The sequence below is a fragment of the Pseudoflavonifractor phocaeensis genome (assembly GCF_038439875.1).
Classification (GTDB): Bacteria; Bacillota; Clostridia; order Oscillospirales; family Oscillospiraceae; genus Vermiculatibacterium.
In genome coordinates this window covers 1-54,089 of record NZ_JBCDMT010000004.1, presented here as the reverse complement: position 1 = coordinate 54,089, position 54,089 = coordinate 1, and the positions used below count along the sequence as shown (strand labels likewise).

Genomic DNA, 54,089 nt, shown 5'->3' with positions numbered 1-54,089 from the left:
ACCGAGCTCACCACCAGCAGAGTCAGGAGGAAGGCGGTGATGTAGAAGCCCACGAACCGCAGGGAGGCTCCGGAGTTGAGCGAGCACAAAAAGGCGTAGCAGACAAAGGCCATGAAGAGGGTCAGATACGGCCCCACCGAGACCATTTCCAGCCGGTGGCTGGGCCGCGCGGCGGCCCCCAGGGCAAAGAGCGCCACCAGGGCCACCGTCCCCATCAGCGCCCACCGGTTGTCCCAGCTGCCGTGGGGCACCATCAGCATCAGGGCCAGGAAGGCGCCGACGAAGAGGAAGGCGGCCCCGCCCAAGGCGGACACCGCCCGGAAGGCAAGGCTCCCGTCCCAGATGTTTTTCCCGATTTTGTAGATCCACCGGCAGATGGCGCAGGGAATGTTCAAAATCACCGTCAGCACCCGGCAGACGACGCTCCCGGGCCAGCTTTTAGAGATGGCCCCCTCCCGCCAGAGGAAGCGGCAGACGGCGCTGTTTCGGACGCTGGCGGCGAAGCCCCGGCAGAAGCCACGCAGGCCGCGGCCCACGGCGCTGTCCTCCCAGGCCCCGGTGAGGGCGGCCCAGAGGGCCATGAAGAACCGGCAGACGAGACTGTTTTGTACCATAACCATAGGTCAATACGCTCCAAACTCAGCCGTTGACGGCCTTTTCATAGACTTGATAGGTGGCGTCGGCCATCTTGTGTATCTCGAACTTCTCCTGGATGGTCCTCCTGGCCCCCTCCCGGCACTGGGCCAGGAAGTCGGGCTCCTCCAGCATCACCTTCATGGCCCCCGCCATGGAGTCGGGGTTGTCGTACTCCACCAGCAGGCCGCAGCCGGCGGCGTCGTTGACGATGTCGTCGTTGCCCCCCATATCGGTGGCGATGACGGGCAGGCCGGCGGCCATGGCCTCGATGATGAGGAAGCTGAGGGCCTCGTGCTGGGAGGAGTTGATGTAAAGGTCAGAGCCTTTATAGAGGTTCTTGATGTCCTGGCGGAAGCCGATGAACCGCACCTGGTCCTCCGTCAAGTCAAGGGCCTTTACCTGCTCCCTGCAGGGCTCCAGCAGGGGGCCGTCCCCCGCCAGTACCAGGGTAAAGGGCACGGCGCACAGCTCGGTGAGGCGCTTGACGGAGTCGATGAGGTATCTGTGGCCCTTGTCGTCGGCGAACCGGGAGGCGCAGAGCATCACGAAGCGGTCCGCCCGGATGCCCAGTTCCTCCCGCATGGTGGACTCGCTCCGCTCCCCCGCCCAGACCTCCGGGTCCACGGCGTTGAAGATGACCTGGATGTGCTCCCCGCTCCAGCCGTTGGCCATGAGCTGGTCCCGCCCCCGGTTGCACACGGCGATCATCTGGTCCTGGCGCTTGTCCAGCAGGCGGTTGGACAGCCGGGTAACGGCGTCGTTGTGCAGGATGAAGTGGTTGGTGTAGACCACCCGGATCTTCTTATTGTAGCTCTTCGCCAGCATGGCGATGTAGTTTTCCCGCAGGTAGTGGCAGTGGATGAGGTCGATGTCCCACTCCTCACACAGCTTGGCCAGCGCCTTGGCGGCCTTCCGGTCGAACCGGCTGGACATGGTAATCTGGCGGGTGGGGACCCCCATGGCCTCCAGCCGCTCCACCAGGAGCCCGCCCTCATTGTAGGCGAAAAACGGCTTCACCCGGCCGTCGGCGGAGAGGTAGGAGACCAGGGTCTCCACATACCGCTCGGTCCCGGCCTTTCCAGCGAAGTTTAAAAGATAGAGTACGTTCATATGGGTTCTCCCTTCCTGTCGAAGAACATAACCACTATTTTGTTATTGTACAGGAAAGAGGCCGGGAAATCAACCCGCTTTTCCGCCGGGGCTCCACACCGCCCCTCGGAAAAAACCGCCGGGTCATTTCTGACCCGGCGGGGCGGTTCCCTCTTACAGCGCGGCCTTCAGGGCGTCCACCATGTCGGTGTGCTCCCAGGGCAGGTCGATGTCGGTGCGGCCAAAGTGGCCGTAGGCGGCGGTCTGCTGGTAGATAGGCCGTCTGAGATCCAGCTTTTCGATGATCTTGGCCGGGCGCAGGTCGAAGCAGCGGCCTACCAGCTCGGAGAGCTTCTCGTCGGAGACGGCGCCGGTGCCGTAGGTGTCCACCAGCACGGAGACGGGGTGGGCCACGCCGATGGCGTAGGCCACCTCGATCTGGCACTTCCGGGCCAGGCCGGCCGCCACGATATTCTTGGCCACGTACCGGGCCATATAGGCGGCGGAGCGGTCCACCTTGGTGGGGTCCTTGCCGGAGAAGCAGCCGCCGCCGTGGGCGGCGGAGCCGCCGTAGGTGTCCACAATGATCTTCCGGCCGGTGAGGCCGGTATCCCCAACGGGGCCGCCCACCACAAACCGGCCGGTGGGGTTGACGTAGAACTTGGTATCCTGATCGATGTATTCCGCCGGAATGACAGGCTTGATGATGGTCTCCACCACAGCTTCCCGCAGGTCTTTCAGGGCGATCTCCGGATCGTGCTGGGTGGAGACCACGATGGCCGGGCACCGGAGGATCTGGCCGTCGTCGCCGTACTCCACAGTGACCTGGCTCTTGCCGTCGGGCCGCAGCCAAGGCAGCTCCCCGGACTTGCGGGCGGCGGCCAGCTTCCGGGAGACCTGGTGGGCCATGGAGATGGGGGCGGGCATCAGCTCGGGGGTCTCGTCGCAGGCGTAGCCGAACATCATGCCCTGATCCCCGGCGCCCACCCGGTCGGCCTCGTCGGTGCCGCCCTGCTGGAGCTCAAAGGACTCGTTGACCCCCATGGCGATGTCGGGGGACTGCTCGTCGATGGCGGTCATGACGGCGCAGGAGCGGTAGTCAAAGCCATAGGAGGGGTCGGTATAGCCGATGCGCTCCACCGTCCGGCGGACGATGGAGGGGATATCGGTATAGTGGCTGGTGGTGATCTCCCCCATCACCACCACCATGCCGGTGGTGGTAAAAGTCTCACAGGCCACGTGGGCGGTGGGGTCGTGGGCGATGATGTCGTCCAGAACAGCGTCGGAGATTTGGTCGCACACCTTGTCGGGGTGCCCCTCGGTAACCGATTCAGAAGTAAAAAGCCGCTTTGCCATTGGTGTTCATCCTTTCTGTTGGGGGAAATAAAAATGCCCTGTCACAACCGACAGAGCACAGGTCTTCCCCGTCCTCATCTTTCGATTGCTTCGCCGGATTTGGCACCTTGCGTCGCCGCAGGTTGCCGGGTTTCATCGGGCCGTTCCCTCCACCGCTCTTGATAAGGCGTTATTCACTTGTCAAAGATATTATACATATGTCGGGTATTCTTGTCAAGCAGGACCGGCGGCACGATGTTCCCGGCGGAAAATGTTCACACTTTATTCCTTTACTTTTACTCATAAAACGGGTACAATTCTTTTCGTATCTTAAACTTAGGAGGTTCTTGCCTTGCGTGCCATTGAAAAACGGCTGGACCAATTTTGCCGGGACCATCCCCGGTTCGGGATCCCCAATTTGATGAACATCCTTGTCATCGGCACTGTCATCGTCTTTCTGCTGGACCGGTTCAGCGGATACCGCGCCTCTTACCTGCTGTCCTTCAGCGCCTCCGCTATCTTCCACGGCCAGATCTGGCGGCTCGTCTCCTTCGTTTTTGTTCCGCTGGGGAGCGATATCCTCACGGTGGCCCTCTCCCTCTATTTTTACTGGTGGATCGGCTCCAGCCTGGAGCGGGAATGGGGCACCGCCCGGTTCAGCCTGTTCTACCTGCTGGGCGTGGTATTCAACATCGTCTTCGGCCTGATCGCCGGATACACCAGCGTGACTTACCTGAATCTGTCCATGTTCTTCGCCTTCGCGGTCCTGTACCCCGATATGCGCGTCCTCCTCTTTTTCTTTATCCCCATCAAGATCAAGTGGCTGGCCCTGGCCGACGCCCTGCTCTTCGTCCTGGCTTTCCTCTCCAGCCTGATCCGCCTGGATATCGTAGGCGCCTTCCTACCTCTGGTATCCATCCTCAACTTCTTCCTCTTCTTCTGGTCGGACATGATGGATGTCCTCCAGTACCGGCGGCAGCGCTATCAGCACCAGCACTCCAAGCAGACCGTAAACTTCAAAAAGGCCACCAAGCAGGCCCAGCAGCAAAAGGGTTATATCCACAAATGCGCCGTCTGCGGCAAGACCGATACCGACTTCCCCGATATGGAGTTTCGCTATTGTTCCAAGTGCAACGGCTACTACTGCTACTGCATGGAGCATATCAACAACCATGTCCATATCGAGTGAAAAAAGGCCCGACGTTGAGCGTCGGGCCTTTTCTTTTCCACGCAAATCCCTGGGATCACAGCGCCGCGCCGTAGCGCATCAGGTGTGCCGAACGCTCCCGTGAGACCAAAAGGCGGCAGAAATAATCCTCCGGCGGAAGGCTCTCACACGTCTCCGTTTCAGAGAACACCAGGAAATTTCCGTGGGGGATCAAAAACAGCCGGCTGTTCCCCGGGTAGCGCATGGTGAGCTGCTGATAGAGCCGCGGGGCGTATACCAGCCCCCGTCCCTCCTTTTCCCGGACCTGGATATCCCCTTCCCCGTCACTCCCAAGGGCGAGGTAAGGGCCGCACAGGTAGACCGACAGCCCCCGCCCCAAGCTGTCGATCACCGCCGGGGAAAAGCGCAGGCAGAAATCCCGCCCCAGCTCCGCGGTCATGGAGGCCGTTGCTCTCAAAGGGGCAAAGCCGTCCAAGTCATGGAGCCGGGCCAGGGCGCGGATATCGGGGGAAACCACGGTACCCCGCTCCAGGAAGCGGTTGTACAGCGTTTTATCCTTCCAGTGCTTCCAGGCAAAGGAGACTACCTCCGGCTTCCGGATGATGCCCTCCTCACCCTCTGTTTCCAGAACCACCTCACCCGCGTTCCGTTTGAGGAAGGCCAAGTGACAGCCTTTGTACAGCGCCTCCGAGCGGTTTTGAAAGGTCTGCCGGATACGCAGATATCCCGGGGCGATCTGGCAGGGAAAGCGGTGGATCCTGGAGAGGTCCAGGCGGCGGAAGGCCTGATGGTCAAATTCCGTCTCCATCCCGTCATCCCCCAGCAGCAGCGCGCCCATTGCGGCGTCATACCAGGCGGAGATGTGCCCCCGGCTTCCGCTTTGAAGGGGGCGCAGGCAGTCGACCAGGACGCGGGAATAGACCACCCGCTTCACCCCCTGGCCGTTCACCGTACTGCTGACCTCCAGCTGGCCGTCCTTTTCGTTGCGCAGCGCCAGCACGCTACCATTTTTCTGCTCGTAGAGCGCCACACGCTTTTCCATGTACCCGGCAACGGAGGCGCTCAGGTACACATAGCTGCCGTCTTTGGAGGGCATCACGTATTCTCTCATCTTTCAACACCGCTCTCCCATTTCTTTTTATTCCCACAGCGGCGGACGCGCTTCCCTCTGTCCGTTCTCCTCCCGGCATGACTAACCGCCTCTTTTTGAGGGCAGAATAGCAGGGTCCAGCAGAAAAATGTGGAGGGGGTCGTAAAGGTAGAACCTTTACGACAGAAAATAGGAACTGCCTTTGCCGCGTATGAGATATATAAGTGTATTATAACGCCTGTGGGGGGAAAAACCAACCCCTTTTTCCCTTTTTCAACAATAGAATGGAGGTTTAAAATGCGATCGATTACGGATACTGAACAGCTTTCCACTCAAATGAGGATAATCATCGATGGGCTTCAGGCCATCATGCCCCTATGGGCGCACCCGGTTTGGAACGAGGGAAAGGAGATGACGCTGGAAGCGCTGCTCTCCCGGTGGCTTCTGCGCTGTGAGCAGGACAAAAACGTAAAGGCCACCACCGTGAGCTGTTACGCCCAAACCGTATACCGTCAGATCATTCCCGGCCTTGGACACTGCTTTGTCAGCGAGGTCACGGATGAAAAGCTGGAGGAATTCCTGGCGGAAAAGCGGGAGACAGGACGGCTGGACGGACGGGGGGGCCTCTCCTCCAAAAGTGTCCTGGGGATCTATCAGATCATTTTGGACGCCGTCCGCTGGGGCGTGCGGGAGGGATTGGTGCCCGCCAACCCTATTCTGGGAAAGGCCAGCCCCAAGGCCAGACTCGCCGATATGCGGGTCCTGACGGAGGATGAACAGATCCGCCTGGAGGATGCGCTCTCGGAAGAGGAGCACGTCCTGGCCGTCGCGGTGTGGCTCTCCCTTTATTTAGGGCCCCGGGTGGGCGAGGTGTGCGCCTGCCAGTGGCGGCACCTGGATTATCACAGACACCGCCTGCACATCTGCGGCACGCTCCAGCGGATGCAGGTTTTGGAAGGCGGCAGGCCGACGGGGAGGACCACCATCCAGATCGGGCCGCCCAAGAGCGCCAAGGGCAACCGCTGGCTCCCCATGCAGGATTTTCTATGGGACATCCTCATGAAGCATCAGGCAAGATTTCCGGCCATGGAAGCCGAACCGGATCAATTCATCCTCCATCAGCCGGGCGGGAAGTTTTTTGAGCCCCGGTCCGTACAGCGCTATTTCGCAAAGGTCTGCCGGAAAGCGGGCGTCGCGGACGCAAATTATCACTGCCTGCGCCACACGTTCGCCACACGGGCGCTGGAGTGCGGGATGGACTATAAGACCCTCAGTGAGCTGTTAGGCCACGCCAACCTGGAAATCACCATGCGGTATGTCCACGCTCTGGATGTGATGAAACAGCGGGAGATCAAAAAATTAAACCGAATTTCCCCTATGTCGAAAAACTTCGAATTGTGATGAACGCTTAAATCATGTGGAGGGGGTCGTAAAGGTTCTACCTTTACGACTTCCGTGTTCACACAAAAACCAGATCGTTCTCATAATTGTCAGGGCTCATTTTTCAATCGGAACCGCGTTCATCTGTCCCTTCATGCTCCACATTCCGGCCCTTGGGTCCCATAAATATAAAATAAGCCCCCTTGGCAACAGGATCGTCTCTTGTTGTCAAGGGGGCTTCTCTTTTGCTGTTGATCCTTTGCCGAAACTATGGCTCAGGGCAATACTTGACTTCGTATCATCAAGCTTTTTCGGAATATAAAAAGAGCGGGGACCACGAACGTGGTCCCCGCTCCGAGGATGAACTTTATTCCTTCTCAAAAACGTCCTTGCCCATACCGCACACGGGGCACTCCCAGCTCTCGGGAACAGCCTCCCAGGGGGTGCCGGGGGCAATGCCGTGCTCGGGATCACCCACAGCAGGGTCATAGACGTAACCGCAGGGGCAGACATACTTATCCATGGTACGCTTCTCCTTTGCCCTGGCGGATCAGCCGAAGTAACGGTTCAGCAGGCCCTCGAAAGCCTTGCCGTGGCGGGCCTCGTCCCGGGCCATCTCGTGGACGGTGTCGTGGATGGCATCCAGGTCCAGAGCCTTGGCGCGCTTGGCCAGGTCCACCTTGCCGGCAGTGGCGCCGTTCTCGGCATCCACACGCAGCTCAAGGTTCTTCTTAGTGGAGTCGGTGACCACCTCGCCCAGCAGCTCGGCGAACTTGGCGGCGTGCTCGGCCTCCTCGTAAGCGGCCTTCTCGTAGTACATGCCGATCTCGGGATAGCCCTCACGATGGGCCACACGGGCCATAGCCAGGTACATACCGACCTCGGAGCACTCGCCCTCGAAATTCATGCGCAGATCCTTGATGATATCCTCGGGAGCGCCTTTGGCCACACCCACCACGTGCTCGGCGGCCCAGACCTTGTCGCCGCCCTGGAGCACGAACTTATCCTTGGGGGCCTTGCAGATGGGGCAGAAATCAGGGGCCTCGGGACCCTCGTAAACGTAACCACAAACAGAACAAACCCACTTTTTCATCTTAAAATTACCTCCTACAAAATAATTGATGTAAATCACGATTTGCTTTTCTTAAACAGTAATAATTCCTGTTTCTGATATGAGAATACCATAGTGGTCACGTTCTGTCAAGTATTTTTTTCATTTTTTTAGAAAATATTTTCCAATCCCCGCGCCATGAAAAAGCGCCGTCCGGCCCGCTGGGCTGACGGCGCTTCCCCTGTTATTCCACAGTGACGGACTTTGCCAGATTGCGGGGCTTGTCGATGTCGCAGCCCCGCTGAAGGGCCACGTAGTAGGCGAACAGCTGGAGCGGGACCACATCTAAGCTGGGCAGGAGCATGGGGTGGGTGTCGGGAACGGTGATGGTGTGGTCCACCGTCTTGGCCATCTCGGCCCCCTTGGCGTCGGTGGCCAGGCCCAGCACGTCGGCCCCCCGGCTTTTGACTTCCACCACGTTGCTCATGAGCTTTTCAAAGAGTGGCTGGTAGCTGGCCAGGGCCACCACCAGGGTGCCGGGCTCGATAAGGGAGATGGTGCCGTGCTTCAGCTCCCCGGCGGCATAGGCCTCGGAGTGGATATAGGAGATCTCCTTCAGCTTCAGGGAGCCCTCCATGCCGATGGCGTAATCGATGTTCCGGCCGATGAAAAAAATGGAGGGGTGATTAAAATAGATAGAGGCATAATATTGGATGGCCTGCCGCCGCTCCAAAATGGACTCCAGCTTGGTGGGGATGAGCAGCAGCTCCGAAATAATGGCGTCGTACTCTTTCTTCTCGATGGTGCCCATCAGATCAGCGAAATAGAGGCCGATGAGGTAGGTCACCGCCAGCTGGGTGGAATAAGCCTTTGTGGTGGCCACGGCGATCTCCGGCCCGGCCCAGGTGTAGATAACGTCGTCGGACTCCCGGGCGATGGTGGAGCCCACCACATTGACGACGGAGAGCACCCGGGCCCCCAGCCGCTTGGCCTCCCGCATAGCCGCCAGGGTGTCGATGGTCTCGCCCGACTGGCTGATGACAAGGGCAAGGGTCTTTTCCGTCACGATGGGGTCGCAATAGCGGAACTCCGAGGCCAGGGCCACCTCCACCGGCTTGCGCAGCAGCTTTTCCAGGTTGTACTTGGCGGCCATGCCCACGTGGTAGGAGGAGCCGCAGGCGATGATGTAGAGTTTGTCCAGATTTTTCAGATATCCGGCGTCGAAGCACAGGTCGTCCAGCACCACCCGGCCCTCTTTGATCCGGGGGAAAACGGTCTTGCGGAAGGCCTCGGGCTGCTCCATGATCTCCTTGGCCATGAAATGCTCATAGCCGCCCTTCTCGGCGGCGGAGATCTCCCAGTCCACGTGGTGGCGCTCCTTCTCCACCGGCTGGAGATAGGCGTCGTAGACCTGCGCGCCCTCCTGGGTGAGCACCGCCACCTCCCCGTCGTCCAGGTAGCTCACCTCCCGGGTGTACTTGATGACGGCGGTGACGTCGCTGGCCAAAAGCTGGAAGCCGTCCCCGTGGCCCAGGATGAGGGGGCTGTCCTTGCGGACGGCCACCAGCTTGTCCGGGCAGTCGGCGCAGACGATGCCGAAGGCGTAGGCCCCGTTGATGCGGTGGAGCACCTTGCTCACGGCGTTCAGAATATCCCCGTCGTAGTAGTACTCCAACAGCTGGGCCACCACCTCGGTGTCGGTCTGGGAGACGAATGTGACCCCCTTATGCTGTAAAAACTCCTTGATTTCCACGTAGTTTTCAATGATGCCGTTGTGGACCACGGCGAACCGGCCGTTTTCCGACACCTGGGGGTGGGAGTTCACGTCGGAGGGCTCCCCGTGGGTGGCCCAGCGGGTGTGCCCCAGGCCCACCGTGCCGTGGACGGTGGCGCCGTCCTGGGTCAGGTCGGACAGCACCTTCAGCCGCCCCTTGGCCTTCACTACCTGCAGCCCCAGCTTCCCGTCATAGATGGCCAGGCCCGCCGAATCATAACCGCGGTACTCCAGGCGGGACAAGCCGTCCAACAGGATGGGCGCCGCCTCTTCTTTCCCGATAAAACCAACGATGCCGCACATAGGCGATCCTCCAGTCTGTAAATTGCGCTCCTTTGCGTTTGACGAGGTATTATACCACCACAGGCCCGTCAGGCGCAATATTTCTCCCTCATTTTATCGCCGGCGGCGGGCTGACAGGGCGGGGGCGTCGGCCTCCACCAGAATGATATCCTCCCCAAACCGGCGCACCGCCGACCAGGGAAACACCCGCTCGGCCTCCCGGCCCAGCAGGCCGAAAAAGCGCAGCCGGCCCGGCACCACCAGGGTGCGGACCTGGCCAGTCTCCAGGTCCACCTCCACATCTCCCACATAGCCGTAGCGGGTGCCGTCGGTGACGTTGATGACCTCTTTATAGCGCAGTTCGCCAATGCGGCTGTCCATATCGCGCGCCTCCCCTCACCCAAAGATATGGAGGCCGGGCGTTGTCCCATACCTGAAATCTGAGAAAGAAGGCGAGGCTATGTCCCGTCAGCGCGTCCGCCGCCTCTGCCGGCGGGTCATCCTTCTCTTCCTGGCCGCCGCCTTCACCGTGGCCCTGCTCCAGCTTTGGGCCCACCGCACCCCCTCCTTTTTCCCAGACTACCCCCGTGAGGATCTGTCCGCGGTTTTGGCAAAGGCCACCCTCTCCCCCGCCGACTACGCCCTGCTCCTGGCCCAGACCGGTCTGGGGAAGCCCGCCGTGGACCTGCTGCGGGCCACTGACCCCGCCGCCATCCCCGCCCGGCAGGAGGCCTTTTTCACCCCCAGGAAGGTGGACTGCATGGTGCTCTTTCCCCCCTTCATCCGGGAGGACCATATGAAGGACCCGGAGACCGGCACCCCCTTCTTCGGCCCCCTCCCCGCCGCCCTGCGGGAGGGGGACCTCCTCCTCACTCTGGACACCCACGCCCTGGGCTGGCGGCACGGCCACGCCGGCATCGTGGTAGACGCCCGGGAGGGGATCGTCCTGGAGGCGGTGGGGGTGGGCACCACCGCCATCCTCCGCCCCCTGGACCACTGGCGGGAGTACCGCAGCTATATGGTTTTTCGCTATTCCGGCAGCGGGGAGCTGGCCGGGAACGCGGCGGAGTACGCCAGGGACCGTCTGGCCGGGCGGCCCTATACCCTCTTTTCCGGGCTGCGGGGGGACAAATTCGCCCCTCTGGAGGAGGTCGGCGCCCAGTGCGCCTACCTGGTCTGGTACGCCTACATGGCCCAGGGGGTGGATCTGGACAGCGACGGTGGACGGCTGGTAACGGTGTACGACCTGGCCCGCTCGTCCCAGCTGGAGCTGGTGGAGCTCTACGGCACCGATCCGGAAGCGTGGTCATAGGATAGGGCAAAAAAGGAGGTATCCCCATGCCCATCATCTATCTCTCCCCTTCCACTCAGGAAAACAACCTCTACGTCAACGGCGGCACCGAAGAGGAGTGGATGAACCGCCTGGCCGACGCCATGGAACCCTATCTCACGGCCTCCGGCATCCGGTACGTCCGCAACTCCCCCGACATGACCGCCGCCTCATCCATCCGCCAGTCCAACCAGGGCCGGTACGACCTGCACCTAGCCCTCCACTCCAATGCCGCCCCCGAGGGGCTTTACGGCCAACGGCGGGGCATCATCGTCTTTTACTACCCCGGCAGCAGTCAGGGCCAGGTAGCCGCCGAGCTGGTAGCCAACGGCCTCAAGGACATCTATCCCCTTCCCAACCGGGTGCGGGCGGAGCCCACCACCACCATCGGCGAGGTGCGCCAGCCCCGGGCCCCGTCGGTCTTTATTGAACTGGGCTATCACGACAACCGGGACGACGCCATCTGGATCAAAAGCAATCTGGACGCCATCGCCCGGAACATCGTCCTCTCCCTCACCGAATATTTCGGCGTTCCCTTCCTCTCTCCGCGGCCCTATCAGAACGCGGTAGTGGATGTGAACTGGGGCTCTTTGAACATCCGGGACAAACCGGACCCGGCCTCCTATGTGATCACCCGGGCCCCGGACGGCGCAAGGCTCACCGTCATCAACCGCTATCAGGGCTGGTACGTGGTCCGCTACGACGGGGTCGTGGGCTGGGCCAACTCCAACTTCGTCACGCTGGTGTAAGGCCATGGTCATCCATGTGGTACAGCCGGGAGACACCCTCTACTCCATCGCTCTGGATTATGACGTCCCCATGTCCCAGATCGTCCTGGACAACGGCCTGGAGGCCCCCGAGCGGCTGGTGACGGGGCAGGCGCTGGTCATCCGCTTCCCCGAGACGACCCACACCGTCCTCGCCGGGGAGAACCTCACCTCCATTGCCCGGGAATATGGCGTAAGCCTGCGGACCCTCTATCAGAACAACCCCGCCCTGGGGGGCGAGCCCTCGGTGTGGCCGGGGCAGACCCTAGTCATCTCTTACCGGGAGGAGCCGGGGCCGCCCATCTCGGTGAACGGCTACGCATACCCCTTCATCAGCAAGTCCCTCCTCCAGGCAACCCTCCCCTATCTCACCTTCCTCACCCCCTTCACCTATGGCTTTAACGAGGAAGGCTCCCTGGTGGACCTGGACGACGAGACCCTCCTGGCCATGGCCAAATCCGCCGGAGTGGCCCCTCTGATGCACCTGTCCACCCTGACGGAGGGCGGCGGCTTTTCCAACGAGCTGGCCCATCTGGCCCTGACGGATCTCAGCGTCCGGGCCAGGCTCATGGACAACATCTCGGTGACGCTGATGGAAAAGGGCTACCGGGGGCTGGACGTTGATTTTGAGTATGTCTACCCCGAGGACGCCCAGGCCTACGCCGACTTCCTAGGCGCCCTGACCCGGCGGCTCAACCCGCGGGGCTACCCCGTCATCGCCGCCCTGGCCCCCAAAACCTCCGCCACCCAGCAGGGCACCCTTTACGAGGGCCATAATTTCGCCGCCATCGGTGCCGCCGTCAATGAGGTGCTGCTCATGACATATGAGTGGGGTTATACCTACGGCCCGCCCATGGCTGTGGCCCCCCTGCCCAACGTGCGGCAGGTGGTGGAGTACGCCCTCACGGAGATCCCGGCGGAAAAGATTTGGCTGGGGATGCCCAACTACGGCTACGACTGGCCTCTCCCCTTCGTCAAGGGGCAGACCAAGGCCACCTCCATTTCCAGCCAGCAGGCCGTGGCCCTGGCCCGGCGGTATGGGGCGGAAATCCAATACGACGAGACGGCCCAGTCTCCCTGGTTCCGCTATACCGACGGGTCCGGTGTCCTTCACGAGGTCTGGTTCGAGGACGCCAGGAGCGTTCAGGCCAAGCTGGCCCTCATCCCGGAGTACGGCCTCCTCGGGGCGGGCTACTGGAACCTGATGCGCCCCTTCCCCCAAAACTGGCGGGTGCTGTCCACCCTCTATCAGCTCCGGGAGAGCCAGTCCTGAAACGTTCATAAATTATTCATGAGAAGTTCCAAAACTGTACATCACTTTTTTCAGGGGTATGGTAATCTATACTCGTCAGGACAGACAGGCTAAGATAAATGCCAAAAACCTCCTCTCTCTTTTCCTTTCTCTCTCAAAAACGCTGTCCCCCGTGGGCTGGCAGACGCCGCCCACGGGGGAACAGACCAAAATCTCCGCGCCACACGGCGCGTTTTGATTCGGGACGGTCAACGCCGTCCCCCTTTTTTATTTTGGGGTAAAAATGGTCTCCGCCCCGAAAATGAGAAACGGCCTGGAATCGCTTAGAAAGCTCCCCGCCCTACACAGGGAGCCTTCGTGCAATTCCAGACCGTTTTGAGTTGACGCAATAGGTGATTTTAGATAGTTCCGTTTGGTTTTATTGCAGTTCGTTTTCTGCCCCCTAAACAAAGCCAAAACTACTCTTTGCTCATGCTGCCAATTTCCAGCAGATTCCCCTCCGGGTCAGCGACATAAAAATTTCGGATGCCAAAATCATAGGTGACGGGGCCTCCCGTAGGAAACTGCACCTCCAACTTCCTCAACCGCTCATATTCTACATCCACATCAGCAAAGCGGGGTAGCCAGAAAGCAATTTCAAACGTCTGATTGATGCCCTTTGGCGGAACATAATCCTCCTTTATTGCCTTGGCAAATTGTTTCCGGCTATATAACCAAAAAGACGCTTCACCGCTTGCCGTCTCAAACTCCGCAAAATCTCCGCCATCCCACCGGGTATGCAAGCCTAATGTGTCCCTATAGAATCGAACCATACTATCCATATCGTCAGCCAGTATGCACGCGCCTACCCTTGCGTCACGTCCATTCAATGTCATCTGCCTCCTTTCTTTTATCATATTATAATTATTATAAAGAACAAAGATGGATGATGCAAGCTACGTTTTACTGCATAAAAGTCGAAAGCAACCACTCCATATGAGGTGGCTGCTTTCGACAAAGTTCTTGACACAACTGCGCAAAAACGATATTTCTTTAAAAGTCTTGAGCCTCAATGAATAGCGATTTTGCGTAAATTATATCACACATTATATGGATAATGTGAAGCTCAGCAACCTTAAAGGTAGTGCATCGTTATTGGGGACATTTGTAGGGATTAAATGTGTGGTTTTAGCTGTTTGCCTCAATCAATTGATTGAGGCTTTTGATAAAGGCTACGGTATGCATTTTTGAAATAGGTTTATTTTCTTCGTCTAATTTTTTAAGCTGTTGAGTCAACATTTCTTTCAGCTCACAAAAGCCACTTAAACTTTCAGGTGCTTTTATGTCGCTTGACATCACATTTTCCGTCCAAAATTGTTTAAATGTACGCCAGAAATAACTTTTCCCATAATTATTCTCTTGGGAAAAAGCTGTTGCTGTGGAAATGGCCATTTCCTTGTCGAACATGTCAAATCTTTTGTTTTGAATAAATTGGAATGCAGAAGCTCCATACTCACTCATTTTGTCTATATATAGCATCCTGTTCTTATAAAACAAAAACTCATTGCCAAATGCAAAATCCGAAATAAGTGTATATGCCTCCCATTCTTCGGACGTGAAGTATGGTTTTTGTTCGTCGCTAATATAACTACGCAGTATTTGACCCTCGGGCAGCTCAGCTTTAAGTTTATTTTTCTGTATAGAAATTCCTTGCTTAATTTTGTTCCAATCTATTGGAATAGGATATGTGTATTCAAAACTCCTTGCCCAACAAGAATTCTCAATCAAAAGTACATATTCATCAAGGCTTAATGTTCCTTTGTATGCCAATTCAAGAAAATCCTCAAAGCCAGCGCATACTACTTCCTCATCAATATCCGTAATACGATAAGTCTTTATCATATCAATTGGAGTGGCTGCTTTTTCTCGTTCTTTTATAAATTCTATCTCATGTAAGATAGCCTCGTCATCCCAAATGCCGTGAAGTATCCAACTTTTCACGCCATTAAATATATATTTCCCGTGAAATGCCGGATACAGCCTTTTGACCTCTTCGTCAGTAAAAAGTGTACCATAAGCGCCCTCTTTAGCAATATCAGCTTTATATGCGATTACATATGACACAAAGCTATAGAGCCAGTTACTCAAATTTGGAAAATTGTTTGACTGCAAAACTGCATAAACACGATAGAAATCATTTATTGCACATTTTAGACTTCTAATATTGTGTGGTCTAGATAGATTGCCTTGTGAATTATTTTCATTGGGACTGGGTATTTTTCTGTCTGGTGCAAACAGCTCCAAAAGGGGGGCCTCACAAGAGACTACAAATTCTCTATAATCCTGAGTCGGATATTTCATCTTGTGGATTACAGTGTGGACAATGGCATCATAATTAGGAATATAATGCACTGTTCTTTGTATAATCTTTTCTTTAATTTCAGTGTATGGAATGCTTAAATTATCCGACTTATTCAAACCTTGCACATTAAAATGGATTTTTTTATTACACTGCTCAATTCTGGCATTTTGTGTAGGAGACGATTGCATATCTACAGCTATTTTTATAGCTTCTTCTTTAGGGTAAAGCTTTTCTTGATTCGCAACAATAATCGTATGGTACTTTTGGTTTTCACAATACTCATTTATAACCCCCAACACATCCACAATATTCATTCTGCATCTTTCTAAATCGTCAAAAACAAGTATCACCTTTTTGTTATCCAGTGTGTTTCCGATTGGTAGAAAAATGCTAACATCTGTGGAAGCGATTCCCTTAGCCCATTGAGGAAGAAAATCCAACTTGGAAACGATTTTTTTGCCCGAACAAATTTTGCTTGTAATGCTTTCTACCCCTTTAATCTTACAGTACGCCTCCATCCATGCACTTTTAACAGCAGAATGTATTTCATCAGGAGATGAAACGCTAAACAACGATATTCTAAGAACAATAGCTTCATCAGAAATCGCATCTTTGAACTCATTTTCTATGAGATGCGTCTTTCCACAACCCCATTCGCCCGTTAAAAGTAAAGCTCCCACTGGTTCGATTTCACGGCTGTAATATAGCAATTCGTCAATTGTATCCATATCACTTCAATCTTCCTTTCGGGTTGTGTCAATTCTTTTTATCCAATGGTAATATGTTTTGTCATCGGAGTGTCCACATACTCGAAACCAGGTTTTAATTATTTCAAAACTCAGAATCTTACTGAGCAGCGCATTATTCACATAATATACTCCAACACAAAAGCCGCACAGGTATCCTGTACGGCTTTTCCTTCTATGCGTATTGATAAAAGAACGATATCTCTTTGCCGTTGTCTAATTATACCAGACACTATCGGCATTTACAATATTTTATCATATAATATGCCAGCAAGAACTTGCATACCTGCTCACCTCCCAGTACAATTTTGACAAAGGTAGAGAGGAGGCTTGATCATATCATGGTCAGCACAGAAGAAAAGTCAATGTTGGTAAGTAGATACCAAGCTGGCGAGTCTGTTGCAGAGATTTGTGTATCGTCAGGAGTCCCACGAAGCACTTTTTATACTTGGATCAAACCATATACAGTGACTGCCACGGCATCAGGCTATGAGGTCAGTCAGCAGGAGTTCATTAAGATGAAGCAAAGGCTCCAGAAGCTGGAGCAGAAACTTGAAATCCTGCAAAAGGTTGATTGCACTGCATCCGCCCCTTTGCAGGATAAGCTGAATGAACTTACCAAGTTATACGGCCAATACAGCGTCCATGCCTTATGCGAAGCTTTGTGCGTTTCTCGCGGTACTTTCTATAACCACATCTTCCGCCGAAAGGACGTCACTGCCTATGACAAGCGCCGGGCGGAAATGAAGGAACATATCCAGAAAGCCTTTGATGAAAGCCACCAGCGATTTGGCGCCAACAAAATAGCTGTCGTACTGGCAGAGCGGGGTGTCCGCACCTCTCCCAAATATGTGGCAGAGCTGATGCGGGAAATGGGGCTGCAGAGTGTTACCCTATACTCTAAGCGGGATTATCAAAAGAGCGTGAGGATGGAGAAAAAGCAAAACATCCTGCAGCGGCAATTTCAAGTATCTGAGCCAAACCGTGTCTGGGTCAGCGATGTGACCTGCTTCAAAATCAACGAGAAGTACATATACGTCTGCGTCATACTGGATCTCTTCTCCCGGAAAGTAATTGCACATGGAGTATCGCCTAAGAATAGTACCTACTTGATTACATCCACTTTTAAGCGTGCCATTCAAAGCAGAGACGCCACGCAAGGGGTGACTTTTCACAGCGACCAAGGCGCTCAGTATACTTCTAAAGCATTTTGTAAATTGTTGCGCATGAACAAGGTTGTCCAGTCCTTTTCCAAATCAGGCAGGCCTCATGACAACGCTGTTGCGGAATCATTTTTTGCCTCGATGAAGCGGGAAGAGATTTACCGTACTCAGTACAGGTCGGAGCGGCAATTCCATGAGAGCATTGACAATTATATTGACTTCTATAATACTCAGAGACCGCACAGCACACTGGCGTACAAGACGCCGGAGAAGTTTGAAGCACTGTATGAAGCCAAGAAAAGCAAGATAGGATAAAGATAGACGCAGGGTTCAAAACCGAGTCATTTCTCTTTTCCGACTCCCAATTTTATGTTTTTAATAATCAAGCGATCACAAACCAAAGAAAATGTAAAAGGCCAAAAAGTCTTATAGAATCAGGCCTTCTGGCAAAAAAACAAGGTCCTAAGCATTGGACAGTCTAAGAAAACTGTTCAATACTTAGGGCCTCATTCATTTGGCGGAGCGGGTGGGATTCGAACCCACGTGAGGTTGCCCTCAAACTGATTTCGAATCAGCCCCGTTATGACCACTTCGATACCGCTCCATCTTCTGTTTTGAACGCTTTAAGTAGGATACCTTATTTTCATCTGCTTGTCAATATTGCGCCGGGGACTGATTTGGGATATAATCTCCCTATTCTTTCAAATGGAACGGAGGTCCCCGCCATGATGCCCAGCATCCTCCTCTCCCCCTCCAAAGGCGGCTGCTCCAACTATGAAAACGCCGTGCTCGCCGCGGGGGGCCGCCCCCTCGCCCGGTACTGCCCCGCCGAGACGGACTGGGACTGCGGCGGTCTGCTGCTCTGCGGCGGCGATGACATCGACCCCGCCCGGTTCGGCCAGGAAAACCAAGGCTCCACGGGGATCGACCCGGAGCGGGACGAGGCGGAATTTGCGGCGGTCCGGGCCTTTCTGGCGGCCGGAAAACCCATTTTGGCCATCTGCCGGGGACACCAGATCCTAAACGTGGCTCTGGGCGGCAGCCTCAGGCAGGACATCTCCCCCGCCCAACGGCTGTTCCACGCCCATGATCCCGCGGAGAAAAAGGACCGCGTCCACCCCCTCCGCGCCGCGGAGGGTTCCCTTCTTCATCGGTTTTACGGCCCCGTCTTTCCCGTCAACAGCTCCCACCATCAGGCGTTGGACCAGCTGGGGGAGGGACTGCTCCCCACCGCCTGGAGCGAGAGCGAATTGATTGAGGCCGTGGAACTGCCCGGCCGGGACGTATTGGGGGTCCAGTTCCATCCGGAGCGAATGACCGGCGCCCTGAGCCGCCCGGACACCATAGACGGCCAGGCCATTTTCTCCTGGTTCCTGGCCCGCTGCCGGGAGGCCGCCCATGGGTGAGCTTCGGGAGGTCAATCTGGAGCTGGGAATGCCCACGGCGGACGCCGCCGTCCGGCGGCTGACCTATGAGCTCAATCACAGCAGAGTCACTGGGGCGGCGGTGCTGAAGATCATCCACGGCTACGGCTCCACCGGGGCCGGGGGCCGCATCCGGGTGGAGGCCCGGAGCTATCTGGAACGGCTGAAAAAGCGGGGCGAGATCGCCGGCTTTATCCCCGGGGAGCGCTTCTCCATATTTGACGCCGAGACCCTCGCCGCCTTCCGGCTGTGCGGCGACCTGCGCCGGGACCGGGACTTGGAACGGCACAACAATGGCGTCACATTTATTATTTTAAAAGGAAAAGGAGTTTAGAAGATATGGGTATGGAAGAGGACATGCAGGCGCTGTGCACCGCCAATGAATTCATGAACCACAACCACATCAAGCTTAAGGAGCTGAGCGAGGGCCGGGCCGTTATGGAGCTCACCGTCGTCAAGGAGAGCCTGAATCCCTACGGCATCGTTCACGGCGGCGCCCTCTATACCATGGGGGACTGCGCCTCCGGCATCGCCGCCCGCAGCGACGGGCGGCGGTATGTCACCCTCTCCAGCAGCCTGAACTTCCTGCGCAGCGGCAAGGAGGGAGACACCATCCAGGCCGTGGGCCAGGTCCGCCACCGGGGCCGCACCACCTGTTATGTGGATGTGGACATCTTGGGGCCCGACGGCAGACTGCTGGCCAGCGGGAATTACACCTTCTTCTGCATCTCGGCGGAAAAATGAAATCCATAAAAAGGCGGCGCCTATGGGCGCCGCCTTTTCTTATTCCGATACCGGCGGACCCTCGTCCGCCACCACGAAGCAGTCCCGGCCCTTTTCCTTGGCCTGATAGAGGGCCTTATCCGCCCGGGCATACAGCTCATCGTAGGTCTCCCCCGGCCGGACCAGGGCGGCGCCCATGCTCACCGTGACGCAGTTCCCGTCCAGGAGGCGGAGCTCACGCACCCGCTCCCGGATTACCGCGCAGCGCTTGTCCAGCGCTTCCCGCGCCCCCACGCCGGGGAGGAAGATCAAAAATTCGTCGCCGCCGGGGCGGCCCACCAAATCGTCCTCCCGGATGCTCCCGGCCACCGTCTGGGTGATCCCCACCAGAACCCGGTCCCCCTCCAGATGGCCCAGAGTGTCGTTGATGTTCTTAAAACGGTCCACATCCATGATGATCAGGGCCCCGCCCTGAGACAGTTCCGCCTCCACCCGCTCCCGGATGGTGGCGGCGTTATAAGCCCGAGTCAGGCTGTCCCGCTGGGCCAGAGCCAGCAGGCTGTCCTTTTCCCGCCTCTCGTCGTCGATCAGGTTGAGCTTTCCGATGCTGTACACCGGCCGGTCCCCGTCCCGGACCGTCTGCATGGCCAGCCGGATCCAGTGCTCCGTCCCGTCCACACAGAGGAGCGCCACCTCGTCGACCCCGTCCCGCTGGGCCCGCAGCTGGCGGATCAGCTCCCGGCGGGTCCGTTTCTGGGCCGCCGTGGGGTCCTCCGCGTCATAGGCCAGCAGCACGCGCAGGGGCCTCAACTCCCCCTCCGGGTATGTGAGGGTAAGCTGTCCGCTTCGGTAGTCATACTCGAAAAACACGTCGTTCACCAGCGCGTAGATCTGACGGTGCTTCTCCATCTCCAGCGCCAGCCGGCGGTTCGCCTTTGTCCTCTGGTGCTGGATGGTCAGGATCATGACGATGATGAGCCCCGCCAGGGCCACCACCCCGGCCACCACGGCCACCGGATTCTCCTCAATGAGCTGCCGAACCGTCAGCGGCGATGAGATGGCGATATTCTGGGTCACGATGGACTGGATATTCTCATCCGGCAGGGACAGGATGGCCCGGTTCAGGATGGAGATCAGCCCGGACTCTCTGGGACTGACCAGCCCGCAGGTGATCTGCCGGATCTCTCCGGGGGTTGGGATGACCCGAAGCCGGTTATAGCCGGACTGGTTCCGGTAATACTGGGCGGTATAGCTGTCCACGATGGCACAGTCCGCCTCTCCGTCCGCCACCGCCTGCACACACAGACTGGCCGCCGAGTAGAGCAGTTCCTCGCCGCCGGTGATCCCCCGGTAGGGGCTGTCCATGGAAAGGGCCACCCGCTTTCCCTCCGTGGTCCCGTCCGGGTCGGCCGTGACCATGGAATAGCCGCTGGAGAGGAAGGGCCGGAGCAGGGAAAAGTCAAACTGCCGGGCCAGCTCATAGCTGTATGGGATCCCGGCGATCAGCTCCACGTCCCCCGACGCGGCGACCTCAAACAAGTGCTTGGATTCCGGCACCGGCACGAACGACAGCTCAAGCCCCGTTACCTCCGCCACCTGCCGCAGAAGGTCCACCGCGATCCCCCGCAGCTCGCCCTGCTCGTCCCGCCACTGGTATGGAGGCCAGTCCTCCAGCACCCCTACCCGCAGGACGCCCAGATCCTTGATGTATGCCTTCTCCGCCTCCGAGAGGGTAAAAGACCGGGTTCCGGTGGAGGGAAAATATTTCTCCATCAGCTCCGTCATAAACGTGGGGTTGCTCTGGGCAATGTCATGGATCGCCTGGTTGAGCTGGCTCATCATGTCGTTGTCCCAGTCCTTCCGGCTGGCGAAATACACCGGCTTGGAGGCAAAGGCGGCAATCGTCTTCACGTTCGCGATGGCGTTCATACTGGTGTTGAGCAGGGCGTCGGCACGGCCCTCCCGCACCGCCGCCACCTGCTCTTCTTCCGTGCCGCACGGGACAAAGGAGAGATGGAAGCGGTTGATGGAGCAGTAATCCCTCAGCTCCCGGGCGTACTGCCCCTCCGGGTTGCCGGCCGCCACCCGAAGATCCTGCCACACCTGGGAATTGATCGCAAATTCCGACGCCATATCATCGGGGACCTGGAGCACCGTCTCCACCATCCCATAGTTGTAAGAGGAAAAGCTGTACCGCTCCGCCATTTGGTCGCTGTACAGCATGGCGCCCATCAGATCCACCGTTCCCTCGTCCAGCATCTCCATGAGCGTGACGAGCTGTTCCTGAACGTCCTCCCCGGGGACCTCCACAAACTCATAGTCCCAGCCTGTGTACTGCGCGACCTCCTCCAGAAATTCATAGGTATAGCCGGTGTACCTGCCTTCTCCGTCCTTGTCGGTGATCCCTTTCTGGATCGGATAGGCCACCCGGACCGTGGCTTGGTCCTTCACCGAGGCCGAAGCCGCCGGAAGCAGGGACGGTGCCAGGACAGCCAGCAGGGCCAGGGCCAGGGCGGCCGCTCTCACCTTTTGATGTTGTCCGCGCACAAGCCCTCACCTCCCTGTTTTCCTGTCCCGATCCGTTTTTTAAACCGGGGTCACCCGGATCTGCTCCATCAAACCGCCGATTTTCCCCGTCAGGATCAAGTCCGCCCGGCTGTCGTAGGGGGTGGGCGTCTTGTTGATCAGCACCAGCCGGTGGCCCCGGTAGTAGTTGATCAGCCCCGCCGCCGGGTAGACCGCCAGCGAGGTCCCGCCCACCATCAGCAGGTCGGCCTCTTCGATATAACGCACCGCCGTCTCCAGGGTACGGCCGTCCAAAGGCTCCTCGTAGAGGACCACGTCCGGCTTTACCACACCCCCGCAGGCGTCACAGCGGGGGACCCCATCCGCCTCCTTGACATAAGCGGCATCAAACGCCTTATGGCAGTGCTGACAGTAATTGCGGCGCACGCTGCCGTGGAGCTCCAGCACGTTCCGGCTCCCGGCGTCCTGGTGAAGCCCATCTATATTCTGGGTCAGCACCGCGGCCAAATGTCCCGCCGCCTCCAGCTCCGCCAGCTTTTTGTGAGCGGCGTTGGGCTTGGCGTCCAGATAAAGCATTTTATCCCGATAAAAGCGAAAAAAATCCTCCGGCCGGGACATAAAAAAGCTGTGGCTGATAATAGTCTCCGGAGGGAAATCATACTTCTGGTGATACAGCCCGTCCACACTGCGGAAATCCGGGATCCCGCTCTCCGTGGATACCCCGGCGCCGCCAAAGAAGACGGCACGGCGGCTCTCATCCAGCCACTTCTGTAATATTTGCAATTCTTCCAAGCGTGCCGCCTCCCCAAAAAACATCTTTTATGCCAATAAAGCATGATCCATTATAATACAAAAGGTGGAGCGGCGCAATAACGTTCCATTGTAATGGAACGCTTCTTTTCACAAAAATGGCTTGTTTCACGCACTAATATTCCTTTTCCGTCCCACACAATAAAGTGGGCGGGCGGTCCAAAGACCGCCCGCCCATGAAATGCTTGTCGGAGCTTATTCGCCCTCGTGGTCGCAGCCGCACTCGTCGTCACTGAGGTCGATGGCAAACTTCTCATTGCAGCTGGGACACTGGACCGTGCCGGACTCCAGCACAGTCTCGTCGATCTCCAGGTCCTCCCCGCAGTTGGGGCACTCCACCTCGAAGAAATCCTCATCGCCGCAGCAGCAATCGTCGTCGTCATCCTCGTCGTAGACCAGCTCTTCCACGTCGGCCAGGTCGTCGGACACCGCGTCCAGCTCCTCGCCCAGAGCCACGGCGTTCTCCTCCAGATCCTCCAGGGAGAGGCCCACTTCCTCCAGGATGCCGATCATCACAGAGATGAGCTTGCCCTCCTTGGATTTCTCAGTATCCAGGCCCAGGCCCTCGGCCAGTCCTTTCAGGTACGCGACCTTCTCAGAAATCGTCATATCGAAACTCCTTTCAGCGGCGGGCCTTCCAGGGCCCGGCTAGCGGCCACATTCGCCGTGGCCTCGCGGTAGGGCAGACAAGGTGTCTGCCGCTCAATCCGTCTGTGGGCAATCAGCCCTTGCAGCGCTCCAGGTACTCGCCGGTGCGGGTGTCGATCTTGATGCGGTCGCCGGGGTTGATGAAGAGGGGCACCTTGATCTCGGCGCCGGTCTCCACGGTGGCCGGCTTGGTGACGTTGGTGGCGGTGTCGCCCTTGAAGCCGGGGTCGGTCTCGGTGACCTCCAGCTCCACAAAGTTGGGAGCCTCCACGCCCACGACCTTCTCCTTGTAGATCATCAGCTTGCACATGGTCTCCTCCTTGACGAAGGCAAAACCGTCAGGCAGGTCGGCCTTGGACACGGGGACCATATCAAAGGTCTCCTGGTCCATAAAGTAGTACAGGTCGCCGTCGTTGTAGCTGTACTGGGCGTCCTTGCGCTCGATATAGGCGCTCTCGAACTTGGCGGTGGGGTTGAAAGAAGTCTCGGTCACGCCGCCGTTGAGCACGTTCTTCATCTTGGTCCGCACAAAGGCGGCGCCCTTTCCGGGCTTCACGTGCTGAAACTCGACGACCTGCATGACCTGTCCGTCCATCTCAAAGGTCACACCATTGCGAAACTCACTGGCAGTAATCGTAGGCATGGGTATTCATCCTCCAAAAAACATTTTAAATAAAATCAGGCGATGATATTTTACCCTATATACAAAGGATTTGCAAGGGCTTTTGTACCAAAAGGCAAAAAACAGTGAAAAATGAAGCCTCTCCCTCCCCGGTCCCGCCCAAGACCGCGCCCTCACTTTCCAGTTGACAGGCGCTTTAAAATATGTTAATATAATTTTCGCATCTGACCGACCTCGCCCACAGGGGACATACGTGGAGAGATGTCCGAGTGGTTTAAGGAGCCAGTCTTGAAAACTGGTGACTCCGCAAGGGGCCGTGGGTTCGAATCCCACTCTCTCCGCCACGAAATATGATCCGTCAGGTGTCGATACATTCGGCTTGGAGAAGTACCCAAGTGGCCGAAGGGGCTCCCCTGCTAAGGGAGTAGGGCGGGAAACCGTCGCGAGGGTTCAAATCCCTCCTTCTCCGCCAAATCCCGAGACATTGAGAAATCAGTGTTTCGGGATTTTTTCTTACCCGTGCAATGGATTCGTGGTTTCGCAACTGAATCACCGCTTCCATTCACGGCAACTTATTTCCGCTAGAAAATCAAAAAATTGCACACGATTTTGCACATGAAATTATTTGGCCTTGCCCCCGAACAGGAATAACAAAAACGCCCAACCCCGGAACTAAATCCAGGGTGGGGCTTTTTTATCATGTCTTTGCCACCTGATGGGCGGCGGTGTCCCGTAAAAAGTCGACGTACTCAGCCTGAGCGTTCCGAGCCTTTTCCATAGCCGCCTCCACGTCGCCGTTGGTGTGTTGCCCGGTGAGTTTCTTCGCCGCCACCAGAGACAGGGCGCAGGTCGCCGACATCATCTCCATGGACAGGCGGCTTTCCTGCTCTCTCACCCTGGCCCGCCGCTCCACCCTCTCCCGGTCTTCCGCGGACTGGGCCTCCGCCCGTTTGCGGTCTTTGGCCGCCCGGGCCTCGATGAGCGCCACTGCTATCGTGCCGGCGGCGGCAATCATCGCACAGATGACGGCCTCCATCTTACGCCCCCTTGTTGAGCTGCTTGTACACCTGGTTGATGCCGGTGGCGGCAAACCCGCTCACGATGCCCACGGCCACCGCGGTGAAGTAATCGGTGGCCGGGAACTCCGGGATGTGGTAATACAGCGCCACAGGCCCCAGGATGCCACCCAGGACGCCGCAGATGACGGGCAGCCACTTGTTGTCCAGAGACGTAGCCTTGACCACCTGGGCCACCAGGAAACAGATCACCGTAATGGCCGCCACGCTGGCCACACCCAAAGAAGAAATATCCATACTATGTACCTCCTAAATTCTGCCCTTGAGGGCATTGTAAAGCATCTGGCAAACCTCGGCCCTGGTGGCGGGGTCCTCCGGGCGGCTTCCGTCTGCTGTGATCCCGTGCGCAACTGCCCAAGCCACAGCCTCGGCGTACCAGGGGGCCTCCTGGGGTTTCTCCGGCTCCGTGCCATCTTCCCAGGCCACGCCCAGGTAGTCACAGATGCCCGCCGCCGTGGCCCGGGCCAGCTTGTCCCGGTAGGCGCTGTCCTTCAGGATCGCCACATCGGCCTTGTTGGTGTGAAAGCCGTACTCGATGAGCACCGCCGGGGCGTTGGTCTTGGCCAGCACCGTGTACTCGATGTTGTGAGCCAGACCGGCGCTGTGGAGCCCCACCCCCGCCGCCTCCATACGCGCCAGGATGGCTTTGGCGGCCTTGTTCCGCCCGGCGCTGTCCCCGGCCATGGAGGTGTAGATCAGCAGCCCGGAGGCGGCGTCCCACCCGCCGGAGCCAAAGGCGTTGGTGTGGAGGCTGACAAAGAGGTCCGCCCCGGCGTCGTTGCTCACCTTGGCCCGATCCGTCAGGCTGGGCTTTGTGTTCTCCGTCCGGGTGACGATGACCTTCACCCCCCGGGCCTCCAGCAGGGGCCGCACCCGGGTATACATGTCCCAGGCAAACTCCCGCTCCTTGTAAGACCCGTCCGGGGAGCCGTTCACCGTATCCGGCCCGTGGCCGGGGTCCAGGCACGCGATCTTTGTATCCATAGGCTTGTCCTCCTTTTCGTTATGTTTCAGCCACACGCAGATGTAATTGTTAACCCTCCGGCTGGAGTTGATGACCGCTCCCTCGCCCAGGTCACATTGGGAGCTGCCTCCGCTGTCCAGCATGAGGGCGGTCACGGCCCCCAGGGCATACAGCTCGGCCCGGAGCTCCTCCGGCGTTTTCCTGTCCGCCGTTCCGTCCCCGGAGCAGTACAGGATCAGGCTGTCTTCTGTCAGGGCCATGGCCGTCCGCCCCCGCTTGCCCCCCAGCTCCGCCGGGTAGCTCAGCTTGGCGCCGATGCCGTCCCAGGGGGTCAGTAGAGGCACACAGGTGATGTAATTGGCCTTCCCGGCCGCCTCGTGGGGAATGGGCACCATGGAGATGTCCGGCCCGGTGTTCCAGGCATATCCCCAGGCCCCCCAGGCCTCCTTGGCGCAGACGGTCCCAGCCACCTTCAGGTGGGAAACCGGCTTCCCGCTGCCGAAGTCATAAAGCCCGCCGTTGATGATGCAGTCACAGCCGCGGGCCGCCTTGACCTGGGCCAGAGACCGCCCCCCGGCGAAGGCCACGGAGATCCGCTCCACCTGGGACAGAGGGATGGTCTTGACGCACTTACTCATCTCCGCCCTCCCCCACGATCTCGTCGTACTCTTCCTGTGTGATCCGTCCCAGCTCCAGCAGCTTGCCCAGCCGTTCCAGCGGCCACAGACGTGGATAGTATTTCTTCGCCATCTCGTACACGCTCACAGCGCCACACCTCCCATCGCCGCCAGGAAGTCCACGTCGGCCCGGAGGCGTTCCGTCTCCGTGGGCTCCGGTGCGGGCGGTTCCGGCTTTTCGGTGGGCGTGATGCCCACCAGCTTCCCGTCCCGGATGTCCAGGTCACAATAGCCCCCGGTGTCCCAGGCTAAGGCCTCCAGGTGGGGCGGGACCTCTATATAACCGGGGAGCCAGCACACTCGCCGGTGGCTTTGGGCCTGTATGCCTCGACCGCCTTCCTGGCTTGCTTGCAATTCAATGATAGTCATAGGCGTTCCCTCCTATTTAACGAAACGCAACGTAATAGTATACATTCCCTCTATTTAGCAGCTTATTTGCTTCAAAAGAAAACCCGGAGTCAGTAAATGTCATCATACCCGAAGAAACCGTCACACTGCTGCTCCGTCCAGATCTGGCGGCGTCTTGCCCTTCGAAAGCCATCAACATTGTTGCATTGCTGATATTCGGATCAATGGCAAACACAGCTTTAGGCTTAAATCCCAAATCTACCGCAAACGCTTGGTTCTCTATATTTAGAAAGGAGCCGGACACAATGTCCGTATCCCACTCCGGCCTGACCCACAGCCAGCCGTCCTTCGGGCAATAGCCGTAGACCCCTGTGGACGTGATCTCCCGGCCCGCCACCGCTCCTGGTAGCTCTGCCACGCCGTCGAAGATGACCTCGACCTCCCAGCCCGCTTCGCCGCTCTGGAGGGCGATGCACTGACTGGACTCGTCGGTGAAGCCGCCCGCTATCTGGTCGCCGGACACTTCGAGGATGGTGGCGGTGCCGTAGTTGGAGTTGGCTACATCAGCATAGGCGACAATAAATTGGGTAGCAGAAATTGCCGCCGCTGAAGCGTAATCGGCTCTCGCATTATCGTTGTAGGAATATCTGGTATTTTCACTTAGCTCTGTTCCGTTCTTCTCCAGCACACAAGCATTTCCGTTGGAAGTTGTGTAAACTATTGATGTACCTACCTTAAAGATGTCACCTGTTCCGCGGTCTAAAAGAACGAGTGTGGTACCTACGGGTGTAATTGCCGCTTCGTTGATAGACAAAACGGCAACACCTGAGTTTACATTATTAACCCATCTCACTATGACATCCCCATTATCTTCGCAACAAGATGTACTCGTTGTGTTCCCATCAAAAAACGTCACAACGCTTCCCCACGTCACCACATTGGCGCTGCTGATAGTGGCGATCACTGCCTTGCCCTTGTTGCCGTCTCCCGCATCCACGAAGCACACGCACACCCGCTTGTTTCCGCTGGGATCATCCGGGAGGGGGGTGGCGGAGATGTAGGCCGCCGACGTATTCCCAGGCAGGCGGACTCTTGAGGAAGCCATAGACGCAGTTATACCGCTGACAGAATACGCTGCCGCTGTTAGCCCGCTATCGTTAAATACGGCTAAAAACAATTCTTCCGAAAGAGGTACCACAGCGCAGTTCGACGTCTTGTCAATAAGCCTGCTTACCGCGCCACAAGTAATAGTTGTGCCGCTCACTTCACATACCGCAAAGTAGGGGGCATTTGATACCGCATACCCCACCACGAACTTTGTGTCACTCAGGCGGGCGCAAGAAAAGTTGGAGACCTCCCCACTTTGAAACGTACATATGTCAGATGCAGGAACTACTTTACCATCGACAACGTTGATAACAACGGCCTGCCCAGAGTTGGAAAAACTGTAGCAGGCGACGCCAAGAGTATCAGTAAGCATACAGATACCGTTTCCTGTTATAGCCGCATTTTTGTACACCGTCTCCACATTTGCCACCGGCGTGACGGTCTTTCCCACGCTCCCATCCGCCTGAACGTCCACCACGTCCCCGGCGGTGACGGTCTGTCCCCCCGCCACGGGATAGGTCCCGATGATGTTGGGCCGGGCCTTGGCGACCGTTGAGGAGATGCCCCCCAGCTCTCTTGCGATTTCCGCAAGCTGCGCCTCCGCCGTAACCCCGCTCTCGGTCATGACCGCCTTGGCCCATGTCCGGGGAAGAATCTGGTTTCCGCTCCCGTCCACCAGCGTTTTGATGTACGCATTCACCTGGTTTCGCACCCCGGCCGTCAGTGCTTTGCTTTTCGCCTTATTGCTGTTCATGATGTCCCTCCTAAAGGTTTAATTTCCCACTGTAAATCCGTAGTGTTCCGCTGGCGGCTCCCGTACCATATTGTTGGGTTGTAAACTTCAGAGACACGGCAGGATTATTTTTTACATCCAAAGAATAATAAGAATCTGGAATGTCCCTAAAATATCGCTGATCACCATTCGGCACAAGGATGAAAAACACTCTGGCTTTATTTGTCCTGCTGGCTGGGCGAGTCGAGCTGGTAGTTACTGCGGATACAGAAACATTTCCGATCTTAATTGAGCCAACGCTTACATCCACTTGGGTGTAGGCCGCTTGACTGCCCGATTCTCCGGCCGTAGTTTTTACCGCAGTAGCCTCTCCTTCCATTTCAACGATGAGCATATCTACGCCGTCATCGGAAAGCACTCCCAGTTCTTTTGTCTGGACTGCGTTCTGAGCACCTGTGAAGTCAAACGCCACTTTAATTTGAAGCGTCCACTCAATTCCGCCGCCGTAGATGGGATCCACAGCTATCTTACCCATGCGCCCACCCCCTTTGGGGGGTCAGTCCGCGTCTGTCAGCCTCACATAATACACATCTATTGTTACACCCGTATTCGACGGTCCTATCACTGCCGGGTAAGCATATAAGCCGCCGCCCCTCGATAGCGGATATGCGTACCATTGCTTTTGGTTCGACCTGTCGAGAAATCCCACGCTCGTTACGTCTCCATAAAAGCCCAGGATCAAATCCCCCAAAACCGGCTCGATGCCCGCCGCATTTACGAGATGAGAAACGTCGATTCCCGTATACATGCTGGAGGTGACCTTTGCCGTGCCAAGGTATTTCAGCAGCTTGGATTTGCCTCCTCCCAGGGACTTCACGCTTACTGTGCCCACAGCGTCCGCCCCCTTGTGCAAGGCGCCCAAGGCTTACAGAGCGCCCCCCCCCCCCGGTAATTTCTGGAAATTATCAACTCTTTGTTCATTTTGCTACCTCCGCTTCCGGCGTCACCGCCGCCACCAGTTCGGTGTACTCCTCGTCGCTGAGACGGCCCAGCGCATAGGTCAGATCAAACTTGAGCGCAAGGTCGGCCGTATCCCGCCCCAACCTCTGATACATGCCCATCAGCGTCTTATAGATAATAAAGGTACTGTTCATATCGTTTCCCTCCTAAAGTAATTTTTTACCCCACATTCGGATAGTCCCCCTCGCGGAAGCCGTTATATACTGCCCCCACAATCCTACCCGCACCGGATTGCCCGCGGTAACGGCCTTGCTTGGATTAGTGCCCGTCATCACGAAAAACGTCCCGCTCCCATCTCCAAGCAGCACGCTTCTGAACAATGCCGTCTGAACCTTCGGACGTAATAGGCAGTCCGCGTCACCACATTTCAGCGCCGCTGTGAGGCCCACCCCCTCTTGGGGTCAACGGAAGGGTCCCGGGCCTCACGCGAGCCGAAGAAGAGCGATACTCGCGCTTCCGTAGCCGCCACGTCCGGCAAATTCAATGTTGTTCGCCGGAGCCGTCGCAAAGATGGCCCCGTCCACGTAGATCGTGGCCGTGTCTCCGGCCACCTCGACCACCACTGGTTTGCATCCATACCTGTCCCGGCTCCCGGAGCACAGGACTTCTCCGGCCAGGTAGAGGTTTTGATACGCGCCGCCGGATGACCCGCAAACGGCGACCCCCACCCACAGCGTTCCACCTGAAAGGTCGAACGCGCTGTTCGCGCCATTTGCATATAGGCAGAACCGCCAAAGCGCCGCCCAGGCTGCCGCGTCTTTGTAGGGAAGGTCCATGCCGCCGCCACCCACCGCCATAACAGGGATCTTAGCCATGCCAAGGCCCCCTTTTGGGCAGGGTGCCCAACTCTAGATTTGAGCACCCCCCCCCCGTACCATTTTCTGGTAATTGTGCACTTTACCCATGTTTTGCTCCTTCCCCGCCGAGGCCCAGTTCCACGAGGCTGAGCCGGTATTCATGATCGGCCACCATTTCTGCCGTGGCCTCCTCCAAGGTCATCTCCGCTGGGGCAGGCTCCGGGCCAGGGACAGGCACCGGCTGGCTCGTGATGACCAGCGTGTTCCCCGCCATCTCGTGCCGGGCGTATCCGCTCACGTCGATCTCACGCAGGAGGAAGCCGTCGTCGGTATAGAGCCCAACCATTCCCCCCAGCTCCTCCGGCCCGCCGTCCGGCAGGCAGAACCGCAGCGGGTCCCCCTCCAGCGTGGGGGTACCGGTACAGCGGTAACGCTGGCCGTTCGTCTCAATGTACATCAGTTTTCCCCCTTTAGTCTGGTATCTCGATTTGTTGGAGCATAGCAAAGCTGGCCGCATTTATGGAGTCGGCGTGATACCCTACCGCAAATGGGCTAGTGTCCATAGTGATCACTATTTTCCCGCTTGAAATGGAAGCGTCCCAAAACTTGAAACTTGGCATGCTGGAAACTGATGGCATAAAGCCATTTCGTTCTTGTGCTAATTGCGCGGTGGTAGATGGGCGTAAAGTTACAGATGTCTCGCTGTCTACTGATATACATGTATAAAATGCAACGGAAAAATCATTGTAATCGTTGTGACATCGCAGTTGCATGACATAATACCCGGGCACAGCAGGCAGATCCGAGATGTTAAATTTTGCAGTAATGGTTAATTTTCCAGAGATTTCTCCCCACACGGTTTTTGCTCCGTTTCCGCCGGACAGTCTCCGCACGTCTGCCTTCCCCATCACCGCACCCCCTTGATCGTGATTTGGAAGGAAACCTCCGGCTTCTCCTTATAGCAAGTGAGTTTCACGCCGCCGTCCACCGTCTCCGCGTCTCCATTCATGGGCGTGATGCAGTTGTAGGCTTTGGTCACGGCCTCCACGGCGGTACGGTCTGCCGGTGTCACCGGGCCGATAAACAAATGCTCATCCTCCGCCGTCACCCCGGCCACGCTCACCGTCTGCTCCCACGGCCCGCTCCCGGTCCACGCCGCCACATCCACCGTCACCGTCACAGGCGCCACCAGGATGGCAGCTCCCACGTCCTCAGCCGTCGGCACCCACGTGACCGGCCTGAAATCCGCCGGCGTATGCCCCTGGAGCATGTCCGCGTCCACTGGCACCGGATCCGCCATCTCTTCATCCACCGCCCGGAAGAACCCCGCAGCCGCGTGGGCGTTCAAGTCCTCGTTGTGGGCCTGCACCGCCGCGTCCGCCGTGCCACCGGGCACATTGTCCGGAGAAAGCTTTCCCGTCTCATCCAGCGCGGCCACCCCGCCGGGCGCGCCCTTATCCGAAAGTGGGATATAGTCCAAGTTGGGTAGCTGTTCCGGCTTGACTTTCTTTGTCTCAGGGTCCAGGGCCGCCTTCCCCGTCTCCAATTCATGAAGAGCACTGTCGATAGCCGCCATATTTTCATTCTGGTCTTGGACGTCGTAAAAATCCTCCACACCCGGCTGTTTCAGCCCGTAGTGTTCCGTCGTCTCCATCAGGTCAACACCTCGTTTCTCAGTTGGTCATGGGTCCATCTGGACAGCTGACCGTGGGTGAACCCTTCCAGCGTCCCATACTGGTTGTACTTCAGCTCCAGATCAATGATAATGTTCGCCGGGGCAACCCGCCGTAAAAGGGCCCCCACGTCATCAAAGTTGCTCTTGGCCGTCAGCGCCACCCGGACGGTGAGCAGGTAAGTCCCCTGGTCCATGGAGACGGTATAGCCATCAGGGCCGCACAGGTCGGCCATCTGCTGCCGCAGGGCCGGTAGAGTAAAGGGCAGCCGCTCGTTCATCCGGGCCTTTACCCGGAAGCGCCGGTCCTCCAGCGTGTCGGTCCCCTTGGGGGTGATACTCAGGATCTTCTCCCGCCGGGCAATCCCGGACTCCCTGGCGTCCTCGATGAACTGATCATCCAAGGCCGCCTCCACCGCCGCCCAAACATCTTCCAGCACAGTCTGCTGTCCTTCACAGATGGCCCGCAGTTCCCGTACCGGCTGGAGAATAGGCGGGAGGTAGTCCAATAATCGTCTATCCACTGATCTCACCCCTCACCGGGATCTGGTCGGATCCCAGCGCCAGATTCTTGGCCGAGTCGTTGAGGGTGGTGCCGCTCACATCCACTACGCCGGGACAGGAGAGCAGATTCGTATCCACACCACTGACTCGGACTACCAAGGGCTCCTCACTCCCCGCCCATGTCTTGGAGAGTTCAAGGAGATATCCTTCCACAGCAGCCTCCGCATAAGGACGCACGGCCTCCCAGTCCCACCCATCTTGATAGGTCAGAGTGGCTGCGATGTTCACTGGCACGGACTCCACCCCCCGTACGGTAACGAAGTGGCCGATAGGGGCCAGTCCCAGGCCCTCGGCGTGGGCAGTCTCCGGGTCCACCGCCTCCTGCACCTGCCGGATCAGCTCGTCCGAGGGGGCAGTGTAGCGGTCGTCGATGAGGACCAGTCGTACCGCCCCACCCACTGTCAGGAGGCCGTCATGCGCCGCCTTGGATACCGCGTCCAGCCACGCATTGATCTCCGCCGGCACCCCTGTAAGGCCGGCCAGCCAGGCCACCAACCCAGCGGGTGGGACCAGGTCGGCGGGCTTTCCTCCGCCGTTCCACTCCCGGTATACCTTCAAGCCGCCCACGCCGGCCAGCCCTCCCACCTTGTCCAGGTAGTCGGCCACATTGCCGCCGAAAGCTTGGGCGTCCAGACTGGCAAAGTACCGCTCCCGCAGTTTCTCGGTATCCTCCTCGTCTCGAGCGGGAATCAGGATCTCCGTAAGCCGGGCGGTCTCCAGACCGGACACATACTCAATGGGCAGCAGGGTCCCGGTGTAGCCGTTGCCCGCCTCGCCCTCGGTCTCGCACTCCAGCTTGTATATTCCCGCTTCGATCCGCTCCGTCACGGTAAAGTTCAGCCCGCCGCCGGAAAACCGGGCGCCGATGGGCATGTCCAACGAGGCCGGGGCGAACTCCCCACGGCACACCGACCGGGTGGCCGGACGGGGCACGACACCCCGCTCCCCTGCCCGCTTGATAAGATAGGGCCGGCTGGCGGTGTCCGCATAGGTCTCGCTCAACACCGTGTCCAAAGCGATATACAGGTTCCTCAGCTCCACCGCGGCGGGGGCGTCGCCGTACCACACCATAGAACCCTCCCGGGTGTCGATGTTGCGGTCCAGGGCTGTGGCCGCCGCCAGCATCCGCCTCAGCAGCCCCTCATATGTAATGTCTTCGTACATCAGCTCTCCACCTCCTTTTCTGCCTTCACCGGGCCGAAGATGGTCTCCACAGTAAAGGTCACGCGCAGCTTCTTCCCATCCTGTTCGAACTGAAAGCCCTCTACGCCAGTGATGCGGCTGTCCTGGATCAGGGCCTCTTTGATGCGGCGCTTGATCTCGGACTGAACGTAACCCATAGGCCGCCCGTAGAGGTCGGCCAATTCCACACCGAAGCCCCAGGAGTGGATCAGGTGCTTGTACCGTTCCACGTTCAGCATGATATAGATGGCCTGCTCAACGGCCTCCCGCGTATCCACACGGCCCGTCAGGGTATCTGCCTCCCGGTTAAGCCGGAAGGTTCCGGAAGGCCGCTCCTTGATGGTAAAGTCCGCCGCCAGGTCCACAGTGCTCTTGGGCAGCATCTACTATCCCTCCAATCGATCCAGGATCACATACTTCCGCCCACCCTGGACCCTGGCCAGGAGCACCCGGTCCCCGGCCTTCAGGGCTTTGTAGATCAGCATGGTCTGGCCGGCTCCCCCGACATTGGCCAACAAGGAATAGTTGGTAACGTTCCGGGTCAGCACCAGGGAATCGGAATACAGGATGGTCTTCTGGTCCACATGAACCTCCAGGGGCGTGGTGGCGGTCACCACGCCAAAGATTAGATTGACCGGCTTGGCGGCCTCCATGCCCTCCAGGGCCGCCTGCTTCACCAACTCCACCATGTTTCTTGAATCAGGCAATAAACTCTCCCCCTATCAGCGTCAGATCCATGCGGTGCTCCTGGTTCTTGAACGTGTGCTTGGCATTCTCCACCACCATAAAATTATTGGTCACCACGTCCCCCAGATCCAGGGCCACCGCCACGGAACATCCGGCCCGGACCCGCACGTCCCCCATCACGTTCTTCACCGACAAGTTTCGGGTCTTCTGGTCGTACAGGCCCAGCAGGGCATCCGCCTTGGCCGCCGCCCCGGTGGGGTTGTCCAACTTTTCGAAGTATTGGAGCACGCCCCACTCGTTCATCTTCTGCCCGTCCTGGGCAATGTAGACCTCCCGCTTTCCGGTGTCCTTATTGTCGTAGGCCAGCTTGATCTTGTTGTAGGTCTGACTGTCGATGGAGGAGGTATATTCAAAGCTCTCCCCGGTCTCCGCATCGATGAGCAGGTCCAGCCGAAGCCTCCCAACATCTTTCAGAGTCAGCTTGCCAAAGTCGTCATAGAGAACGAAGAGCCGTCCCGTTTGCCGCGTGGTCTCATCCAGAGCATTAAGGACCATATCGAACAGCGTGGTGTTATCCTCGGTGAGCCTGCCAGGGAGAACCACCCCAGTCTCCTCGATACTGCCGCACTCCAACCCGAACTGCCCAGCGATGTCTCGGAGCCGTCCGGCGGCAGTCATGTCCTCAAACATCAGCGTGTCCTTGTTCTTCAAGTAGCGCAGCTGGTCGTAGGCGGTCACGTCGATGGCCGGCCCCTTGCCCCGCCTCTTGGTGAATACAAACCCCTTAAAAAGCTTGGCCCCATCCACCTCCAGGCGGACGCCGCTGCCCTCGCTAAAACTGAGTACACCATCTTTGACCACGGAGAAGGTGAGTTTTCCGGGGCTGCCCTTCCGGGATGTCTCCCAGACAACGCCCTCCTCCACCGCGGGCTCATAGAGGATGCCCCCGTTTTCGATCTGCAATTTCAGTTCCATTCCAGCGGGCCCCTCCTTATGTGGGCAGGGTAAGCACCTGGCCCGGATAAATCTTGTTGGGGTTGACTATCTTGTCGGCGTTAAGTTTGGCGACTTCACTCCACCGTTCCCCGTCCCCCAGGCACTTCTTGGCGATGTTCCAGAGACAGTCCCCCTTCTGCACCGTATAGGTCCTTGGTGCGGGCGCAGTGGAGGCGTCTCTGGGTGCGGAGACCGTCGCCGTCTGGCTCCCGTCCGGCTCCCGCTCCAATACCACCATCTTGGTCCCATATGGCCGGTATTGTTTGAGCTTGATGGTCACCGCAATGTCCAACCCGTACTTCTTGGCGTCCTCCGACACCTCGTAGTCCTCCAGAGATACGTCCAGATTAGTATCATCCAGAATGGTCCCGTCGGGCTGATGGCGCGCCACCACAAAGGGGAAGTGCCGCCGCTCGGCCTTCAGCCGCGCCAGAAAACCCATATAGTATGAAGGCTCTTTCAACTCCCCGGAGACAAAGGGATAGCGGGTCCTGGGGAACAGAGCCTCAAACTGGATCTCTGTGAGGCCGGGGCTTTTCAGCAGATTGATCTCTCCCTCATTGATGAGCGTCATGGTGCTGTTCTGGTTCTTGACCTTGATTTTCAGCGTACTGGGCGTCACCGGCAGCAGCACTCCGTCCATAGTGAACTCATAGGGCATTAAACATGCACCCCCTCGGCGGAGACATCCAGCTTCTCGGCAAAGTCGGCGGTCCAAGCTTCCATGATGCCATCCAGGTCAGTGTCCCGGTCAATATGGTTTTCGTTGTGCTGCTCCACGGTGATCTGGGCCGTGGTATAGCGGTTGATGGCCTCCCGTTCGGCAATGTCCCGGAGGTACCTTAAATCCTCCTCGGAGATCTCCAAAGCGTCCTTTGACGCCGCTGTATTTCCCGCAATCTCCCCGGTGTTGCCGTAGATACCGTCCATCAGGCTGCCGAAATTATCGGTATCCAGAGCGTCAAAACGGAAGAGGCTGCCCACCTTGTCCTCGATGCCCTCTCCAAATTGATAGCCTATGTCGAAGGCTTTTCCGTACTCAAAGCGGCCCAGGTGCATGTCGTTGGGGTCCAGCCTCTCCATGACCTCCTGGCCCTTACCGAAGGTGTCATCCACCCATGTACCCAGATTGTCCCGCCATCCCTGGACTGAACTGCCCAGGTCAGAGCCGAAAACCGCATCAATGGCGGAGGCCAGGGCCCCCAGGATGCCCAACACCGTGTCGGCCAGCCCAAAGAAAAGCCGGGCCACCGACCCCACCGGGTCTATAAACACGTTTCCGATAAAGTTCGCCACCTCCGCGATCAGGTTGTTGATCAGCACGAACACATCAGTCATCAGGTTGAAGAGGCCCACAAAGAGATTTCCGACAAACGCCAGGGCCGTCATGAAGGCCCCAGCGATCAGGCCGGTGGCGCTGATGCTGGTCCCCGCAAAGTGGTTCACCGCCGCAACGGCCGCGTAGAAAACCGCCACAAGGGCGATGATAAGCAGGATGATCCAGGTCAGGGGGCAGGCATAGAGCGCTGCGTTGAGTCCGTACTGTGCTGCGGTTTCAGAAAAAGTAGCAGCAGTCGCTCCAGAGGCAGCAGCGGCTTTTTTAGCTTTATCTATTGCCGCCAATTTATCTTGAAACGCTTGTGCGGCTATGATGCCATTCGCAACGAGGTTGACAGCGTTGTAGGCCATCAACGCCCCCACAATTCCCCAGATGATAGGCTCAATCCAGGACCAGTTATCTACAAAAAAACCCGCCACTGCCGAAGCGGAAGCAATCAGCCCGCCCAGCACCACCAGCAGCATGCCGGCGGCGTCCGCCAATCTGGACATCACGCCCTGGGCCTGAGGCAGATTGTTGTTGAGCGTCTGGAAAAACCGAAGCACCGCAGGGTAGAGACGGTCGCCGATCTCCTCCCGTATGTCTCCCCAGCGGTTTTTGAATTGGATGATCTGCCCGTCTGGAGTGTTCGCCATAGCCTCAGCCAGTCCATCCCAAGATTCCGCGATGACGTCACTCACCACCAGGGCCTTCTCCATGTCCGTCCCGTTCTCGATAATTTCCTTCTGGGCGTCCGTGAGCTCAAAACCCTTCTTGGTGATACCGTCATAGGTCCCGTTGAGGACCTTGCCCAGCTGGGTGGCATAGTCCACCATGGTCTTGGTGTCAATCTCGCCGCCCCCGCTCATGCCGGCGGCGTAGTCGGCCAGGGTCCCCATCATAGCCTGGATAGCCCCCGGGTCCTTGATATAGGTGGCAAATTCGGCCGCACCACCCAGCATGGCCTCGTCTCCGTATAGGGAGTAGCCCTGGATGCTGGATGCAGTAGTTTTCAGCGCCTCGAAGGCCTCCTGGGTTCCGCCCACGTTTTTCAAGACCACGGCCAGCTGCCGCTCTGTGTTCCGCTGCACATCGGAGAGCTCCAGAGATTCCTTGATCCACCCCACCGCGCTCCGCACAGACAGGAACCCGGCGAAGGCGCCCACCACGCCGCGGAGCTTCTTTTCCAAGCCCCCGGCGTCGGTTCCCCCGCCTCGGATGGCGGCATTGAAATCCAGCTGCATGTCTCGGGCCTGCCGGATATTTCCCTCAATGTCGTCCAGCGCCGTCTCCACCTGTACCAGCTCCTCCCGGGCCTGCTGGATGGCGGACACGTCCATCGCCCGGCCGCAAGCCGCCTGCATGGCCTCGAAGCTGCTCAGGACGATATTCATCGCACTGGTCATATGCTGGAGAGGGCCGGTCACCCCATCATATAGGGCAATAGCGGCCTGGATAGTCGCCATAGGTTCACCTTCTTTCGGATTTTGGGCATAAGAAAACCACCCCCGCCAAAGCGGGGATGGCTGTTTGTCTCTTTCAATGGTCTGTTATAAATCTACTATTGTCTCGCCTTTGTTCTGATTTCCCTGGAACAATGCTACAAAACGTTCCGTTCTGCGGTAGTCTGGCGCGCGAAAAGAGATGTAGCTAACTTCCCCATCCTTCAAATATGTAATAATCAAATAGTACTCGAAGGTTCTGGATTCTTTCTTCTTGGTCCGTCCCCCAATCATGGCACCCAAAGCCCCGAACAGCATTGCGCCAGCGACAGCGCCTCCGGCGCTGCTTGTATAAGCGTGCTGAATCTCCACATCCGTTTTTACGGATATGTCGGTCAACCTGTTCAGCTCTACTCGAAATACGGCTCCGCCGCCTTCAATCTCCAGCATCTCCTCTTTTCGGAGCGCGGTACAAGGCGTGCCCTGCGCCAAAGGAAGTCCGTCGATATGGGACAGGCCGGAAACCGAAATTCTCTCTCTTTCCGCCGCCATCCGTTTTTTCTCTTCCTTTTCTCGCTTCGCTGCTTCCGCTTTTTCTTTTTTCTCTTGCGCTTTAACCCACCCGTTTCCTGTATGTCTATAAATCACGAAAACGCCAAGGGCAGCAAGAACAACCGCCACAATGACCCCCTCAACAACGTCGCCCGATTGAAAACTAGCAATACCCATTGCAGCGCCGGCAAAAACCAAGAAGCCCCCCAAAATATTCCACCCCATTGACCCCGCCTCCTTTTACCAATGTCACACTATAGAAGGGATCAGGATTCAACTGCCCTTTCCGCTTCCAGAAAACTTCTTAGGCCCCTTACCTTTCAACCAAGACATATGTAAATTCCAACGGCTCTGAAAGCAGCCCTGCAACAATCAAATCATCTTGGCTAAAATATAGTGTTCCTTCTTCTAACTTCATACGGATATTGCTAAACACGCCCTCGCCATCCCCGTTTCTAAACCCCTCCGGGAAATCGGAAACCTCATAAAGAACCTCAGTGCCGGTAAACATCCCGGTTTCATAAAAACCTTTCGGACGGCTGGCGATGTAGTCAATCAGGCCCAGATTTGCTTTAGAATTTAGTTGATCCTCAGAGATCCATGTGGATGGAACTGCTACAATGGTGCTGTTCCCCAAGGCCGCATCAATCGCGTTTCGTTCCGCCAACTCAACCTCGGCTCGATAGATCCGGGCCTCCGCAAAGCTGCCATTCAGGGCCCGTTCTATCTCGACAGTTCCAGTTTCGCCATTCCAATTCACGGTCGCTCCCAGCCACTCGCTGACCGCTCTAGCCGGGACCATTGTTTTTCCATCGATGATTTGCGGCCCCACATCCAGCGGAGTGTAGATCAATCCATTTACCCGCACTTCCGTCTGTCCGATTACCATCTTTATGTCTCGGTATTCTACATCGTATTCTCCAGAGGACGAGATCGTATAGATCATTTTAGCTACTGTAACAGACTGTTCTTCACCATTCCAAAAGACATCCGCGCCCAACGCCTCACAAATTCCCCGCACAGGAACCAAAGTTCTGCCTTCAATGGCAATCCCCTTATCCTCTAGGACAACTCCATCTACCGCAACGTTAACTGAGACGTCCTCCGCCGCAAAACAAGTAGTGGATAACGCAAGCGAAAGTGCAAGCGCAAGCGACAATATCTGCATGTACTTTTTCATCATTCTACCCTCTCTTCCTGACGCCACATTGCTAAGTGGCGTCTCCATCGTCTTTTCGGTTTCCCCTAGAACATCTTCGCCACCAGCGTCTTATACAGCTTCTCGTCAACTTCAATCAGGCTCTTTTTTCCATCCTTAAACTGCAAGGCAACCTGATAAATACCTTTGTTTTTAGCGCTGATTCCTCCCGCTAACATTCCTACCGGACCAAGCAGCGCCCCGCCGACCAACCCACGGGCCACGCCGCTGGCCGCGCTCTTGCGTTGTTCTTCGGTTATCACCTCATATGCAACAACAGAATACTTGTCAAGCTCAATGGCCTTTTCCTTCAAACCGATAGAGATCATCACAGAGTTGAGGGCCTTAATGACGTTTTTTCCCATGTAGTCCCCGGCAATCACCCGGTTTTTCGCTCCCATAGTGTCCCGCCTCCTTTTACCAACATCATACAATAAAAGGAGGCGGGGTTCAACTATCTTTTCCTTTTCCGGCCGAGATCCTTGCGCCGCTTCTTCTCCTGTTCGGTCCGCTGCTCCAGAAAGGCGATGACCGCCGCCCGCTCTTCTCTGGGCAGGGAGAAATACTCATGGGGCCACTTGTGGAGTTCGTGAAGGCAATAGTAGGCGATGGAGGTCTCACTATCGCCTTCACGAATCAGTTTTTTACTTCATCCACCTCATCCTGAAGGGTCTTGTCGTAGCCGCAGACCTCCTGCACCTTTGCCAGGTAGTTGGCGTATTCGCCGGGGGTCAGCATGGTCTTCAAGAGCACGTCGGCCCCCATGACGCCGTAGCTGTCCTGGAGCTCCTTGTCATTGAGGTTGGGGAACACGGTGCAGGCCACCGCCAGCCGCCCTAGGTACAGGTTATAGTCGGTCTCCTGGGTGAAAGCCCCCCGCTTACCGGGAACGGGTACCCGCTTGGTGCTGTCCTTCCGCAGGGTCTCGTCCTCGGTGCTGGAGATGCAGCGGATCTCCCATTCCACCGGTTTGCCCTCCTCCACAAAGCGGGAAGAGGCCGCAAACTTCACGTTTTCGATCTTGACGGCGTTCTGCGCCAGAAATGCGCTCAGACCCATATGATATCCTCCTTATTTCATGCCGGAAAGCTCATTAAATGCCTGCGGCATCTCAAAGCCCTCAAATGTGAAATCCATATCCTCATCCAGGTAGTCGGCGTCGGCGTCGAACTTGGCGAGGATGGTGCTGTCCAGGTTGCAGTCCCGCAGGATGACGGTCTGAAGGCCCACGCTGGAGGTGGGGTCCTCGTTGGTGATCTGGATATCGAAGTAGACATCCTCACCGGTCTGCTGATAGCGCAGAGCCAGCTTGCGGAAGATGCTGGTATTGAAGTGGAAAGTGGCGGAGCCGGTCCCCTTCCAGCCGGTGGCCTTGTTGCCCTTGCCGGTCCGGCCCAGAATGGGCACCTCGGTCTTGTTCTTCTCAAAAGTGGCCTCCAGATTGATGGCCTGCATAAAATTGTAGCGGTTCCCCTCAATGGTCACAAAGCACTGGGCCAGAGACCCGGAAATCGCATCGCGGGCCTGCATCACGTTGTCGCTCATGTCGTCCCCTCCCTTTTATTCTACGATGATGGTCATGTACAGCTGGGCCATGGCGCTCACCGGCTCCACGTGGTCGGTGACCACCACCGCCTTCTTGGTACCGCCCGCCTCCACCGTCACATTCTCGCTGGTGAAATTCTGGATGGCCCGGAGGGTCTGGAGCTCCTGGTGGTGCTTCACAATGTCGGCCCACAGGCTGATGCGCCCGGCGTTGTCGTTGGGCACCTGGCCCAGATACTTGGTGTTGAAAAGCACGGCGATGTCGTTGCCGATCTGGTCCAGCACCCGCACAGTCTGGTTGCTGGAAAAGTCTGCGCTCTTGCTGTCGGTGGCGGACACAAATGTGTTCACATCCTCCAGCAGCCGCACCTCGTCCCCCACCCGATGGAACAGCAGCTTGCCCGCTTTCAGGCCGTCCTCCAGCTGGGCCTGGGTATAGTCGGTGTCGATGGCGAACTCTCCATCGTACTTGGCGTTGGTCCGGCTCTTGTTCACTGGGCACCCCGCCTCGGACCCGGTGGTCCAGTAGACGGCGCTGGGGTCGTCCTTAGATCCCTCCAGGCCGTTCTCCACGCTGATGACGCCCTCGTAGTCCGCCTTGTTGTAGCGGAACAGGACGCACTGGAATTTGACGCCGCACTCGTCCCGCAGCCGCTTGGTGAAGTTCGCCATCAGACCCTTCACAGCCTCGCTGGTTGCGGGGCAGCCCAGGACGTTGAAGCTGTACGCCTCCACCTTGTCCAGATAGGTCTGATAGGCTCCGTCCTGCACCTGCCCGTCTGTGCCCCCGGTCAGAGGCTTTCCAGCGGTGAGCGCAAGCGCCGCGTCCTTCTTGAAGATGACGAAGTCGTTGTCCGCCAGATCGGCGGCAGTCTTGATGCCCTTCTGTGTCTCCACCAGGGTTTCGTCCAACCAGGTGGACACATCATAGACAGACTCACTCTCGGTGCTGCCCTCCCCGGCCTCGATGACCAGCTTGAGGGCGTTGCCCCGGGTACCGGGCCACCGGGCCGCGGCGTAGTCGTTGGAGGCCGCCGTGCCGCCGGCGTTCAGCCGGAAGAGATGGGCCTCCGTGATGTTCTGAAAGAGGTCACGCAGCCCCTTCAGCTTCTCGTGGTTGTAGGGGTAGCCCAGCAGCTTCAGACTGTCCTTCTGGAACTCCCTGGCCGTGATGCTCACGATTTTCCCCTCCGGTCCCCAGTCCAGGGGCAGGGGCATAGTCGCCACGCCCCGGTCGGAGAGGGTGGCAGAAGCCCGAGCCGCGCTCACAAAGTTGAGGTAGCTGCCGGGCAGGGTCTTGTTCTGGGTCTGAAAAATACCGCCTCCAAGGGCCATATCAGTTCACTCTTCCTTTCATAAACCGTTCGATGGCTGCGTCAGCCTCCGCCACCGTATACTTTTTCTTCTTGCCCAGCAGGGCAGGGAGCAGGTCGCTCCGCCCCCTATACCGCTGGAATCCCGTCAGCTTCTCCACGCTGAACCTGGGATCGGGCGCAGGGGCAGTGGGCTTTTCCGCTTTGGCCCCGGGCTTCGTTTTCTTCTCTGCCATATATGCCTCCTTTTCGTCGTCGCAAAGTCCGCTCTGTTCGCCCCGCCCTTGCGGGCAGGGTTCACGCCGCTTCCTTGCTCTTCCTCTCCCCACCCGGCGCGCTCGCGCCGTGCGGGGGCCCCTAAATATTGGTCTCCACGGCAATCTCCCCCATATCAGTCTCCTCCTCCTGGCGGATCAGGAAAACCGTATAAGTCACGAAGAAGTGGAGCACCCCTTCCTCGATGTGCCAGCGCATTTCCCGGCCACGCACGGGTCCGCCGGGCAGTTCCACCACCTCCAGCACAGCGGGCAGCCGTCCTGCCATGCGGGACAGCTCCCCATAATCCCCTTCCTGCGAAGCGAAGTAGTGCACGTCCATGGGAACGTCCAGCCGGCTCCTTGCCCCCAGCAAGGGGTGGAAAACGGGTTCCAGCGGGGCAATGAAAAAGCAGGGAAGGCTTGCTCCCTGCTGTACTGGATCCCGGTAGTATCGGTAGTCGTCCCCAAAGGCGGCATGCAGCGCCGTGGATACGGCCTGGATAACACTATCCTCCATCGCTGAAACACTCCTCTAAAAATGCTGTCAGTTTCTTTTCCAGTAAGCCAGGCGCCATAGCCTGCATCTCCTGTTCGGAAATGGTCAGCATAAACCGGCCTTTGACCCAAGCCAGCTTCAGGCTCTTGCCGATGGCCGGAACATACCGTCCCGGCGTCTGACGGTGGCCGAACTCCACGTAGCTGGCGTATTGGACCGGGTTGACGATCTCAATTTGATAACAGCCGCCCCGCCTGCTGATAGGGAGGCTCCTGGCGTATTCCGCCCCGGTCTTTCCGCCTCCGCTCTGGGCCTCAGCCTCAGACTTGGCCGTCCACCCCCGGCGGAGGGTCCCGCCCATGTGGTCGGTCACCATCCTCGTCTTTCCGTCGGGCCCCTTCTCCGGGTGCTTCTGTGTCTCCCCAACCGGTGTCCGCTTGATAACCTTGGCGAGAAGCCGGGCCGCCAGCTCCCGGGCCGCCGACCGGCAGAAGGCGTCAAAGTCCTTTGCCGCAAGCCTCTCCAACCGCTTCTGCAATGCCTTGATCTGCCGGTAGTCGCATTTTCCCCAACGGGCCATCAGGCCCACCCCCCAAAGAGCTCCACGGGAATTTCCTGATGGGCGGAGTAGACGGCGGCCTTGCCGCTCTGCGTATATTCCTCCGTGCGGCCCTTGTGGGTAATGGTGAGCTTGGAACCGGGTGGGATCTCCAGCGCCGGATCCAGGAAAACCTTCACCGTCTGCCCCACCGCCGCCAAAGGTTCCCCCGCAGCTGTGGGCAGGGTTCCAAAGGAGAGGCGGCACGGCTCGTTTTTGAACCGCACCGCCTCACAGTAGCCTGTCAGATGGGTGTCCGGGTCGGTGACCGCCTCCCGTGCAATGAGGGTACAGCGGTCCTCCCAGAGGCTCCGCAGAGCTTTTCCCGTATCTACCATACCAGCCTCCGATACCTCGAAAACTGCTCCCGGCCGTACCCCGTCAGCCAGTTCAGCAAATCGTCCATCCGCTGTTCCGGGGTCTGGCTGCCCTCCCCCATGGCGTAGGTCACGCTGGTGTCCCCCTCCTGGATCTGCTTTACCGCGGCGTCCAGATCGAAGCCCTCCAGCTTACCCGCCCCTTTCATCAAGAGCAGGTATTGGCCCGCGGCCATGTAGACGGCGGCGGGCTTCAACCCGTCGGGGATTCCCTGCTGGTTGGTATCGTTCCGTATGGTCTCCTCGACCCCCTGGATCACGAAATCCAAAACAGCGTCCGTTTCCGGGACCACAACCCCCAGGCCAGTCAGAAAACCAACTACGTCCTCACGCATACCGGGCGCCCCCTTTTACCCCTTGGAGATGATGCGGGCGATGGGGATGGCTTTGTGGTCGATGTACTCCGCCTTCGCCCCACTCTCGCCGTTGTGGACCAGCGTCCAGTTGGCCCCATTCTCCAGCTCGACGTCCGTGGGGGACAGGCTGACCTGACTCTTCCGAGTCCAGGAAATACCGTAGGGAGCGAAAACTTTCCGCTGGCGGGAATAGAGCGTGTCCTGACCACCGTTTGCCTTGGGATCCCGGGACATCTCATAGGGGACCTTGGCCCCGATATTCTCATAATCGAAAGCCCCGTCGCCGAAGATATAGGTGGTGTACTTGTCGTAGGCAGGCACAGCGGGGGTGTCTCCGGCGGCGGGCACCTCGTCGACGTGCTCAACGGGCATGGAATCGTCGATGATGACCACTCTGCCGTTCCAGGTGGCGAGGCCCAGGTCGCGCTGTACGCCGTTGGCGTCGGTCTGCTTCAAGTAGGCCAGCAGATTCAGGTTCTCCAGGTTGGTCGCCACCACAGAGTGCATGATCGCAATGGTAAACTTGGCTTTGTTGTCCCCCGCCGCCTTCTGGATGGCGGTATTCAGGGTGGCCGCGCCCGCGTTCGCAAGAGGATTTCCGTCCTTGTCCTCTCCGGTCTTGCCGGTAATGTCCAGGGTGTGCCCGTTTACGAACTCCAAATTCTTGGCCCCGGTCATGGCGAAGATGCCGTTGAGGATATGAAGAAGGGTCTCCTGATCCATAGCATCCCAATACTCCGCCACCTGGGCCGCCACATTGTCCATAAAGTCCACGCCGCCGGTGATGTCCGTGGAGAAGTCCAGTTCGGTCCAGCTCTGCGCCCTGCCGACCACCACCACGCCCCGCTCATAGGTCGTGGTGGTCTGGGCGGTGATGTCGGTCTTGCCGTCGTAGTTCAGGGGTGTGCCGCCAATCCGCCCGGTCATAGGGATAGTGGCATAGGCGGTGCCGGTCTGGCTGGAAAAGGCGTCCCTGATTTGCTGGTTGCCGCGGAGGGCACGGGACTTGATCAGCTCATTCCGCTTGGTGGCGGGAATGCGCTCCACGTACTTGCCAAAGGCAACAGGGTTAAAGCTTTTGCTGTCGAATTTCGTCTGATTGTACTCAGCCATCTGTTATCTCTCCTTTTAAATTTCTGCGCCCGGATGCTGTTCCATATAGGCGCACAGCTCGGTGTAGTTCATCTTGCTCGGATCATTGCCCGCCGTGGGCAGCTTGCCAGGACCGGGCGCGGGCTTGGCCCCGGCCAGGGACGGTCCTGTTTCCTTGGGTGCGAAGAGAAAGGCAGTGTCCTCAGCCCCGGCCAGCTTCTCCAGCTCCTCCTCCAGGCCGGGGACCGTGCCGTCCTCCCCCACCTCCGCTTCTTCCAGAAAGGCCGCCAACAGAGCCCGGGCCGCCGTCAGATTCTTGGCCCCGGCCCCGGTCAGGGCCTTCTCCACCGCCGCATCCCGGCGCAGTTCCTTCAGGGCATTGGCATGCTCCTCGTCCTTCTGCTTGTTCTCCTTCTGGAGGTTGGCGATCTGGGCTCGGAGGGCCTCCACGTCACCGCCGGACTTCTTCAGCTCCTCCAGTTGGCCGTCCCGCTCGGTGATAGTCTCCCTGGCGGTCTTCAGCTCGGCCTTGGCGGCGTTGAAGTCGGTCCGGGCCACAAAGCCCTTGCCGATCTCCTCAGACACCTTCTTATCGATTTCTTCCGAGTAGCCCTCGCCCAGGATCGTCTTCAGCCATTCCAACATGATGTTCTCCTTTCTGCCGCTGTCCTTTTTCTCCGGCCAGTCCCGGTACCGCGGCGCCCGATTTGTTGTCCGCCGGGCAGGCGGTAATCAAAAATGGGTATGAAAAAACCGCTGGACCTTTCAGTCAAGCGGCTCTTCAACGTATTGTTCAAACTGTATTCCGTGGTCTCCGGGGTAGGGCTTGTCGTGGATCACGCCTTTCCTCCCCAATTCAGGTGGTATGCCGTCCGGGAATGCCAAACAGACGATTTTGCCCTTTATCGCGCCTCGAAAATGTGCGCACTCAAAGCAGGCGGGGATGTACGTCCCCTCGCTCCACCAACGTGGATGGCTGTAAGGGACTGAAAAACGACTGTCCATTAGACTTCCTCCATGTAAATTGTGCGCCCATCAACTCGAGTTACTCGGAATTTTGTCCCCCGCGGGAACAAAATCTCCATTTCACCCGGATTATAATTGCGCAGATCCCGTCCTGCCTTGCTTTCTATGATGTACTGAAGCGGGAAACTATTGTCATAAACGACCGTCCCTGCGGAAGTATAGGCCGGAAAGCCTTTGATTGTGCCCGGCCGGTAGCTCGCCAGAAATGCTTCAACGTCCTCCATATCAAAAACAGACAGTGACCTGTAGATTTTTCCTCTATAAACAGGCAGTTTCTCCAGGGCGGCGTCCAAATCAAATACCAGCTTATTCAGCTCATTGGTAAGAGGAAGCCCCTTCCTCAGCTGCGGGTTCACCTTGTAAGCCCCACTGCTGATATACTCTTTTAAGGCGCTTTCCTCGTCAAAGGACAGCTTTATTATAGGCCCGGCCGCTGCCGCCGTCAATCCGGCCTTGCCCCCGCCGTCCACGAAGCCCCGTTTCCACTCCGAGTACTTTATCTCGGCAGGTACATAGTAGGTCTCCCCATCATGGTCCCGGGCGGCCCGTTCCCCAAAATTATCCGGGAACCAGGGTGCGGTGCACCCCCGGCACCAGGGATGGAAGGGCGGTGCGGTCACGCCCGGCTCATAGGCCGACATGGGCAGGACCTTCCCGTCCAGCCCTTGGCAGATATCACAGGTATGGCTGTCCAGCGTCTCCACCACTTCGAACTGTTCTACCCCCAGTTCTTTGAAGCAGTCCTGCTGGCTCCGGGCAGAAAAGTAGGCGGTCTCGGTCATCACCAGCCGGGCGGCCTTTCCCGCGGACACCCCCATCTGCTTGGCGATCTCCCCTGTCATGCGGTCTGCGCCGTCCCCCCGGATGAAACCCTGGACCAGTGAAGTCTGGACCTGGCGCACGAGAGCTTCCTTGTTGGTCCAGCAGCGGTCCCGGAAGGTTCTCCCATCGGTGGTCCAGGGCTTGGAGAGCACCGCATCCAGCCGCCGCTTGTCCAAGCTCTGAAGGTCCCATCCTAGTCGAACCCCCCGCTGGATCTCAAAAGCAGTGTGGTAGTAACTCTCGGAGTAGACCCCACGGAGAACCCCGTCCAGGTCGTCCAGCTGTCCCCCGTAGAGCAGTTCGATCTCCTGCTGGAGTTGGAGCTCCAGCGCCTCCAGGCGGGAAATGTGGACCCGGGCGCTGGCGTTCTCCAGCTGCCGCACCCACCGCCCGTCCAGGCCGTTCTCCTCTCCGCGTTTGATATACTCTTCCACAGACCAGCGAAACTCCTCCAGCTCCCTGACATTCAGCAGGCGGCGGGCCTCCACTAGGCTTACGCCATTGTTCCGGGCCACCCGTACGTACCAGCGCTCGATCTCGTCCTGGAGCCGCCGGGATGCCGCCCGGAACTCCCGCTCGGCGGTCCGGGCCAGTTCCTCCCCCTGCCGGTGTGCGGCTTCCTCCAGGATCGCGGCCCGCTCCCGCCAGTAGTCCGGCTCTTTCACGGCTCATCACCGCCGCTGTCACCGCCGGGATGCCGGAAGGCCCCGGCATATTCGCCGGCCTCAGCACTCCGCTCCGCCTCCTCTTTTTTGATACGTTCCAATTCTTTCTTCTTATCCACTGTCCAGGGGTGCTGTTCCACGACGGTTTCCTCCGACAGCATGCCAACCGACTTAGCGCAGTTGTCGATGGCCTCCCCCTCGTTAATGAGGATATCTCGGTTAAAAACAACCGACACTTCCTCGCCGGTAAAGTCCCCCTGTCCCGTCTGGAGGAGGTACCGGCTCACGAACCACAGCAGATCTTGGAAGGATGCCTGAAACTCTGTTTCCATACCGTTGGCGTCCAGGTCGATATCGGAGTACATGGATTGAATATTCATCTGGTTTGGGTTGCCGGACAACCGGTCGTCTTTGGCGTCATACCCCCGCGCGTTCTCAATGAGAGCCTTCTTGAAGAGCTCCAGGATGGCCTTGTAATTGTCGGCGCCCACCGTGATCTCCAGCGTCCGAACGTCGCCGCGGCTTCCCTCCACGCTCCGCACCTTCACGGCGCCGAAGGTAGCGAGGTTGCGCCGGAACTCCCCAAGATCCTGGCCGTCGTAGTTCTCCAGCACCAGGACCGTGTTCCGGGCGTCCTCCTCCATGTTATTCTGAAAGTTGGAAAGGATGGCGTTGATGCCGTCTTGGAGGCTTTTCACCCGGCGGAGCAAAGGGATCTCCCGGTCGTTATACCGCCAGGGGATCAGAGGGACCCTCCCCCATGTGTAGCCTTGGGCTTTGGCCGGGTCCAGCTTGCCGTCCCGCCCCTTGGGGACCGCCGTAATGTAGGGCTCATACTCCCCCAGCTCCACATCTGGGATAAGCATGCTGCCTGAGAGGAGAAAGCGGTGCAGGCCGTCGGGCATGTACAGCTCCACCCGCTCCACCGTCCGCTTGGCAAAGCCCTCCCATATCTCCTGTTCATAGAGCCTCACCGCACAGTCCAGTTCCGTGTGCTCATCGTCAGCCCAGAAAGGCAAGACCTGCCAGGGCGGAAACCGTTTGAAGCGGAACCCCCCGTCTGGACCATAGTAAGGGCACAGCCACCCCACCGCTCCATTGAGAGCATCGGTTCCAACCTGTTTCAGGAGCCGCCGGAAGCGCCAGTCAAATATTTTCTTCAGCTTGGCGGCGTATCCCTCACTTTTGCAGTCCACCGTAAAGGGCTTGCCCAGCAGATAATTGGCTTTCTGGTCTACCAGTTTGGCATATTGATTATCCACCACCCGGTTGTTGGGCAGGTTCTCCACCGCCTCCAGGGTGCCGCCGGGTCCGATAACGGTCCGCTTGCGGCTCAGAATGTCCTGTTCCCCTGCATAGTAGCGTTCCCCAAGCTGCTGGTCCCTACGGACATCCGAATCTTTCCACGCACAGATTTCACGGGCAAAGAACTCCAGCTCCGTCAGCCCCGCCCCGCCTCCATGGGCAATGATTTCCTTCACCCGCTCCGTCTCAGTAATCACCGGCACACAATCATCTCCTTTACTCAAAGCTGAACCTGGGTGGCGCAAACACGGTGTGAACAAAGTATCGCAGATCGTCCATGGCGTGGTCGTCCGCCTTGATCGGCTTGTCCCCAGCCGCTTTTTCGTCCCATCGGTATAGACCAAACTCCCGGATGCAGTCCTTGCACCCCTCGCAGATAAACAGGTCCCCCATCTGCAGGTGTGTTGCCACATCACGAATACCGTCAATGACGCTGTTGGACGCCTTCTCCACCCGGAACCGGCCATGCCGCCGAATCACTTCAATGAAGGAGGCCGCCGACGGGTCTACGATGACGGAGGAAACAGGAACGTCCCCGGCCAGATCCTCTAGCGCGGAATAATGCTCCTCATCCGTAAGGCTCCTCCCCGCCTTACGGGCGTCGTAGTAATACTCCCGCACCCGGTACCACCTCCCATCTGCCAGCCCCCAGAGGCCGGCGCTGGTGGGATTCAGGGTGCCATAGTCGCAGGAGATATAATACTTCTCGTAGGGCCTTGGGATATTGGAGACCACGTGGAAGTCCTTATTGAACATGGTGTAGACCAGCCCTTCCGCCACCCGCCATTCTCCAAGAATATAGCGCTGGTAGAACACCCCGGAGTATATGGACTCATAGCGGGTTTTTATCTCGATCGGCAGGGACGGATTGTCCGCCATGGTGAAGTGCAGGTGCAGGGCGTTATGTTCCGCTTTCTTGTCCACCCACTCCTTCTTAAACCAATGTTCCGGCCCCTCTGGATTGCAGTTAAACCAGAACTTTGATCCGGCCACAGAGCACCGGGCCAGAGCTTGTTCCACGAAGGACTTCGGCATCAAGGCCACCTCGTCCAGCAGCACCCCCGCCAAGGTCATGCCCTGGATCAGAGCATAACTGGATTCATCCCGCCCACCGAAGAGGTAGTAGGTATTCGTCCGCCCGTCGATGGTCACGGTCACCTTGTTCTCACTGCGGCTCTCCGTCACCTGGGCCAGCCCTTCCAGCCAGAGGGGAAGATTGACGATCACGTTCCGCCGCAGGGATTCAATGGTCTTTCCGCAGATGGCGAACTTTTCCCCGTTGAATGCGGAGAGCGACCAGAGTATGAACCCCACCGCCATGCACAGTGTCTTGCCTGACCGCACGGAGCCGTCGCAGATGATGGCGTCCCGGTTCCTAAACCTGGGCCGGTTCCACCACGTCAACGCAAGGAGCTGCCGCTTACTGAACTTCTGGTAGTTCATCCGTGTCTACGTCCTCCCCCACGCTCTGCTGCACGGCGTTAAGGAGATTGTTGCTCTTTGTCCCCCAGCTATCCTGTACAGGCTTGTCCCTCCACTTGTTTGAGCGCCGGTTCTTCAACCAGAAAATAGCCGCTGTAATGTCCCCGCTCATGGCCTTTTTCAGCAAAGCATTCTCAACTTCGTAGTCTACGACCTCTTTCCCCTTTTTTAGGGCCTCCGAAATCTCCTCGTGGTCTTTCTTCCATGTGTAAAGGGTCGAGGACACAATGCCCATGTTGGACGCAATCTGTTCATCTGTCAGCCCGTCCCTTGCCCAACCCTCCAGGAGGGTGAGGCCGTCAGTTGTCAGCCAGTATTCATATTTGCCTTTTGCCATACCCTCACCACCTCCACGAAAAGCTATTTACTGTTTTCCTACGGACAGAAAATCCACAAGCCCCATTGGAGAGCTAGCGCAATCCACGCCGCCCTAGCCAGGTTCTTTTTGAACTTCCCCTCCTCGGCGCACACGGACACAGTTAAGAGCGTGATTGCTACCACCGAAACGAACATCCACATAAACCTTTCCCTCCCATTAAAAAGAGCCGCCCATCTCTGGACAGCCCCGCCTAAAACGTATAGAATAACCTCACAAGGAGGAATGTGTTATGCCAATCAGTGACCAATTCAGCGGTCTGCCCATGGACTCTCTTATCAGCGCTCCACTGAACGCCGCCGTCAAAGCCCAAGCCGAAACCGCTAAGGCTACTTTTGATTTTATCAGTGCTGTTGGCGCACCGACCTGTACTACTCCAGATCCAGACAAAGAGCAAGCACCGCCGGAGGACTGATCCCCCGGCGGCATTATCATGCACCGATGCTAGAGTCTCACACGCTGGACGAATCCGCACCTCTTACAACGATAAGTCTGGTGATGGCTTGTGCCAAAGAATCCATGCGTTTCGACTTCGGCCAAAAGTTCAAACTCATGTTTGCAACAACACATTCGAAAATAGTTGCAAATAATTCTAAGCATAAACCCCATCCCCCGGCGGTCTTTTTTAGGCCCCCACTATCGCAGGGGTTCTCGTTGAATCTGAGAGGCGGCGGGAGAATACCCCGCCTTGCGTCACCTCTCAAATCATTAGTGCCACCATCAGCCTCATGCGGCCAAGAGTGACATATAGCCGGTCTCTCCCGGCTGTCACCTCTGGTTTGTGGAACGAGGTCATCCCCTCCAGTTCCCATGGAGCAGGGGCCCGCTGACGGGACACCCACGCTTGAGTACCCCTGTACGCTGTCAGCTTTGGCATTTGGTGGATAGCGCCGGAATCGAACCGACTTCTGCCATAGGAGCCTAGGTCTATGGCCGACATCTCCATCTGTCCCGCTATCCGCATGCCCCCGTCTTTCCGGGGTGTCAGCTCCGTGGCCTTTGGAGCGATACTTGTTGTGCGGCAGACCACGCACCATAGCCCGCCGTCCGGTATCGTCCCGGACTTCTCGTGTTTCCCTTGGCCGGACTCGAACCGGCGACCTTTGCCCCGATACTGGGGCCGCTCTCCCTACTGAGCTACAAGGGCATATACCCCTCTTCGGGGTACGTTGCAGGCTCAACGGCTTTTCCTGCTTGCCGTGGCCCCTCCCCCTTTCGGGTGAAGGAAACGGAAACGGCCCCTGCCGTCCTCATGCGGACAGCCTGGGCATGGGGCCCGACGAGGCTGGCACCCCGCCGGGCAGGTAGGAAAGGAGGCGCCCGTTACTCATGCCGCCACGGTGCCGGGCGACTGCTGCGATGGCAACAGGCCCATGCCTTAAGCCTTTGCCATGCTATCAATATACACCGGAGTTTTTGCCCCAAAGTGCAACTGATCAAAATATTTTTAGATTTTGCGCAATAGCTGTACTGAACCGATCTTTATAATTATTCCAAGTCCGGCGGCATGGGCCGTTAGGGCTCTCTTTTGTCCGCTTGTGCTGGCAGTTAAAGTAATCGTAGCTCCAGTAGGCTTTTATAGGGTCAAAGCTCTCATATACACGTTCTCCGCGTTCCCCGCGCATAAGTACGGCGGCCTGGTCTATCCCCTTCAGGCGTTCATCAATGACAGCGAGTTTCTCGGCCTTGGATGCAGTCGGATCCCCAACACCGCTACCGTGAGGCATTCCGCTTATCACGTACTGGGTCCCGTATAGCAAATCGAGCTTCTCTTTCTTCAGCCGGTCATATCCCATCAATATCCCCTTGACTTGATAGTACACATCCCTGCTGATTTCACAGCTCTTGCGATGGAAGTCTCTCATACTTCCCCCAAAACGTCCTCAAGG

Annotated in this window: 63 protein-coding genes, 4 tRNA genes and 1 riboswitch (1 of these 68 running past the window's edge); of the genes, 12 read left to right on the top strand and 55 right to left on the bottom strand. The window is 57.8% G+C overall.

Annotation, left to right across the window (positions count from 1 at the left end):
* The 3 genes from AAEU42_RS07480 to metK form a co-directional block, all read right to left on the bottom strand.
* On the bottom strand, positions 1-614 hold the 5' end (the start) of the coding sequence (locus AAEU42_RS07480; RefSeq protein WP_342232917.1) for an O-antigen ligase family protein. 919 nt of this gene lie to the left of the window's left edge; only the first 614 of its 1,533 coding nucleotides appear in the window; the start codon lies at positions 612-614; its stop codon lies off the left edge, out of view.
* Positions 615-639: 25 nt separating this feature from the next.
* On the bottom strand, positions 640-1,746 hold the full coding sequence (locus AAEU42_RS07475) for a glycosyltransferase family 4 protein (protein ID WP_342232916.1): 1,107 nt from the start codon (positions 1,744-1,746) through the stop codon (positions 640-642).
* 153 nt (positions 1,747-1,899) lie between these two features.
* Positions 1,900-3,081 carry a methionine adenosyltransferase gene (metK, locus tag AAEU42_RS07470; RefSeq protein ID WP_342232915.1) on the bottom strand — a complete coding sequence of 394 codons (1,182 nt, stop codon included), beginning with the start codon at positions 3,079-3,081 and terminating at the stop codon, positions 1,900-1,902.
* Between the two features lie 71 nt (positions 3,082-3,152).
* Positions 3,153-3,249: riboswitch (SAM riboswitch) on the bottom strand.
* A 163-nt stretch (positions 3,250-3,412) separates the two neighbouring features.
* On the opposite strand from metK, the gene AAEU42_RS07465 reads away from it, so the two are divergent.
* A complete protein-coding gene (locus AAEU42_RS07465; protein ID WP_342232914.1) occupies positions 3,413-4,249 on the top strand; it encodes a rhomboid family intramembrane serine protease in 837 nt (278 codons plus the stop codon).
* Between the two features lie 55 nt (positions 4,250-4,304).
* Here AAEU42_RS07465 and AAEU42_RS07460 read toward each other — a convergent pair whose 3' ends face one another.
* Positions 4,305-5,339 carry a hypothetical protein gene (locus AAEU42_RS07460; protein ID WP_342232913.1) on the bottom strand — a complete coding sequence of 345 codons (1,035 nt, stop codon included), beginning with the start codon at positions 5,337-5,339 and terminating at the stop codon, positions 4,305-4,307.
* A gap of 315 nt (positions 5,340-5,654) precedes the next feature.
* Here AAEU42_RS07460 and AAEU42_RS07455 point away from each other — a divergent pair, with 315 nt between their 5' ends.
* Complete coding sequence (locus AAEU42_RS07455; protein WP_342232912.1) at positions 5,655-6,719, top strand: site-specific integrase; 1,065 nt, start codon at positions 5,655-5,657, stop codon at positions 6,717-6,719.
* Positions 6,720-7,065: 346 nt separating this feature from the next.
* Here AAEU42_RS07455 and AAEU42_RS07450 read toward each other — a convergent pair whose 3' ends face one another.
* The 4 genes from AAEU42_RS07450 to AAEU42_RS07435 form a co-directional block, all read right to left on the bottom strand.
* A complete protein-coding gene (locus tag AAEU42_RS07450; protein WP_342232911.1) occupies positions 7,066-7,221 on the bottom strand; it encodes a rubredoxin in 156 nt (51 codons plus the stop codon).
* Positions 7,222-7,248: 27 nt separating this feature from the next.
* Positions 7,249-7,791, bottom strand: coding sequence for an NADH peroxidase (locus AAEU42_RS07445; protein ID WP_342232910.1), 543 nt, complete (start codon positions 7,789-7,791; stop codon positions 7,249-7,251).
* Between the two features lie 202 nt (positions 7,792-7,993).
* A complete protein-coding gene (gene glmS / locus AAEU42_RS07440) occupies positions 7,994-9,826 on the bottom strand; it encodes a glutamine--fructose-6-phosphate transaminase (isomerizing) (protein WP_342232909.1) in 1,833 nt (610 codons plus the stop codon).
* 93 nt (positions 9,827-9,919) lie between these two features.
* A complete protein-coding gene (locus AAEU42_RS07435; protein WP_342232908.1) occupies positions 9,920-10,186 on the bottom strand; it encodes a YlmC/YmxH family sporulation protein in 267 nt (88 codons plus the stop codon).
* A 79-nt stretch (positions 10,187-10,265) separates the two neighbouring features.
* Here AAEU42_RS07435 and AAEU42_RS07430 point away from each other — a divergent pair, with 79 nt between their 5' ends.
* From AAEU42_RS07430 to AAEU42_RS07420, 3 genes are read left to right on the top strand one after another with little or no spacing between them, the layout of a single operon-like run.
* Entirely contained in the window at positions 10,266-11,117 is an 852-nt protein-coding gene (locus AAEU42_RS07430) for a hypothetical protein (protein ID WP_342232907.1), read from the top strand.
* Positions 11,118-11,143: 26 nt separating this feature from the next.
* A complete protein-coding gene (locus tag AAEU42_RS07425; RefSeq protein ID WP_342232906.1) occupies positions 11,144-11,884 on the top strand; it encodes an N-acetylmuramoyl-L-alanine amidase in 741 nt (246 codons plus the stop codon).
* Between the two features lie 4 nt (positions 11,885-11,888).
* A complete protein-coding gene (locus tag AAEU42_RS07420; protein WP_342232905.1) occupies positions 11,889-13,175 on the top strand; it encodes a glycosyl hydrolase family 18 protein in 1,287 nt (428 codons plus the stop codon).
* 437 nt (positions 13,176-13,612) lie between these two features.
* Here the strand turns inward: AAEU42_RS07420 and AAEU42_RS07415 are convergent, their stop codons facing one another.
* On the bottom strand, positions 13,613-14,023 hold the full coding sequence (locus AAEU42_RS07415; protein WP_342232904.1) for a VOC family protein: 411 nt from the start codon (positions 14,021-14,023) through the stop codon (positions 13,613-13,615).
* 298 nt (positions 14,024-14,321) lie between these two features.
* A complete protein-coding gene (locus tag AAEU42_RS07410) occupies positions 14,322-16,223 on the bottom strand; it encodes a P-loop NTPase fold protein (protein WP_342232903.1) in 1,902 nt (633 codons plus the stop codon).
* Positions 16,224-16,582: 359 nt separating this feature from the next.
* On the opposite strand from AAEU42_RS07410, the gene AAEU42_RS07405 reads away from it, so the two are divergent.
* Positions 16,583-17,719 (top strand): IS3 family transposase, encoded by a 1,137-nt coding sequence (locus AAEU42_RS07405; protein ID WP_342232902.1) that lies wholly within the window; start codon positions 16,583-16,585, stop codon positions 17,717-17,719.
* 200 nt (positions 17,720-17,919) lie between these two features.
* Here the strand turns inward: AAEU42_RS07405 and AAEU42_RS07400 are convergent.
* A tRNA-Ser gene (locus AAEU42_RS07400) sits at positions 17,920-18,008 on the bottom strand.
* 121 nt (positions 18,009-18,129) lie between these two features.
* Between AAEU42_RS07400 and AAEU42_RS07395 the strand changes: the two genes are divergently transcribed.
* The 3 genes from AAEU42_RS07395 to AAEU42_RS07385 are packed head-to-tail and all read left to right on the top strand — an operon-like array spanning position 18,130 to position 19,572.
* Positions 18,130-18,810 (top strand): gamma-glutamyl-gamma-aminobutyrate hydrolase family protein, encoded by a 681-nt coding sequence (locus AAEU42_RS07395; RefSeq protein ID WP_342232901.1) that lies wholly within the window; start codon positions 18,130-18,132, stop codon positions 18,808-18,810.
* Complete coding sequence (locus AAEU42_RS07390; protein WP_342232900.1) at positions 18,803-19,162, top strand: hypothetical protein; 360 nt, start codon at positions 18,803-18,805, stop codon at positions 19,160-19,162. The genes AAEU42_RS07395 and AAEU42_RS07390 overlap by 8 nt, the downstream gene beginning before the upstream one ends.
* A gap of 5 nt (positions 19,163-19,167) precedes the next feature.
* Positions 19,168-19,572, top strand: a complete 405-nt coding sequence (locus AAEU42_RS07385; protein ID WP_342232899.1) for a PaaI family thioesterase — start codon at positions 19,168-19,170, stop codon at positions 19,570-19,572.
* A 39-nt stretch (positions 19,573-19,611) separates the two neighbouring features.
* Here the strand turns inward: AAEU42_RS07385 and AAEU42_RS07380 are convergent, their stop codons facing one another.
* From AAEU42_RS07380 to efp, 5 genes are all read right to left on the bottom strand, one after another.
* Entirely contained in the window at positions 19,612-22,098 is a 2,487-nt protein-coding gene (locus tag AAEU42_RS07380; RefSeq protein ID WP_342232898.1) for a transporter substrate-binding domain-containing diguanylate cyclase, read from the bottom strand.
* 39 nt (positions 22,099-22,137) lie between these two features.
* Complete coding sequence (locus AAEU42_RS07375; RefSeq protein ID WP_342232897.1) at positions 22,138-22,869, bottom strand: NAD-dependent protein deacylase; 732 nt, start codon at positions 22,867-22,869, stop codon at positions 22,138-22,140.
* Positions 22,832-22,999 carry a hypothetical protein gene (locus AAEU42_RS07370; protein WP_342232896.1) on the bottom strand — a complete coding sequence of 56 codons (168 nt, stop codon included), beginning with the start codon at positions 22,997-22,999 and terminating at the stop codon, positions 22,832-22,834. Before AAEU42_RS07370 ends, AAEU42_RS07375 begins: the two co-directional genes overlap by 38 nt.
* 83 nt (positions 23,000-23,082) lie before the next feature.
* Positions 23,083-23,496, bottom strand: a complete 414-nt coding sequence (locus tag AAEU42_RS07365) for a CD1247 N-terminal domain-containing protein (protein WP_342232895.1) — start codon at positions 23,494-23,496, stop codon at positions 23,083-23,085.
* A 112-nt stretch (positions 23,497-23,608) separates the two neighbouring features.
* The gene (gene efp, locus AAEU42_RS07360; RefSeq protein ID WP_342232894.1) at positions 23,609-24,178 is read right to left on the bottom strand and encodes an elongation factor P; all 570 of its coding nucleotides are present in this window, start codon (positions 24,176-24,178) and stop codon (positions 23,609-23,611) included.
* Between the two features lie 234 nt (positions 24,179-24,412).
* Between efp and AAEU42_RS07355 the strand changes: the two genes are divergently transcribed.
* Both AAEU42_RS07355 and AAEU42_RS07350 read left to right on the top strand, forming a co-directional pair.
* Positions 24,413-24,501: transfer RNA gene (locus tag AAEU42_RS07355), tRNA-Ser, on the top strand.
* Positions 24,502-24,538: 37 nt separating this feature from the next.
* Positions 24,539-24,629 (top strand) — tRNA-Ser (locus tag AAEU42_RS07350).
* 225 nt (positions 24,630-24,854) lie between these two features.
* Here the strand turns inward: AAEU42_RS07350 and AAEU42_RS07345 are convergent.
* From AAEU42_RS07345 to AAEU42_RS07165, 37 genes are all read right to left on the bottom strand, one after another.
* The gene (locus tag AAEU42_RS07345) at positions 24,855-25,193 is read right to left on the bottom strand and encodes a hypothetical protein (protein WP_342232893.1); all 339 of its coding nucleotides are present in this window, start codon (positions 25,191-25,193) and stop codon (positions 24,855-24,857) included.
* Between the two features lies 1 nt (position 25,194).
* The gene (locus tag AAEU42_RS07340; protein ID WP_342232892.1) at positions 25,195-25,470 is read right to left on the bottom strand and encodes a phage holin family protein; all 276 of its coding nucleotides are present in this window, start codon (positions 25,468-25,470) and stop codon (positions 25,195-25,197) included.
* Positions 25,471-25,482: 12 nt separating this feature from the next.
* Entirely contained in the window at positions 25,483-26,835 is a 1,353-nt protein-coding gene (locus AAEU42_RS07335) for an N-acetylmuramoyl-L-alanine amidase (protein WP_342232891.1), read from the bottom strand.
* Positions 26,828-26,962 carry an XkdX family protein gene (locus tag AAEU42_RS07330; protein WP_342232890.1) on the bottom strand — a complete coding sequence of 45 codons (135 nt, stop codon included), beginning with the start codon at positions 26,960-26,962 and terminating at the stop codon, positions 26,828-26,830. The genes AAEU42_RS07335 and AAEU42_RS07330 overlap by 8 nt, the downstream gene beginning before the upstream one ends.
* A complete protein-coding gene (locus AAEU42_RS07325; RefSeq protein WP_342232889.1) occupies positions 26,959-27,243 on the bottom strand; it encodes a toxin-antitoxin system toxin subunit in 285 nt (94 codons plus the stop codon). The genes AAEU42_RS07330 and AAEU42_RS07325 overlap by 4 nt, the downstream gene beginning before the upstream one ends.
* A gap of 16 nt (positions 27,244-27,259) precedes the next feature.
* A complete protein-coding gene (locus AAEU42_RS07320; protein WP_342232888.1) occupies positions 27,260-29,083 on the bottom strand; it encodes a hypothetical protein in 1,824 nt (607 codons plus the stop codon).
* A 10-nt stretch (positions 29,084-29,093) separates the two neighbouring features.
* Positions 29,094-29,597, bottom strand: a complete 504-nt coding sequence (locus AAEU42_RS07315) for a hypothetical protein (protein WP_342232887.1) — start codon at positions 29,595-29,597, stop codon at positions 29,094-29,096.
* Positions 29,598-29,618: 21 nt separating this feature from the next.
* Entirely contained in the window at positions 29,619-29,954 is a 336-nt protein-coding gene (locus AAEU42_RS07310; protein WP_342232886.1) for a hypothetical protein, read from the bottom strand.
* 85 nt (positions 29,955-30,039) lie between these two features.
* Positions 30,040-30,216, bottom strand: coding sequence for a hypothetical protein (locus AAEU42_RS07305; protein WP_342232885.1), 177 nt, complete (start codon positions 30,214-30,216; stop codon positions 30,040-30,042).
* 288 nt (positions 30,217-30,504) lie between these two features.
* Positions 30,505-30,897 (bottom strand): hypothetical protein, encoded by a 393-nt coding sequence (locus AAEU42_RS07300; protein WP_342232884.1) that lies wholly within the window; start codon positions 30,895-30,897, stop codon positions 30,505-30,507.
* A gap of 82 nt (positions 30,898-30,979) precedes the next feature.
* Positions 30,980-31,336, bottom strand: a complete 357-nt coding sequence (locus AAEU42_RS07295) for a hypothetical protein (protein WP_342232883.1) — start codon at positions 31,334-31,336, stop codon at positions 30,980-30,982.
* Between the two features lie 13 nt (positions 31,337-31,349).
* Positions 31,350-31,787: a hypothetical protein gene (locus AAEU42_RS07290; RefSeq protein ID WP_342232882.1), complete on the bottom strand. Its 438-nt coding sequence runs from the start codon at positions 31,785-31,787 to the stop codon at positions 31,350-31,352.
* Positions 31,787-32,533, bottom strand: a complete 747-nt coding sequence (locus tag AAEU42_RS07285) for a hypothetical protein (RefSeq protein WP_342232881.1) — start codon at positions 32,531-32,533, stop codon at positions 31,787-31,789. Before AAEU42_RS07285 ends, AAEU42_RS07290 begins: the two co-directional genes overlap by 1 nt.
* Positions 32,533-33,075 carry a putative phage tail protein gene (locus AAEU42_RS07280; protein WP_342232880.1) on the bottom strand — a complete coding sequence of 181 codons (543 nt, stop codon included), beginning with the start codon at positions 33,073-33,075 and terminating at the stop codon, positions 32,533-32,535. Before AAEU42_RS07280 ends, AAEU42_RS07285 begins: the two co-directional genes overlap by 1 nt.
* Positions 33,068-34,279 (bottom strand): baseplate J/gp47 family protein, encoded by a 1,212-nt coding sequence (locus tag AAEU42_RS07275; RefSeq protein ID WP_342232879.1) that lies wholly within the window; start codon positions 34,277-34,279, stop codon positions 33,068-33,070. The genes AAEU42_RS07280 and AAEU42_RS07275 overlap by 8 nt, the downstream gene beginning before the upstream one ends.
* Positions 34,279-34,680 (bottom strand): DUF2634 domain-containing protein, encoded by a 402-nt coding sequence (locus AAEU42_RS07270; RefSeq protein ID WP_342232878.1) that lies wholly within the window; start codon positions 34,678-34,680, stop codon positions 34,279-34,281. Before AAEU42_RS07270 ends, AAEU42_RS07275 begins: the two co-directional genes overlap by 1 nt.
* A 3-nt stretch (positions 34,681-34,683) precedes the next feature.
* Positions 34,684-35,004, bottom strand: coding sequence for a DUF2577 domain-containing protein (locus tag AAEU42_RS07265; protein WP_342232877.1), 321 nt, complete (start codon positions 35,002-35,004; stop codon positions 34,684-34,686).
* Positions 34,997-35,959 carry an XkdQ/YqbQ family protein gene (locus tag AAEU42_RS07260; RefSeq protein ID WP_342232876.1) on the bottom strand — a complete coding sequence of 321 codons (963 nt, stop codon included), beginning with the start codon at positions 35,957-35,959 and terminating at the stop codon, positions 34,997-34,999. Before AAEU42_RS07260 ends, AAEU42_RS07265 begins: the two co-directional genes overlap by 8 nt.
* Positions 35,960-35,975: 16 nt before the next feature.
* A complete protein-coding gene (locus AAEU42_RS07255) occupies positions 35,976-36,641 on the bottom strand; it encodes a LysM peptidoglycan-binding domain-containing protein (protein ID WP_342232875.1) in 666 nt (221 codons plus the stop codon).
* On the bottom strand, positions 36,641-38,764 hold the full coding sequence (locus AAEU42_RS07250) for a phage tail tape measure protein (protein ID WP_342232874.1): 2,124 nt from the start codon (positions 38,762-38,764) through the stop codon (positions 36,641-36,643). The genes AAEU42_RS07255 and AAEU42_RS07250 overlap by 1 nt, the downstream gene beginning before the upstream one ends.
* An 84-nt stretch (positions 38,765-38,848) precedes the next feature.
* Positions 38,849-39,517, bottom strand: coding sequence for a hypothetical protein (locus AAEU42_RS07245; RefSeq protein WP_342232873.1), 669 nt, complete (start codon positions 39,515-39,517; stop codon positions 38,849-38,851).
* Positions 39,518-39,605: 88 nt separating this feature from the next.
* Positions 39,606-40,475, bottom strand: coding sequence for a copper amine oxidase N-terminal domain-containing protein (locus tag AAEU42_RS07240; protein ID WP_342232872.1), 870 nt, complete (start codon positions 40,473-40,475; stop codon positions 39,606-39,608).
* Between the two features lie 62 nt (positions 40,476-40,537).
* Entirely contained in the window at positions 40,538-40,891 is a 354-nt protein-coding gene (locus tag AAEU42_RS07235) for a hypothetical protein (RefSeq protein WP_342232871.1), read from the bottom strand.
* A 235-nt stretch (positions 40,892-41,126) separates the two neighbouring features.
* On the bottom strand, positions 41,127-41,549 hold the full coding sequence (locus tag AAEU42_RS07230) for a phage tail assembly chaperone (protein WP_342232870.1): 423 nt from the start codon (positions 41,547-41,549) through the stop codon (positions 41,127-41,129).
* Positions 41,550-41,561: 12 nt separating this feature from the next.
* Positions 41,562-42,035, bottom strand: a complete 474-nt coding sequence (locus tag AAEU42_RS07225; protein WP_342232869.1) for a phage tail tube protein — start codon at positions 42,033-42,035, stop codon at positions 41,562-41,564.
* Between the two features lie 15 nt (positions 42,036-42,050).
* Positions 42,051-43,370, bottom strand: a complete 1,320-nt coding sequence (locus tag AAEU42_RS07220; RefSeq protein ID WP_342232868.1) for a phage tail sheath family protein — start codon at positions 43,368-43,370, stop codon at positions 42,051-42,053.
* 1 nt (position 43,371) lies between these two features.
* Positions 43,372-43,584 carry a hypothetical protein gene (locus AAEU42_RS07215; RefSeq protein WP_342232867.1) on the bottom strand — a complete coding sequence of 71 codons (213 nt, stop codon included), beginning with the start codon at positions 43,582-43,584 and terminating at the stop codon, positions 43,372-43,374.
* 121 nt (positions 43,585-43,705) lie between these two features.
* The gene (locus AAEU42_RS07210; RefSeq protein ID WP_342232866.1) at positions 43,706-44,122 is read right to left on the bottom strand and encodes a phage tail terminator family protein; all 417 of its coding nucleotides are present in this window, start codon (positions 44,120-44,122) and stop codon (positions 43,706-43,708) included.
* On the bottom strand, positions 44,112-44,681 hold the full coding sequence (locus AAEU42_RS07205) for an HK97 gp10 family phage protein (protein ID WP_342232865.1): 570 nt from the start codon (positions 44,679-44,681) through the stop codon (positions 44,112-44,114). Before AAEU42_RS07205 ends, AAEU42_RS07210 begins: the two co-directional genes overlap by 11 nt.
* Positions 44,681-45,037 carry a hypothetical protein gene (locus AAEU42_RS07200; RefSeq protein ID WP_342232864.1) on the bottom strand — a complete coding sequence of 119 codons (357 nt, stop codon included), beginning with the start codon at positions 45,035-45,037 and terminating at the stop codon, positions 44,681-44,683. The genes AAEU42_RS07205 and AAEU42_RS07200 overlap by 1 nt, the downstream gene beginning before the upstream one ends.
* A complete protein-coding gene (locus tag AAEU42_RS07195) occupies positions 45,031-45,411 on the bottom strand; it encodes a head-tail connector protein (RefSeq protein ID WP_342232863.1) in 381 nt (126 codons plus the stop codon). The genes AAEU42_RS07200 and AAEU42_RS07195 overlap by 7 nt, the downstream gene beginning before the upstream one ends.
* 15 nt (positions 45,412-45,426) lie before the next feature.
* The gene (locus AAEU42_RS07190) at positions 45,427-46,545 is read right to left on the bottom strand and encodes a phage coat protein (RefSeq protein ID WP_342232862.1); all 1,119 of its coding nucleotides are present in this window, start codon (positions 46,543-46,545) and stop codon (positions 45,427-45,429) included.
* 15 nt (positions 46,546-46,560) lie between these two features.
* Positions 46,561-47,169, bottom strand: coding sequence for a phage scaffolding protein (locus AAEU42_RS07185; RefSeq protein WP_342232861.1), 609 nt, complete (start codon positions 47,167-47,169; stop codon positions 46,561-46,563).
* Positions 47,170-47,528: 359 nt separating this feature from the next.
* Positions 47,529-49,037, bottom strand: a complete 1,509-nt coding sequence (locus tag AAEU42_RS07180; RefSeq protein WP_342232860.1) for a minor capsid protein — start codon at positions 49,035-49,037, stop codon at positions 47,529-47,531.
* Positions 49,034-50,545 (bottom strand): phage portal protein, encoded by a 1,512-nt coding sequence (locus AAEU42_RS07175; protein WP_342232859.1) that lies wholly within the window; start codon positions 50,543-50,545, stop codon positions 49,034-49,036. Before AAEU42_RS07175 ends, AAEU42_RS07180 begins: the two co-directional genes overlap by 4 nt.
* A gap of 13 nt (positions 50,546-50,558) precedes the next feature.
* Positions 50,559-51,785 carry a PBSX family phage terminase large subunit gene (locus AAEU42_RS07170; protein WP_342232858.1) on the bottom strand — a complete coding sequence of 409 codons (1,227 nt, stop codon included), beginning with the start codon at positions 51,783-51,785 and terminating at the stop codon, positions 50,559-50,561.
* Positions 51,763-52,161 carry a transposase gene (locus AAEU42_RS07165; RefSeq protein WP_342232857.1) on the bottom strand — a complete coding sequence of 133 codons (399 nt, stop codon included), beginning with the start codon at positions 52,159-52,161 and terminating at the stop codon, positions 51,763-51,765. Before AAEU42_RS07165 ends, AAEU42_RS07170 begins: the two co-directional genes overlap by 23 nt.
* Positions 52,162-52,432: 271 nt before the next feature.
* Between AAEU42_RS07165 and AAEU42_RS07160 the strand changes: the two genes are divergently transcribed.
* Positions 52,433-52,615 (top strand): DUF2589 domain-containing protein, encoded by a 183-nt coding sequence (locus tag AAEU42_RS07160; RefSeq protein ID WP_342232856.1) that lies wholly within the window; start codon positions 52,433-52,435, stop codon positions 52,613-52,615.
* Between the two features lie 658 nt (positions 52,616-53,273).
* On the opposite strand, the gene AAEU42_RS07155 is transcribed toward AAEU42_RS07160, so the two are convergent.
* Both AAEU42_RS07155 and AAEU42_RS07150 read right to left on the bottom strand, forming a co-directional pair.
* A tRNA-Tyr gene (locus tag AAEU42_RS07155) sits at positions 53,274-53,346 on the bottom strand.
* 290 nt (positions 53,347-53,636) lie between these two features.
* Positions 53,637-54,065: a hypothetical protein gene (locus AAEU42_RS07150; RefSeq protein ID WP_342232855.1), complete on the bottom strand. Its 429-nt coding sequence runs from the start codon at positions 54,063-54,065 to the stop codon at positions 53,637-53,639.
* Positions 54,066-54,089 lie beyond the last annotated feature (24 nt).

Bases quoted from the DNA above. Each gene is read 5' to 3' on its own strand.
- AAEU42_RS07475 (WP_342232916.1), bottom strand. From the start codon at position 1,746: ATGAACGTACTCTATCTTTTAAACTTCGCTGGAAAGGCCGGGACCGAG.
- metK (WP_342232915.1), bottom strand. From the start codon at position 3,081: ATGGCAAAGCGGCTTTTTACTTCTGAATCGGTTACCGAGGGGCACCCC.
- AAEU42_RS07460 (WP_342232913.1), bottom strand. From the start codon at position 5,339: ATGAGAGAATACGTGATGCCCTCCAAAGACGGCAGCTATGTGTACCTG.
- AAEU42_RS07455 (WP_342232912.1), top strand. From the start codon at position 5,655: ATGAGGATAATCATCGATGGGCTTCAGGCCATCATGCCCCTATGGGCG.
- AAEU42_RS07450 (WP_342232911.1), bottom strand. From the start codon at position 7,221: ATGGATAAGTATGTCTGCCCCTGCGGTTACGTCTATGACCCTGCTGTG.
- AAEU42_RS07445 (WP_342232910.1), bottom strand. From the start codon at position 7,791: ATGAAAAAGTGGGTTTGTTCTGTTTGTGGTTACGTTTACGAGGGTCCC.
- glmS (WP_342232909.1), bottom strand. From the start codon at position 9,826: ATGTGCGGCATCGTTGGTTTTATCGGGAAAGAAGAGGCGGCGCCCATC.
- AAEU42_RS07435 (WP_342232908.1), bottom strand. From the start codon at position 10,186: ATGGACAGCCGCATTGGCGAACTGCGCTATAAAGAGGTCATCAACGTC.
- AAEU42_RS07430 (WP_342232907.1), top strand. From the start codon at position 10,266: ATGTCCCGTCAGCGCGTCCGCCGCCTCTGCCGGCGGGTCATCCTTCTC.
- AAEU42_RS07425 (WP_342232906.1), top strand. From the start codon at position 11,144: ATGCCCATCATCTATCTCTCCCCTTCCACTCAGGAAAACAACCTCTAC.
- AAEU42_RS07420 (WP_342232905.1), top strand. From the start codon at position 11,889: ATGGTCATCCATGTGGTACAGCCGGGAGACACCCTCTACTCCATCGCT.
- AAEU42_RS07410 (WP_342232903.1), bottom strand. From the start codon at position 16,223: ATGGATACAATTGACGAATTGCTATATTACAGCCGTGAAATCGAACCA.
- AAEU42_RS07405 (WP_342232902.1), top strand. From the start codon at position 16,583: ATGGTCAGCACAGAAGAAAAGTCAATGTTGGTAAGTAGATACCAAGCT.
- AAEU42_RS07395 (WP_342232901.1), top strand. From the start codon at position 18,130: ATGATGCCCAGCATCCTCCTCTCCCCCTCCAAAGGCGGCTGCTCCAAC.
- AAEU42_RS07390 (WP_342232900.1), top strand. From the start codon at position 18,803: ATGGGTGAGCTTCGGGAGGTCAATCTGGAGCTGGGAATGCCCACGGCG.
- AAEU42_RS07385 (WP_342232899.1), top strand. From the start codon at position 19,168: ATGGGTATGGAAGAGGACATGCAGGCGCTGTGCACCGCCAATGAATTC.
- AAEU42_RS07365 (WP_342232895.1), bottom strand. From the start codon at position 23,496: ATGACGATTTCTGAGAAGGTCGCGTACCTGAAAGGACTGGCCGAGGGC.
- efp (WP_342232894.1), bottom strand. From the start codon at position 24,178: ATGCCTACGATTACTGCCAGTGAGTTTCGCAATGGTGTGACCTTTGAG.
- AAEU42_RS07345 (WP_342232893.1), bottom strand. From the start codon at position 25,193: ATGGAGGCCGTCATCTGTGCGATGATTGCCGCCGCCGGCACGATAGCA.
- AAEU42_RS07340 (WP_342232892.1), bottom strand. From the start codon at position 25,470: ATGGATATTTCTTCTTTGGGTGTGGCCAGCGTGGCGGCCATTACGGTG.
- AAEU42_RS07335 (WP_342232891.1), bottom strand. From the start codon at position 26,835: ATGAGTAAGTGCGTCAAGACCATCCCTCTGTCCCAGGTGGAGCGGATC.
- AAEU42_RS07325 (WP_342232889.1), bottom strand. From the start codon at position 27,243: ATGACTATCATTGAATTGCAAGCAAGCCAGGAAGGCGGTCGAGGCATA.
- AAEU42_RS07320 (WP_342232888.1), bottom strand. From the start codon at position 29,083: ATGAACAGCAATAAGGCGAAAAGCAAAGCACTGACGGCCGGGGTGCGA.
- AAEU42_RS07315 (WP_342232887.1), bottom strand. From the start codon at position 29,597: ATGGGTAAGATAGCTGTGGATCCCATCTACGGCGGCGGAATTGAGTGG.
- AAEU42_RS07305 (WP_342232885.1), bottom strand. From the start codon at position 30,216: ATGAACAGTACCTTTATTATCTATAAGACGCTGATGGGCATGTATCAG.
- AAEU42_RS07300 (WP_342232884.1), bottom strand. From the start codon at position 30,897: ATGGCTAAGATCCCTGTTATGGCGGTGGGTGGCGGCGGCATGGACCTT.
- AAEU42_RS07295 (WP_342232883.1), bottom strand. From the start codon at position 31,336: ATGTACATTGAGACGAACGGCCAGCGTTACCGCTGTACCGGTACCCCC.
- AAEU42_RS07290 (WP_342232882.1), bottom strand. From the start codon at position 31,787: ATGGGGAAGGCAGACGTGCGGAGACTGTCCGGCGGAAACGGAGCAAAA.
- AAEU42_RS07285 (WP_342232881.1), bottom strand. From the start codon at position 32,533: ATGGAGACGACGGAACACTACGGGCTGAAACAGCCGGGTGTGGAGGAT.
- AAEU42_RS07275 (WP_342232879.1), bottom strand. From the start codon at position 34,279: ATGTACGAAGACATTACATATGAGGGGCTGCTGAGGCGGATGCTGGCG.
- AAEU42_RS07270 (WP_342232878.1), bottom strand. From the start codon at position 34,680: ATGCTGCCCAAGAGCACTGTGGACCTGGCGGCGGACTTTACCATCAAG.
- AAEU42_RS07260 (WP_342232876.1), bottom strand. From the start codon at position 35,959: ATGGAACTGAAATTGCAGATCGAAAACGGGGGCATCCTCTATGAGCCC.
- AAEU42_RS07255 (WP_342232875.1), bottom strand. From the start codon at position 36,641: ATGCCCTATGAGTTCACTATGGACGGAGTGCTGCTGCCGGTGACGCCC.
- AAEU42_RS07250 (WP_342232874.1), bottom strand. From the start codon at position 38,764: ATGGCGACTATCCAGGCCGCTATTGCCCTATATGATGGGGTGACCGGC.
- AAEU42_RS07245 (WP_342232873.1), bottom strand. From the start codon at position 39,517: ATGGGGTGGAATATTTTGGGGGGCTTCTTGGTTTTTGCCGGCGCTGCA.
- AAEU42_RS07240 (WP_342232872.1), bottom strand. From the start codon at position 40,475: ATGATGAAAAAGTACATGCAGATATTGTCGCTTGCGCTTGCACTTTCG.
- AAEU42_RS07235 (WP_342232871.1), bottom strand. From the start codon at position 40,891: ATGGGAGCGAAAAACCGGGTGATTGCCGGGGACTACATGGGAAAAAAC.
- AAEU42_RS07230 (WP_342232870.1), bottom strand. From the start codon at position 41,549: ATGGGTCTGAGCGCATTTCTGGCGCAGAACGCCGTCAAGATCGAAAAC.
- AAEU42_RS07225 (WP_342232869.1), bottom strand. From the start codon at position 42,035: ATGAGCGACAACGTGATGCAGGCCCGCGATGCGATTTCCGGGTCTCTG.
- AAEU42_RS07220 (WP_342232868.1), bottom strand. From the start codon at position 43,370: ATGGCCCTTGGAGGCGGTATTTTTCAGACCCAGAACAAGACCCTGCCC.
- AAEU42_RS07215 (WP_342232867.1), bottom strand. From the start codon at position 43,584: ATGGCAGAGAAGAAAACGAAGCCCGGGGCCAAAGCGGAAAAGCCCACT.
- AAEU42_RS07210 (WP_342232866.1), bottom strand. From the start codon at position 44,122: ATGGAGGATAGTGTTATCCAGGCCGTATCCACGGCGCTGCATGCCGCC.
- AAEU42_RS07205 (WP_342232865.1), bottom strand. From the start codon at position 44,681: ATGGCCCGTTGGGGAAAATGCGACTACCGGCAGATCAAGGCATTGCAG.
- AAEU42_RS07200 (WP_342232864.1), bottom strand. From the start codon at position 45,037: ATGGTAGATACGGGAAAAGCTCTGCGGAGCCTCTGGGAGGACCGCTGT.
- AAEU42_RS07195 (WP_342232863.1), bottom strand. From the start codon at position 45,411: ATGCGTGAGGACGTAGTTGGTTTTCTGACTGGCCTGGGGGTTGTGGTC.
- AAEU42_RS07190 (WP_342232862.1), bottom strand. From the start codon at position 46,545: ATGGCTGAGTACAATCAGACGAAATTCGACAGCAAAAGCTTTAACCCT.
- AAEU42_RS07185 (WP_342232861.1), bottom strand. From the start codon at position 47,169: ATGTTGGAATGGCTGAAGACGATCCTGGGCGAGGGCTACTCGGAAGAA.
- AAEU42_RS07170 (WP_342232858.1), bottom strand. From the start codon at position 51,785: ATGAACTACCAGAAGTTCAGTAAGCGGCAGCTCCTTGCGTTGACGTGG.
- AAEU42_RS07165 (WP_342232857.1), bottom strand. From the start codon at position 52,161: ATGGCAAAAGGCAAATATGAATACTGGCTGACAACTGACGGCCTCACC.
- AAEU42_RS07160 (WP_342232856.1), top strand. From the start codon at position 52,433: ATGCCAATCAGTGACCAATTCAGCGGTCTGCCCATGGACTCTCTTATC.
- AAEU42_RS07150 (WP_342232855.1), bottom strand. From the start codon at position 54,065: ATGAGAGACTTCCATCGCAAGAGCTGTGAAATCAGCAGGGATGTGTAC.